Source organism: Serratia sp. YWN4, from assembly GCF_055790845.1.
This window is the reverse complement of the sequence record NZ_CM147696.1, coordinates 5290789-5348459: the sequence shown is the minus strand read 5'-3', so window position 1 is coordinate 5348459 and position 57671 is coordinate 5290789. Positions and strand designations below refer to the sequence as shown.

48 protein-coding genes and 4 tRNA genes (1 of these 52 running past the window's edge) are annotated in these 57671 nt (G+C 54.7%); 41 read left to right on the top strand and 11 right to left on the bottom strand.

The genetic code is table 11. From position 1 onward, the window contains the following. Nucleotides 1–230 precede the first annotated feature (230 nt). From dppB to dppF, 4 genes are read left to right on the top strand one after another with little or no spacing between them, the layout of a single operon-like run. A complete protein-coding gene (gene dppB / locus ACX9GT_RS24575) occupies nucleotides 231–1250 on the top strand; it encodes a dipeptide ABC transporter permease DppB (RefSeq protein ID WP_473189127.1) in 1020 nt (339 codons plus the stop codon). 11 nt (nucleotides 1251–1261) lie between these two features. Then, a complete protein-coding gene (dppC, locus tag ACX9GT_RS24570) occupies nucleotides 1262–2164 on the top strand; it encodes a dipeptide ABC transporter permease DppC (protein WP_473189126.1) in 903 nt (300 codons plus the stop codon). 13 nt (nucleotides 2165–2177) lie between these two features. Further along, nucleotides 2178–3158, top strand: coding sequence for a dipeptide ABC transporter ATP-binding protein (gene dppD / locus ACX9GT_RS24565; protein WP_473189125.1), 981 nt, complete (start codon nucleotides 2178–2180; stop codon nucleotides 3156–3158). Next, complete coding sequence (gene dppF, locus ACX9GT_RS24560) at nucleotides 3155–4144, top strand: dipeptide ABC transporter ATP-binding subunit DppF (protein WP_473189124.1); 990 nt, start codon at nucleotides 3155–3157, stop codon at nucleotides 4142–4144. The genes dppD and dppF overlap by 4 nt, the downstream gene beginning before the upstream one ends. 111 nt (nucleotides 4145–4255) lie before the next feature. Here the strand turns inward: dppF and bcsG are convergent, their stop codons facing one another. From bcsG to bcsE, 3 genes are read right to left on the bottom strand one after another with little or no spacing between them, the layout of a single operon-like run. After that, a complete protein-coding gene (bcsG, locus tag ACX9GT_RS24555) occupies nucleotides 4256–5911 on the bottom strand; it encodes a cellulose biosynthesis protein BcsG (RefSeq protein WP_473189123.1) in 1656 nt (551 codons plus the stop codon). Continuing rightward, nucleotides 5904–6113, bottom strand: a complete 210-nt coding sequence (bcsF, locus tag ACX9GT_RS24550) for a cellulose biosynthesis protein BcsF (RefSeq protein ID WP_473189122.1) — start codon at nucleotides 6111–6113, stop codon at nucleotides 5904–5906. Before bcsF ends, bcsG begins: the two co-directional genes overlap by 8 nt. Beyond that, nucleotides 6110–7678, bottom strand: coding sequence for a cellulose biosynthesis protein BcsE (gene bcsE, locus ACX9GT_RS24545; RefSeq protein WP_473189121.1), 1569 nt, complete (start codon nucleotides 7676–7678; stop codon nucleotides 6110–6112). Before bcsE ends, bcsF begins: the two co-directional genes overlap by 4 nt. Nucleotides 7679–7922: 244 nt before the next feature. Between bcsE and bcsR the strand changes: the two genes are divergently transcribed. The 8 genes from bcsR to ACX9GT_RS24505 all read left to right on the top strand — a co-directional run bounded on the left by bcsR (nucleotide 7923) and on the right by ACX9GT_RS24505 (nucleotide 22847). Continuing rightward, nucleotides 7923–8069, top strand: coding sequence for a cellulose biosynthesis protein BcsR (gene bcsR / locus ACX9GT_RS24540; protein WP_473191685.1), 147 nt, complete (start codon nucleotides 7923–7925; stop codon nucleotides 8067–8069). Nucleotides 8070–8072: 3 nt separating this feature from the next. Beyond that, nucleotides 8073–8810, top strand: coding sequence for a cellulose biosynthesis protein BcsQ (gene bcsQ, locus ACX9GT_RS24535; protein WP_473189120.1), 738 nt, complete (start codon nucleotides 8073–8075; stop codon nucleotides 8808–8810). Then, nucleotides 8807–11416, top strand: a complete 2610-nt coding sequence (gene bcsA, locus ACX9GT_RS24530) for a UDP-forming cellulose synthase catalytic subunit (RefSeq protein ID WP_473189119.1) — start codon at nucleotides 8807–8809, stop codon at nucleotides 11414–11416. The genes bcsQ and bcsA overlap by 4 nt, the downstream gene beginning before the upstream one ends. A gap of 57 nt (nucleotides 11417–11473) precedes the next feature. Further along, nucleotides 11474–13783, top strand: a complete 2310-nt coding sequence (bcsB, locus tag ACX9GT_RS24525; protein ID WP_473191684.1) for a cellulose biosynthesis cyclic di-GMP-binding regulatory protein BcsB — start codon at nucleotides 11474–11476, stop codon at nucleotides 13781–13783. A gap of 14 nt (nucleotides 13784–13797) precedes the next feature. Then, complete coding sequence (bcsC, locus tag ACX9GT_RS24520) at nucleotides 13798–17271, top strand: cellulose synthase complex outer membrane protein BcsC (protein WP_473191683.1); 3474 nt, start codon at nucleotides 13798–13800, stop codon at nucleotides 17269–17271. 217 nt (nucleotides 17272–17488) lie between these two features. Next, nucleotides 17489–19495: a biofilm formation regulator HmsP gene (gene hmsP, locus ACX9GT_RS24515; protein WP_473189118.1), complete on the top strand. Its 2007-nt coding sequence runs from the start codon at nucleotides 17489–17491 to the stop codon at nucleotides 19493–19495. A 272-nt stretch (nucleotides 19496–19767) separates the two neighbouring features. Next, entirely contained in the window at nucleotides 19768–21060 is a 1293-nt protein-coding gene (locus ACX9GT_RS24510; RefSeq protein WP_473189117.1) for a dicarboxylate/amino acid:cation symporter, read from the top strand. 296 nt (nucleotides 21061–21356) lie between these two features. Further along, on the top strand, nucleotides 21357–22847 hold the full coding sequence (locus tag ACX9GT_RS24505) for a M16 family metallopeptidase (RefSeq protein ID WP_473189116.1): 1491 nt from the start codon (nucleotides 21357–21359) through the stop codon (nucleotides 22845–22847). Between the two features lie 29 nt (nucleotides 22848–22876). Here ACX9GT_RS24505 and ppiC read toward each other — a convergent pair whose 3' ends face one another. Then, a complete protein-coding gene (gene ppiC / locus ACX9GT_RS24500; RefSeq protein WP_037401326.1) occupies nucleotides 22877–23158 on the bottom strand; it encodes a peptidylprolyl isomerase PpiC in 282 nt (93 codons plus the stop codon). Between the two features lie 112 nt (nucleotides 23159–23270). On the opposite strand from ppiC, the gene rep reads away from it, so the two are divergent. Then, nucleotides 23271–25295: a DNA helicase Rep gene (gene rep, locus ACX9GT_RS24495; RefSeq protein ID WP_473189115.1), complete on the top strand. Its 2025-nt coding sequence runs from the start codon at nucleotides 23271–23273 to the stop codon at nucleotides 25293–25295. A 32-nt stretch (nucleotides 25296–25327) separates the two neighbouring features. Here rep and ppx read toward each other — a convergent pair whose 3' ends face one another. Both ppx and rhlB read right to left on the bottom strand, forming a co-directional pair. Further along, complete coding sequence (gene ppx / locus ACX9GT_RS24490; protein WP_473189114.1) at nucleotides 25328–26821, bottom strand: exopolyphosphatase; 1494 nt, start codon at nucleotides 26819–26821, stop codon at nucleotides 25328–25330. A 121-nt stretch (nucleotides 26822–26942) separates the two neighbouring features. After that, nucleotides 26943–28232: an ATP-dependent RNA helicase RhlB gene (rhlB, locus tag ACX9GT_RS24485; RefSeq protein ID WP_473189113.1), complete on the bottom strand. Its 1290-nt coding sequence runs from the start codon at nucleotides 28230–28232 to the stop codon at nucleotides 26943–26945. A 137-nt stretch (nucleotides 28233–28369) separates the two neighbouring features. On the opposite strand from rhlB, the gene trxA reads away from it, so the two are divergent. From trxA to ACX9GT_RS24390, 19 genes are all read left to right on the top strand, one after another. Continuing rightward, on the top strand, nucleotides 28370–28696 hold the full coding sequence (gene trxA / locus ACX9GT_RS24480; protein ID WP_156293301.1) for a thioredoxin TrxA: 327 nt from the start codon (nucleotides 28370–28372) through the stop codon (nucleotides 28694–28696). Between the two features lie 402 nt (nucleotides 28697–29098). After that, a complete protein-coding gene (gene rho / locus ACX9GT_RS24475) occupies nucleotides 29099–30358 on the top strand; it encodes a transcription termination factor Rho (protein ID WP_021181558.1) in 1260 nt (419 codons plus the stop codon). A 285-nt stretch (nucleotides 30359–30643) separates the two neighbouring features. Continuing rightward, complete coding sequence (gene wecA / locus ACX9GT_RS24470) at nucleotides 30644–31741, top strand: UDP-N-acetylglucosamine--undecaprenyl-phosphate N-acetylglucosaminephosphotransferase (protein WP_473189112.1); 1098 nt, start codon at nucleotides 30644–30646, stop codon at nucleotides 31739–31741. A gap of 20 nt (nucleotides 31742–31761) precedes the next feature. After that, nucleotides 31762–32814 (top strand): ECA polysaccharide chain length modulation protein, encoded by a 1053-nt coding sequence (wzzE, locus tag ACX9GT_RS24465; protein ID WP_473189111.1) that lies wholly within the window; start codon nucleotides 31762–31764, stop codon nucleotides 32812–32814. Between the two features lie 83 nt (nucleotides 32815–32897). Continuing rightward, the gene (gene wecB / locus ACX9GT_RS24460; RefSeq protein WP_473189110.1) at nucleotides 32898–34028 is read left to right on the top strand and encodes a non-hydrolyzing UDP-N-acetylglucosamine 2-epimerase; all 1131 of its coding nucleotides are present in this window, start codon (nucleotides 32898–32900) and stop codon (nucleotides 34026–34028) included. Continuing rightward, nucleotides 34025–35287 (top strand): UDP-N-acetyl-D-mannosamine dehydrogenase, encoded by a 1263-nt coding sequence (gene wecC, locus ACX9GT_RS24455; protein ID WP_473189109.1) that lies wholly within the window; start codon nucleotides 34025–34027, stop codon nucleotides 35285–35287. The genes wecB and wecC overlap by 4 nt, the downstream gene beginning before the upstream one ends. Then, nucleotides 35284–36348, top strand: coding sequence for a dTDP-glucose 4,6-dehydratase (gene rffG, locus ACX9GT_RS24450; protein ID WP_473189108.1), 1065 nt, complete (start codon nucleotides 35284–35286; stop codon nucleotides 36346–36348). Before wecC ends, rffG begins: the two co-directional genes overlap by 4 nt. Before the next feature lie 66 nt (nucleotides 36349–36414). Next, a complete protein-coding gene (gene rfbA / locus ACX9GT_RS24445) occupies nucleotides 36415–37296 on the top strand; it encodes a glucose-1-phosphate thymidylyltransferase RfbA (protein ID WP_473189107.1) in 882 nt (293 codons plus the stop codon). After that, nucleotides 37274–37990 (top strand): dTDP-4-amino-4,6-dideoxy-D-galactose acyltransferase, encoded by a 717-nt coding sequence (gene rffC, locus ACX9GT_RS24440; protein ID WP_473189106.1) that lies wholly within the window; start codon nucleotides 37274–37276, stop codon nucleotides 37988–37990. Before rfbA ends, rffC begins: the two co-directional genes overlap by 23 nt. After that, nucleotides 37977–39107, top strand: a complete 1131-nt coding sequence (gene rffA / locus ACX9GT_RS24435; protein WP_473189105.1) for a dTDP-4-amino-4,6-dideoxygalactose transaminase — start codon at nucleotides 37977–37979, stop codon at nucleotides 39105–39107. Before rffC ends, rffA begins: the two co-directional genes overlap by 14 nt. A gap of 1 nt (nucleotide 39108) precedes the next feature. After that, entirely contained in the window at nucleotides 39109–40359 is a 1251-nt protein-coding gene (gene wzxE / locus ACX9GT_RS24430) for a lipid III flippase WzxE (RefSeq protein ID WP_473189104.1), read from the top strand. Beyond that, entirely contained in the window at nucleotides 40356–41441 is a 1086-nt protein-coding gene (locus ACX9GT_RS24425; protein WP_473189103.1) for a TDP-N-acetylfucosamine:lipid II N-acetylfucosaminyltransferase, read from the top strand. The genes wzxE and ACX9GT_RS24425 overlap by 4 nt, the downstream gene beginning before the upstream one ends. Next, nucleotides 41438–42799 carry an ECA oligosaccharide polymerase gene (wzyE, locus tag ACX9GT_RS24420; RefSeq protein ID WP_473189102.1) on the top strand — a complete coding sequence of 454 codons (1362 nt, stop codon included), beginning with the start codon at nucleotides 41438–41440 and terminating at the stop codon, nucleotides 42797–42799. The genes ACX9GT_RS24425 and wzyE overlap by 4 nt, the downstream gene beginning before the upstream one ends. 11 nt (nucleotides 42800–42810) lie before the next feature. Beyond that, a complete protein-coding gene (gene wecG / locus ACX9GT_RS24415) occupies nucleotides 42811–43551 on the top strand; it encodes a lipopolysaccharide N-acetylmannosaminouronosyltransferase (RefSeq protein ID WP_473189101.1) in 741 nt (246 codons plus the stop codon). Between the two features lie 204 nt (nucleotides 43552–43755). Next, nucleotides 43756–43832 (top strand) — tRNA-Arg (locus ACX9GT_RS24410). 65 nt (nucleotides 43833–43897) lie between these two features. Next, a tRNA-His gene (locus tag ACX9GT_RS24405) sits at nucleotides 43898–43973 on the top strand. 46 nt (nucleotides 43974–44019) lie between these two features. After that, nucleotides 44020–44106 (top strand) — tRNA-Leu (locus ACX9GT_RS24400). A 75-nt stretch (nucleotides 44107–44181) separates the two neighbouring features. Next, nucleotides 44182–44258: transfer RNA gene (locus ACX9GT_RS24395), tRNA-Pro, on the top strand. Between the two features lie 23 nt (nucleotides 44259–44281). Next, nucleotides 44282–44689: a hypothetical protein gene (locus tag ACX9GT_RS24390; RefSeq protein ID WP_473189100.1), complete on the top strand. Its 408-nt coding sequence runs from the start codon at nucleotides 44282–44284 to the stop codon at nucleotides 44687–44689. A 403-nt stretch (nucleotides 44690–45092) separates the two neighbouring features. On the opposite strand, the gene hemY is transcribed toward ACX9GT_RS24390, so the two are convergent. Genes hemY through hemC form a run of 4 tightly spaced genes read right to left on the bottom strand, consistent with a single transcriptional unit; the run spans nucleotide 45093 to nucleotide 49115 of the window. After that, a complete protein-coding gene (hemY, locus tag ACX9GT_RS24385) occupies nucleotides 45093–46286 on the bottom strand; it encodes a protoheme IX biogenesis protein HemY (protein WP_473189099.1) in 1194 nt (397 codons plus the stop codon). Nucleotides 46287–46289: 3 nt separating this feature from the next. After that, nucleotides 46290–47414, bottom strand: a complete 1125-nt coding sequence (gene hemX, locus ACX9GT_RS24380; RefSeq protein WP_473189098.1) for a uroporphyrinogen-III C-methyltransferase — start codon at nucleotides 47412–47414, stop codon at nucleotides 46290–46292. Nucleotides 47415–47436: 22 nt separating this feature from the next. Then, nucleotides 47437–48177, bottom strand: a complete 741-nt coding sequence (hemD, locus tag ACX9GT_RS24375) for a uroporphyrinogen-III synthase (protein WP_473189097.1) — start codon at nucleotides 48175–48177, stop codon at nucleotides 47437–47439. Further along, entirely contained in the window at nucleotides 48174–49115 is a 942-nt protein-coding gene (gene hemC, locus ACX9GT_RS24370) for a hydroxymethylbilane synthase (protein WP_473189096.1), read from the bottom strand. Before hemC ends, hemD begins: the two co-directional genes overlap by 4 nt. Nucleotides 49116–49417: 302 nt before the next feature. Here hemC and ACX9GT_RS24365 point away from each other — a divergent pair, with 302 nt between their 5' ends. The 3 genes from ACX9GT_RS24365 (at nucleotide 49418) to ACX9GT_RS24355 (ending at nucleotide 52710) form a co-directional block, all read left to right on the top strand. Beyond that, nucleotides 49418–51973, top strand: coding sequence for a class I adenylate cyclase (locus tag ACX9GT_RS24365; protein WP_473189095.1), 2556 nt, complete (start codon nucleotides 49418–49420; stop codon nucleotides 51971–51973). 87 nt (nucleotides 51974–52060) lie between these two features. Continuing rightward, a complete protein-coding gene (locus ACX9GT_RS24360) occupies nucleotides 52061–52399 on the top strand; it encodes a toxin (RefSeq protein WP_473189094.1) in 339 nt (112 codons plus the stop codon). Further along, nucleotides 52399–52710, top strand: a complete 312-nt coding sequence (locus tag ACX9GT_RS24355) for a helix-turn-helix domain-containing protein (RefSeq protein ID WP_473189093.1) — start codon at nucleotides 52399–52401, stop codon at nucleotides 52708–52710. Before ACX9GT_RS24360 ends, ACX9GT_RS24355 begins: the two co-directional genes overlap by 1 nt. Nucleotides 52711–52763: 53 nt before the next feature. On the opposite strand, the gene cyaY is transcribed toward ACX9GT_RS24355, so the two are convergent. After that, on the bottom strand, nucleotides 52764–53084 hold the full coding sequence (gene cyaY / locus ACX9GT_RS24350) for an iron donor protein CyaY (RefSeq protein WP_473189092.1): 321 nt from the start codon (nucleotides 53082–53084) through the stop codon (nucleotides 52764–52766). A 78-nt stretch (nucleotides 53085–53162) separates the two neighbouring features. On the opposite strand from cyaY, the gene lptM reads away from it, so the two are divergent. The 6 genes from lptM to uvrD all read left to right on the top strand — a co-directional run. Further along, entirely contained in the window at nucleotides 53163–53336 is a 174-nt protein-coding gene (lptM, locus tag ACX9GT_RS24345; RefSeq protein ID WP_473189091.1) for an LPS translocon maturation chaperone LptM, read from the top strand. Nucleotides 53337–53427: 91 nt separating this feature from the next. Then, complete coding sequence (dapF, locus tag ACX9GT_RS24340; protein ID WP_473189090.1) at nucleotides 53428–54252, top strand: diaminopimelate epimerase; 825 nt, start codon at nucleotides 53428–53430, stop codon at nucleotides 54250–54252. Then, nucleotides 54249–54953 (top strand): DUF484 domain-containing protein, encoded by a 705-nt coding sequence (locus ACX9GT_RS24335; RefSeq protein WP_473189089.1) that lies wholly within the window; start codon nucleotides 54249–54251, stop codon nucleotides 54951–54953. The genes dapF and ACX9GT_RS24335 overlap by 4 nt, the downstream gene beginning before the upstream one ends. Beyond that, nucleotides 54950–55861 (top strand): tyrosine recombinase XerC, encoded by a 912-nt coding sequence (gene xerC, locus ACX9GT_RS24330; protein WP_473189088.1) that lies wholly within the window; start codon nucleotides 54950–54952, stop codon nucleotides 55859–55861. Before ACX9GT_RS24335 ends, xerC begins: the two co-directional genes overlap by 4 nt. Continuing rightward, nucleotides 55861–56577, top strand: a complete 717-nt coding sequence (gene yigB, locus ACX9GT_RS24325; protein ID WP_473189087.1) for a 5-amino-6-(5-phospho-D-ribitylamino)uracil phosphatase YigB — start codon at nucleotides 55861–55863, stop codon at nucleotides 56575–56577. The genes xerC and yigB overlap by 1 nt, the downstream gene beginning before the upstream one ends. A 78-nt stretch (nucleotides 56578–56655) precedes the next feature. Continuing rightward, on the top strand, nucleotides 56656–57671 hold the 5' end (the start) of the coding sequence (gene uvrD / locus ACX9GT_RS24320) for a DNA helicase II (RefSeq protein ID WP_473189086.1). It continues 1147 nt past the right edge of the window; the window shows 1016 of its 2163 coding nt (coding positions 1–1016); the start codon lies at nucleotides 56656–56658; its stop codon lies off the right edge, out of view.

Below are 57671 nucleotides of genomic sequence, written 5' to 3'. Positions count from 1 at the left end.
CTCGTAATCTCGCCTATCTTAAATAATATGCGTCGATTGTTGTGCACCGCACGCCTTGCTCTCTGGTCTGCTGGCCGGGTTAGAAGCCAGGATAGGTACGGTGAATGTGCAGGGGCGCAACGGGTTGCGCTCCTGCTTTCCTGTCCCTAAAGGAATGTTGTGAAGCATGTGAGTTTTCATAAGCTTGGCGGACGATGAGCTGCCGGGCATTGATACAGAGAGTTCGGGATATGTTGCAGTTCATACTCCGACGTTTGGGGTTAGTTATCCCAACGTTTATCGGCATAACGTTGCTGACTTTTGCATTCGTCCATATGATCCCCGGTGACCCGGTGACCATCATGGCCGGGGAACGCGGGATCTCCGCAGAGCGCCATGCACAACTCATGGCAGAAATGGGGCTGGACAAGCCGCTGTTTCAACAATACTTCCATTACGTATCCAACGTGCTGCATGGCGATCTGGGTACGTCACTCAAGAGCCGTATTTCCGTTTGGGAAGAGTTTGTCCCGCGCTTTAAGGCCACGCTGGAACTGGGTTTCTGCGCGATGCTTTTTGCGGTGATCGTCGGTATCCCGGTTGGGGTGCTGGCGGCGGTTAAACGCGGTTCGGTCTTCGATCACACTGCCGTGGGCATCTCCCTGACTGGCTACTCCATGCCTATTTTCTGGTGGGGCATGATGCTGATCATGCTGGTGTCGGTGCAGCTTAACCTGACGCCGGTGTCGGGGCGGGTCAGTGACACGGTGTTTCTTGATGACAGCCTGCCGCTGACCGGCTTTATGCTGATCGATACCCTGATCTGGGGTGAACCGGGCGATTTCAAAGATGCGGTGATGCATATGATCCTGCCTGCGATCGTGCTGGGCACCATTCCGCTGGCGGTGATCGTGCGTATGACCCGTTCCTCGATGCTGGAAGTGCTGGGTGAAGACTACATCCGTACCGCGCGTGCCAAAGGGGTGAGCCGTATGCGGGTGATCGTGGTGCATGCGCTGCGTAACGCCCTGCTGCCGGTGGTGACGGTGATCGGTTTACAGGTTGGCACCATGCTGGCCGGTGCGATCCTGACCGAAACCATCTTCTCCTGGCCGGGCCTTGGCCGTTGGCTGATGGACGCGCTGCAACGCCGCGACTATCCGGTTGTTCAGGGCGGCGTGTTGCTGGTCGCCTGTATGATTATTCTGGTTAACCTGCTGGTAGACGTGCTCTACGGCGTGGTCAACCCGCGTATTCGCCACAAGAAATAAGGGGCGCTCTGATGTCTCAAGTTACCGAGTCGGTAGTGAAAGGTGCGCCGAAGCCAATGACCCCGTTCCAGGAGTTCTGGCACTATTTCAAGCGCAATAAAGGGGCCGTGGTCGGCCTGGTTTATATCATCATCATGCTGGTGTTGGCGATTGGCGCTGGGTTCCTGGCACCGCACGCCCCGGCTGAACAATTCCGCGATGCCCTGCTCAAGCCACCGGTCTGGCAGGAAGGCGGTAGCTGGCAGTATCTGCTGGGTACCGATGATGTGGGGCGCGATATGCTGTCGCGCCTGATGTACGGCGCGCGTCTGTCGCTGCTGGTGGGCTGCCTGGTGGTGGTGCTGTCGCTGATTATGGGCGTGGTGTTTGGTTTGCTGGCGGGCTATTTCGGCGGCGTGGTAGATGCGATCATCATGCGTATCGTCGACATCATGCTGGCATTGCCAAGCCTGCTGCTGGCTTTGGTGCTGGTGGCTGTGTTTGGCCCGTCGATCGTCAATGCCTCGTTGGCGCTGACGTTTGTGGCCTTGCCTCACTACGTGCGCTTAACCCGCGCGGCGGTGCTGGTGGAGGTCAACCGCGATTACGTCACTGCTTCCCGCGTGGCGGGCGCTGGCGCGTTGCGCCAGATGTTCGTCAATATTCTGCCAAACTGCCTGGCACCGCTGATCGTGCAGGCGTCCCTGGGTTTCTCGAATGCCATTCTGGATATGGCCGCTCTCGGCTTTCTCGGCATGGGCGCGCAACCGCCAACGCCAGAGTGGGGCACCATGCTCTCCGATGTATTGCAGTTCGCGCAAAGTGCCTGGTGGGTTGTGACCTTCCCAGGCGTGGCAATTCTGCTGACGGTTCTGGCATTTAACCTGATGGGGGACGGCCTGCGTGATGCCCTCGACCCCAAACTCAAGCAGTGACGAGGACCGGATCATGGCGTTATTGAATGTAGACAAACTTTCGGTGCACTTCGGTGACGAAGGTACGCCGTTCCGCGCGGTAGACCGAATCAGCTATAGCGTGGAACAGGGGCAAGTGGTGGGCATCGTCGGTGAATCCGGCTCCGGTAAATCCGTCAGTTCGCTGGCGATCATGGGGTTGATTGATTATCCCGGCAAGGTGATGGCCGACAAGCTGGAGTTCAACGGCCAGGACCTGCGCAAGATCTCCGAAAAGGAGCGCCGCCAGTTGGTGGGCTCTGAAGTGGCGATGATTTTCCAGGATCCGATGACCAGCCTGAACCCATGCTACACCGTCGGTTACCAGATTATGGAAGCGTTGAAGGTGCATCAGGGCGGTAACCGCCGCACCCGTCGCAGCCGTGCTATCGATCTGTTGACGCTGGTGGGCATACCCGATCCGGCCTCGCGGTTGGATGTGTATCCGCATCAGCTTTCTGGTGGCATGAGCCAGCGCGTGATGATCGCCATGGCGATCGCCTGTCGGCCTAAATTGTTGATTGCCGATGAACCGACTACCGCGCTCGACGTGACCATTCAGGCACAGATCATCGAACTGCTGCTGGAACTGCAACAGCGGGAAAATATGGCGCTGTTGCTGATCACCCACGATCTGGCTCTGGTGGCGGAAGCGGCGCATCACATTATTGTGATGTATGCCGGGCAGGTGGTGGAATCGGGCAAGGCATCGGAGATCTTCCGTGCGCCGCGCCATCCGTATACGCAGGCGCTGTTACGTGCGCTACCAGAATTTGCCGCCGACAAAGCGCGCTTGGCATCGTTGCCGGGTGTAGTGCCGGGGAAATACGATCGGCCGGAAGGCTGTTTGCTCAACCCGCGCTGCCCGTATGCCAACGAGCGTTGCCGTACTGAGGAGCCTGAGCTGAGCACCATTCCTGGCCGTCAGGTTAAATGTCACACACCGCTGGACGATGCGGGGAGGCCGACCGTATGAGCCAGAATCACCCTTTATTGCAGGCCATTGACCTGAAAAAACACTATCCGGTCAAGAAGGGGATGTTTGCCCCGGAACAGTTGGTGAAAGCGCTGGACGGTGTTTCTTTTACGCTGGAGCGTGGCAAGACGCTGGCGGTGGTGGGGGAGTCCGGCTGTGGTAAATCCACGCTGGGCCGCCTGCTGACGATGATCGAAATACCGACCGGTGGCGAGCTGTACTATCAGGGGCAAGATCTGTTGAAGCCAGATGTCACGGCGGAAAAGCTGCGCCGCCAGAAGATCCAGATCGTGTTCCAGAATCCCTATGGATCGCTTAACCCGCGTAAGAAGGTCGGGCAGATCCTCGAAGAGCCGCTGTTGATCAATACCACGCTGACTACTGCCGAGCGGCGCGAGAAAGTGTTGGCGATGATGGCGAAAGTCGGCCTGAAAACCGAGCATTACGATCGCTATCCGCACATGTTCTCCGGCGGGCAGCGTCAGCGTATCGCCATCGCTCGTGGGCTGATGCTCAACCCGGACGTGGTGATTGCCGATGAACCGGTGTCTGCGCTCGACGTTTCGGTGCGTGCGCAGGTGCTGAACCTGATGATGGATTTACAGCAGGAACTGGGGCTGTCTTATGTGTTCATTTCCCATGACTTGTCGGTCGTTGAGCATATCGCTGATGAAGTGATGGTGATGTACCTTGGCCGTTGCGTGGAGAAGGGCAGTAAAGACGCGATCTTCAACAACCCACGGCATCCGTATACGCAGGCGCTGCTTTCAGCTACGCCGCGCCTGAACCCGGATATGCGCCGCGAACGCATCAAGCTGACCGGTGAGTTGCCAAGCCCGATGAACCCACCGCCGGGCTGTGCGTTCAATGCCCGTTGCCGCCGTGCCTTTGGCACCTGTAGCCAGTTGCAGCCGCAGTTGAAAAAGTACGGTGAGCAGATGGTAGCGTGCTTTGCGATCGATCAGGATGAGGCTTCAGGCTCCTGAGGCTGTGTTCTGTCACTGAATGAACTCAACGCCGGTAGAAATATCGGCGTTTTTTTATTTGTGGTGGCGATGAATAAAAAAGCACGCCCGAAGGCGTGCTGAGTGGAAGAGTTATTGCGGATAAGGCACCCAGTCGCCACCGTTGAGGCGAATATACGGCTTGCCCTGATATTGCATGATAATCGCGTTGTCATTCTCGGAAACGGCCGCGGTTTGTGGCAGACCTTGGGTCAGCGTTTGCCAGTTGACGTTTGGCGCGGTAAAGACCTTGCCATCTACCAACCGGGATACCAGTTCAGACAGCGCCAGATAGCTGCTCGGCGTTTTAATCTCAAACGGGCTGCCCTGATGCGGAGCTTGCATGCCGATCAGCTTGATCCCCACTGGCGTGTGCGTGATGCTCGGGCTTGGAATATCGCGCAGGCCAGAGATTTGCATTTTGTCGCCAATCAGCGCGGCACCGTGCTCCGGTACGATCACCACCATCACTTTGCGCCCGGATTTTTGCAGCTCATCAAAGAAGGTGTCCAACTGATCTAACAGCTTCTGCGCCCGTGGCTGGTAATCTGCGGCCTTGCTGGCACCGACAAATCGATCGCCATCGTGTAATGGAATAACGTTGAAGAAGGTTGCCGTGCGGGCATCTGTGTCTTTTTGCTGCTGATCGAGCCAGCGGTTGAGCAGCTCCAGATCGTTATAAATCGGTTCGCCATCGAAAGAGGCCAGTTGGTTGCTGATACCCGCTTGTGACATCAGTGGTGCCTGCAAACCGCCATCGGTACGCAGGTTTTTCAGGTAATCACCGAACACGCCTGAGTGATCCAGCATCAGTTGCGATTTAAAGCCGAGTTTGGCCAGATTATCAAACAGATAACACTGCTGCTCGGCGGGTTGATAAAGATCGTGGTGCGAATCCTGACCACAGCTGGCACGCAGCAGGCGGATAGCCGCCGGGCCGCTGTAGGCGGTTGCCGAGTTGAAGTTGGTGAACATAATGTCCATTTTGTTCCACAGCGGATGGTTACGCAGATTAACCGCATCCAGATCGGCCCAGGCCAGCGAACAGATATTGATGACTAACAGATCGAACGGTTGAGCATCGCTGGGCAGTGCGGCCGGAAAGACCGTGGCGCGGGTTCTTTCCTGAGCGTAAAACTGCTCCAGATTGGCGGTGAGATTGGCGTTGGTGGCGGGGCCATTGGTGGCTGGCTGGCCGCTGCCAGGAGCGGCCTCATTAGCCGGGGCGGTAACCGGCACCGCTGCCGCTGCGGTATCGGCGGTTGGCAGCAAGGCCACTGCCGGGCCGGTCATATTAACCACGTTTAGCCACACCATGGCGGCGACGGTAAACGCCGTGATCCGGAGCCATTGCGCCAGAAACAGATAGGCAATCAGCATGACAAAGGCGACGCCAAGCATCTGCCAGTTGATAAAGCGATCGACCAACTCAAGCAGATACGAGGCACTGAAACCCGTAAGTTGTGAACCTTGGCTGATGATGCTGTTAACACTGGGCAGCCAAGTGTCGTGGTAGAACAGACCGATACCGATGGGAATGGCAATGATGTGCCGCCAGCGGTGCAGCCGAGGCGAGGGGATCGGCATCAGTAAAAATGCCATGAACACCAGGTTTGGCAGCGCATGGAAATTCAGATAGCCAAACCACAGCAGGCTGAACTTGACCAAAAAGTAAAAGTTCCAACCGCTAAGGCCGCGCCAGTAGCGCCACAAACCCGGTTCAGGCGGCGTTGTTTTGTTTTTATCCATTATGGTTTTTACGCTTAATCTGAGAAGAGGAGGAACCTTCGCGAGTCCACAGCCCTGCTGGTTTTAAATAGCGTGGCGATAACAGCCGATTTTGACAATGCTGACGCCAGTTTGGGAAACGGCGATGTAGGGCGTACCCCAAGGGGATGAAGACGATCGCGCACAGGAGCATGATCTGCATGATATCGGTAATGTCGTTCATCCTTGCTCCCCTTGTTCGTGGTTTAACAGTGTGAAAGGCACCGGTTGACGACGTTGTTCTGCCTGGGTTTCTTCGATAATGGTGGTGGTCTTGGGAATAGCCTTCAGATCGCGTTTGACGGTGGACTGGGCCAGTTCCATGTTGTGCGCGAGCCGGTTGATTTCAGAGAGGATATCGACATCCTCATACCAGACCACCCAGTTGCTGAAGGCTTCACGCACCGGCAGCCGGAAGATGAATTTCAGCGCCGTGTCCAGATCGTTAATCCGGCAGGTAGACAGGAACAGGAACAGGCGGTTTTGTGCCACGGTCATGACATCCCCAAAACGGCGCTGATGGCACAAGGTCATGGACTGCCGGGCGGTCAACCCGGGAACGGGGCGCAATGCGACCATCACGCCTTTGCCATCTTCCGGCAGCAAGGTATTTTCCAGCAGCGACACCACCGCTTTGCTGAAATCCTCCAGCGACAGATACCCTTTCACCGGCAATGGCCGCAGCCCGGCCAGCAGGGCGTCGATATCGGCTGGAATATGGCGTGACAAACGTTGGCCCTGAATGCCTTCCAACATGGTCAGAAAACTCGACAGCGGGGCCACATGCGGCACAATCAGGCTGGCCCCGCAGGCCAGCAGCAGACGTTCATCACTGTAACGCAGGCTGGCGCTCATCTCGCGAACCACAATTTTCAGCCCATTCCCTCTCTGGCGACGCAGGTTGTGGATCTGATGAGCCAGCGTATCGATATGGTCGCTCTGATAGAGCGCAAAAATCAGCGTGGCCGCCATGGTCTGCATACCTTGCTGGGTCAGCAAGGTGCTGTTCTCGAACAGTTGCCAGTTGACGGACAGCGGCGGCGCGCCTTCAAGGATGCACCTTTCCGCCAGATAGCGGCCTGCATCGCTGACGACCTGAGTGTGAAGCGAAGTGCTTTCTTCCTCTTCGGCCTGCCAGCCTTGTGGCGTTTGGTACAGCGTCACCAGTTGGTTGGCGTTGATACAGTGCGGCGTACTCCACCAGTTTACCAGGTATTGCGCATTGTCCTGCTGCCACTGTAGGCTGGCTAATCCATTGAAAATACGGTGTTCGGTGCTGAGTTGGCCCCGAAGTCTGTTAACGCCGCTGCCGTGGCTGAGGATAACCATGGTGCACTGCCGCTGACGCAACCATTTAGCGGTGCTGTATGACCACTCGCGCAGTTCATCGTTGGTGAAGGTTTGCCACAGGCTGGCGGGAGCGAGCAGGATCAGCAGGCGGTTTTTAGGGTTTAACGTGCGCATCAAGTCGTTGCGCAAATGCAGCAGCGCAGCCTTTTGTTCTGGCAAGGCATACAAGGGCAGTTTTTTCACCGCAGGTGAAGGGAGATCGGTCAGCACATTACCCGGGTTGTCACCGCTGCAAATCAGCGCTAACGCGCTGTCTTCTGCCTGAGCGGTGATAATTTGCCGACAAAGCAAATGCGCATCGGTCTGGCGATCGACATTAACCCAGTAAAACCCGGGAGATTGCATTACCGACAACTCTTCCCATATTTGTCGGATACCTAATAAAAAAGCATGCGCCATAGATTTATTCTGCTTTCGTCGAAAATGTCACAGATCTGACAGATTCAGCCACTGAAAAACCTTAACGTTGAGGCCAAGAATAACAGGACTCACTGGTCTGTGTCATAATATCCGTTAAAATTCATCTTATTGGTTGTTTTTCTCCGATCGTTGCTACAGTCATTTAACATTAGCCTACTTTATTGAAGGTGGCAGAATGAATAAGGGTGATTTATCACATTTTCGCACGGTGGATCAGCCGCTGATGCAAGATGACTTACTGGCCTTAAGCCTCGCATTTTCTTTGCCTGAATTAAACTACGTCGATATTTTGCGTCAGGAACGACTGGCGAAAATGATGGATCGCTGGCCATTGTTAGCCGAACTGGCGCAAAAAACGGGGAGCGTCTAACTTATGTCGGTGATTGCATTGCAGGGGGTGCGGGGTGGCAGCGGGACAACATCGTTGATCGCCGCGCTTGCCTGGGCATTGCAGGAATTAGGGGAATCGGTGCTGGTGATTGATTTTTCACCGGACAATTTACTGCGGCTGCATTTTAACACCCCCTTCGAATTGACCCGTGGTTGGGCGCGCGCCGAACTGGATGACATTGACTGGCAGCAAGGTGCCATGCGCTACAGCAAAAAGCTCGATTTTCTGCCGTTTGGCCGTTTAAGCGTGGCTGAACAGTGGAAAATAGCGCAGCAGTGTGGCGAAACACCGGGGCGTTGGCAGGACTTCCTGCAACAGGTAAAAACCTCTGGGCAATACCGCTGGATCCTGCTGGATATCCCGGCCGGTAACAGCCCGGTGATTCAGCAGCAGTTGGCTCTGGCCGACACGATTTTCCTGGTGCTTAACCCTGATGCCAATTGCCATGCTCGGCTGCATCAACAGGCCTTACCGGCGGGTTGCCACTTCCTGATGAATAACTATTCCGCCGCCAGCCAATTGCAGGAGGATTTGCACCAGTTTTGGCTGCAAACGCTGAGCGGGTTGATCCCGTTGATGGTTCATCGCGATGAAGCGTTATCCGAAGCGTTGGCCGCAAAACAGCCGCTGGGGGAATATCGGCCGGAGAGCCTGGCCGCTGAAGAAATAGTGACCCTGGCCAACTGGTGCCTGATCAATCTGCAGGAAGTGGCGGCATGAGTCGGCTATTGAGCCTGCTGCTGATTCCTCCCGTTCGTGAGGCGGTACAGGCGCGCTATCGCACTTATCGCCTGAAGAAAGCCTCTCCCTTTGCCGCTTTTTTCAATACCCTGATGGTGATGTTGGGCTGGGTTTTCCTGCGTTTTGAATCCCCGGTCTGGCAGAGGATCAGGGCTAATCGTCATCACTGGTTCCCTCATATTTCGCAGAAACGTCCGCAGCCAGCAGACGTATTGCGTTATCTGCTGCAAGGTTTGTGGCTGTTAATGACTCACAGCAACAGCCGCCCGGTACCCAAAATGCACTACTTTGTTGAGGGCTGGCAACGCCTGCAACGGAGTTATGCCAAGGGGATGAAAGGTTTCCCACAGCGAATACAGCAGGCCGAGATGGGGCGGCTTTTGTGGCAACGCTTCAGCCAACTGAATCGACGAGTACGGCAGATCGTGTTTATTACCGTCGGGGTGTTTGCGGCGCTGATGGCGCTGTTATGCATTTCTCAACCTTTTGAATTATGGGCTCAGTTCATCTTTGTGCTGCTGTTGTGGGCCGTTGCCATGATGGTGCGCCGTTTGCCCGGCCGTTTACCGAGCCTGATGCTGATTGTGCTGTCGCTCACCGTTTCCTGCCGCTATCTGTGGTGGCGCTACACCGAGACGCTGAATTGGGGCGATCCGTTCAGCCTGGTCTGTGGCCTGTTGCTGCTGGCTGCCGAAACCTATGCCTGGGTGGTGCTGATACTGTGTTATTTCCAGACCGCATGGCCGTTGAATCGCCAGCCGGTACCGATGCCCGCAGACATCAGCACCTGGCCAATGGTGGATCTGATGGTGCCGACCTACAACGAGGATCTGGCGGTGGTTAAACCGGCCATTTACGCCGCGTTGGGTATCGACTGGCCCAAAGAAAAACTCACTATCTACATTCTTGACGACGGTAACCGGCCAGAGTTCAAGGCCTTTGCCAAAGAGGTAGGCGTGCATTACATCGCGCGATCCACGCATGAACATGCGAAGGCCGGTAACATTAACAACGCCCTGAAGCAGGCCACCGGGGAATTTGTGGCTATCTTCGACTGTGACCATGTCTCGACGCGATCTTTCCTGCAACTGACTATGGGCTGGTTTTTCAAAGATAAACAACTGGCGATGTTGCAAACGCCACACCATTTTTTCTCACCCGATCCCTTCGAGCGCAACCTTGGCCGTTTCCGCCAGACGCCTAACGAAGGCACCCTGTTCTATGGGTTAGTGCAGGACGGTAACGACATGTGGGACGCCACCTTCTTCTGTGGCTCCTGCGCGGTGTTGCGCCGCAGCGCACTGGATGAAATTGGCGGTATCGCGGTGGAAACCGTCACCGAAGATGCCCATACCTCGTTACGTTTGCATCGCTGTGGCCATACTTCGGCGTATATCCGCATTCCGCAGGCTGCTGGCTTGGCAACGGAAAGCCTGGCTGCGCATGTCGGCCAACGTATCCGCTGGGCGCGCGGTATGGCGCAGATCTTCCGGCTGGATAACCCGCTGCTGGGCAAGGGGCTCAAGCTGGGGCAGCGGTTGTGTTATGCCAACGCCATGCTGCACTTTTTTTCCGGTGGCCCGCGCTTGATTTTCCTGATCGCGCCCTTGGTGTTCCTGCTGCTACACGCCTACATCATCTATGCCCCGGCACTGGCGATCGCGCTGTACGTCCTGCCGCATATGATCCACGCCAGCCTGACCAGTTCGCGCATCCAGAGCAAGTATCGTCATTCTTTCTGGGGGGAAATCTATGAAACCGTTCTGGCCTGGTATATCGCCCGGCCAACCACGCTAGCCCTGCTCAATCCGCATAAAAGCAAGTTTAACGTAACGGCCAAGGGAGAATTGTCAGATCAGGATCATTTCGACTGGGTGATTACCCGCCCCTATCTGTTCCTGGTGGTCCTGAATCTGGCCGGTATCGGGTTTGGTGCCTGGCGTCTTCTCTTCGGCCCGGCCGAGGAACTCATGACGGTGGTGCTCAATCTGGTCTGGGTCTTTTACAACATGCTGATTCTTGGCGGTGCCATCGCGGTGGCGGTGGAAGTCAAACAGATGCGCCGCTCACACCGGGTAGAAATTGCCATGCCAGCGGCGTTGGCAAGGGTGGATGGTCATCTGTTCCCTTGCAGCTTACGGGATTACTCTGACGGTGGTGTTGGCCTTGAAATGCGCGTGCCGCAGCAGTTGAAGGACGGGGATAAAGTATTGCTATTGCTCAAACGCGGCCAGCAGGAGTTCAGTTTCCCCTGCTTTGTCACGCGTGCCAGTGGCGTTCATGTTGGCGTACGTTTGGAGGATCTGACTGTCCGTCAGCACATTGAATTTATTCAGTGTACCTTTGCACGTGCCGATACCTGGGCACTGTGGCAAGACGGGTTCCCTGAAGATAAGCCGGTGGAAAGCCTGCGCGATGTACTGATGCTGGGGATCCACGGTTACATGCGAATGGCGGATTATTCACCGCCCATCATTCGCGGCATTATTGCCGGATTGACCACGCTGATTGCCTGGATAGTGTCATTTATCCCCCAAGGCGTAGGTAGGGAACCGGCTTTCATTCAGAAAGAGACTGTGGCATAGGCGGTGCATTTTGCAACCGCTCGCCCGTGAACAGGTTCTAACATTGATGATGATATGATGAAGAGACAAATAACCTGGTTTACCGCATTGGCCTTAGGCATCAGTACCCTGTTTCAGGCGGAAACACCGACCTCAGCGATCGCCCTTGGGCTGCCACCGGCGGCCGAGGCGGTTGGCTCTTCTATCACTACGCCTATCAGACCTGCCGTGCCGGAGGATCCGAACGCACCGGTGCGTGATGTGCAGCTACCTTTCGCGCAGATCGCGCCGCCGCCGGGAACCTTTGCCCTACGTGGGACGCGTCCTCAAGGGCAGGTGGAGTTTGGCGTGCGCAGCGATGAAGTGGTGTCACAGGCGATGCTCGATCTGACGTTTACCCCCTCACCTTCGCTGATCCCACAGCAATCCCACATTAAGGTCTATCTCAACGATGAGTTGATGGGGGTGAGAACCATTGCCAAGGAGCAATTGGGCCAAACTAACCAGGTTCAGTTGCCGATCGATCCGCGTTATGTCAGCGATTTTAACCGCGTGCGCTTGGAGTTTGTCGGCCATTATCAGGATATCTGTGAAAATCCGGCCAACAGCGTCTTGTGGTTGGACGTCAGTAAATCCAGTTCGCTGAACCTGCGCTTCCAGAAATTACCGCTGGAAAACGATCTGTCGCACTTCCCAGAACCGTTCTTCGACAACCGCGACAGTCGCCCGCTAAATCTGCCGATGGTGTTCGCCGGGCAGCCGGATTTGGTGCAGCAACGCGCGGCAGGCATTCTGGCCTCCTGGTTTGGCAGCAAGGCGCAGTGGCGCGGTCAGTCGTTCCCAACGCTGTTTAATCAACTGCCCAACCAGCATGCGATCGTGTTTGCGACCAATCAGCAGCGGCCGGACTTCCTGAAAGAGGCTCCGCCGGTGAACGGGCCAACGGTTTCCATGGTCAGTCATCCGAATAACCCCTATGTGAAGCTGTTGCTGATACAGGGCCGTGATGACAACGATCTGATTACCGCCGTACAAGGGATCGCGCAGGGCGATATTCTGTTCCGCGGCCAGAGCCTGACGGTGGATAAGGTTGAGCAACTGTTACCACGGCAGCCTTACGATGCGCCAAACTGGGTACGTACCGATCGGCCAATGACCTTTAGCGAGCTGCAACAATATGCCGGGCAGTTGCAAACCAGCGGTATTGAGCCAGGCCCAATCTCACTGAATATGAATCTGCCGCCAGATTTATTCCTGATCCGCAGTACGGGTATCGATATGTTGCTGAAATATCGCTATACCGCTCCGCGTGTGCAGGATGGTTCGCGTTTGAGCATCAGCCTGAATAACCAGTTTGTGCAGGCTTCCTCGCTGTTGCCAGAGAACGAACAGGACGGAAAGCTGTTGGGTATTCCGTTGCGGCAGGGGCTGATTGCTTCCGAGAAAACCGTCAATATTCCGGCGCTGAAACTTGAGGCGACTAACCAGATTCGCTTTGACTTTGATTACACCACGTTATTGGGTAGCGGCACGGCAGACCGTTGCGAAACCTATTCGGTGGCACCTAATCATGCGGTGATCGACGGCAGCTCCACCATCGATTTCTCCGGCTATCGGCACTTTATGGCGATGCCCGATCTGCGTGCCTTTGCCAATGCCAGTTTCCCGTTCAGCCGCATGGCGGATCTGTCACAGACCTTAGTGTTGGTGAACAAGCAGCCACAGCCCGCTCAGGTGAGCGCTTTGCTCAATGCGTTGGGGAATGTGGGTGCCCAAACCGGTTATCCGGCGTTGGCCTTTACGTTGGCCGATGACTGGTCACAGGCCAAAGACAAGGATGCCGATATTCTGCTGATCGGTACCATCCCGCCTGAGCTGCGCGATGAGAAGAACATCAACCTGCTGATAGAAGCCACGCAAAGCTGGGTGAAACAGCCGATGCGTCAGTTGCCGTTGCCGGAGATAAAAGTGCAGCAGGATGACGCAACGCCAGACAGCAAAACCACCATCAGCTCCGCAGGGGCCATGGCGGCGATTGTTGGCGTACAGTCGCCGTTTAACGATCAACGCAGCATCGTGGCGCTGTTGGCGGATAGCCCTCGCGGTTATGAACTGTTGAATAATGCGCTGCTGGACGGCGCAAAACGTGCCACGGTGTTTGGCTCGGTGGCGGTGCTCCGTGAAGCGGGTATCAGTAGCCTGAGCGTGGGAGACATTTACTATGTCGGCCATCTGCCGTGGTGGGAACGTGTCTGGCACGTGCTGGCGACGCATCCGGCGTGGCTCGCTGTCGTGGCAACATTTGTGGTGGTCGTTCTGGCGCTGTTGCTGTGGCGTGGTCTGAAGGCCTATAGCCGTCGCCGCTTGTCGCCGGATGAACGGGACTAAATGCTATGTGGGCGATACGTAGCTTCAGAATAAACTGGCTGTGCCTGTTTCCTTTGAGTCTGGCGATGTTACCGCTGACGACGCAAAGTGCAGAAACCGTTGCTCCCGAGCAATGGCTGCTGGAACAGGTGCGCGTTGGCGAGGCCAGCAATAAAGACGAGCTGGTGCGTCAGTCGCTTTATCGTCTCGAACTGATGGATCCGAACAATCCTGAGGTGATTTCGGCACGTATGCGTCTGGCCTTGCGTCAGGGCAATCAGGTGCTGGCGCAACAGCAGTTGGACAAACTGAAGAATATCGCTCCACAATCCGCTGCTTACCGTCAGGCGGAAATGAACCTGTTGCTGACCCAGCCGGAAACGCGCCAGAAATTGCAACAGGCGCGTTTGATGGCCGCCGCTGGCCGGTTGCCGGAGGCTAAGGCACAGTACGATCAACTCTTCCAAGGGGATCCACCGACCCTCGAACTGGCGGTGGAATACTGGAAGCTGGTGGCCCGGTTGCCAGGGCAAGAGCCTGTGGCACAGCAAAAGCTGCAACGGCTGGATCAGCAGTACCCCGGTAATATTCCCCTGCGGATGGTATTGGCACAGCTGTTGTTCAGCCAAAATCAGGAGAAACAGGCCTACGACGTTTTGCAGCAGCTCGCCGCCGATCCCGCCGGGCGCGGCCCTGCTGCCGATCTGTGGCTGGAAAAAATCAAAGCGATGCCGGTCAGCCCGCAGAGCGTGAGCGCGCTCAACCGCTTCCTCAGTGTGTTTGAAAGCAGCGATCAGGCCGCCAGCGCGCAGCAGGAATTAGCCAGACAGCAGACCCTGTTGGCCGATCCCGCCTATCAGGCGCGCATCGCCGGTTTGGCGCAGGTGGATAAAGGCGGAAGCCACGCGGCGATCCCAGAGCTGAAAAAAGCGCTGAGCAGTACGCCGGATGATGCACAAGTGCTGGGGGCGCTTGGCTTGGCCTACGCGCGTGCGGGTAACCGCCAGAAAGCATTAAGCCTGTTTTTGCAGGCGCAGAAAGCGGATAAGAACGGTTACGACAGCGATAAATGGCAAAGCCTGATTAAGAGCAACCGCTACTGGCTGGCGATCGATGAGGGTGATAAAGCGCTGAAAGCCAATAATCTGCCACTGGCGCAGCAGAAATATCAGCAGGCGCGGCAGATCGACCACAGTGACAGCAGTGCCTTGATCGGCCTTGCTGACGTTGCCGTGGCCCATAAAGATGATGTCACCGCGGAGCGATATTATCAGCAGGCGCTGCGCCTGGATCCGAGCAGCGGCAGCGCAGTACGTGGCTTGGTGAATATCTACCAGCGTCAATCCCCGCAAAAGGCGCTGGCCTATCTGAACGGCCTGCCACGCAGGCAACAGGATAAGCTGCGCGACACGCTCAACAGCCTGCAACTGGATATGCTGAAACAGCAGGCCGACGCGTTGACACAGCACCAGCAATGGTCGCAAGCGGTGGAGATATATCGGCAAGCCTATCAGCTGGACCCAAGCGATGTCTGGCTGACCTATCACTATGCGCAGGCTTTGCGTCAGGACTGGCACCCACAGCAGGCCGATGCGCTGTTCTATCAACTGGTGCAGCAAAAGCCTGACGATCCGCAGCAAATTTATGCTTATGCGCTGTACCTGTCAGCCAGCGATCGCGATGCTCAGGCATTGGCGCATCTGGATACGTTGCCGAAAGCGCAGTGGAACGATGATATGCGTGAGATGGCACAACGCCTGCAAATGCAGGCAACGCTGGATCAGGCCGAAAAACGGCGTGCCGCTGGCGATGAACCAGGGGCGATTGCCTATCTGCGCCAGCAACCAGCGGATACGCGTATCGATCTGCTGCTGGCCGATTGGGCGTTGGCAAGAGAAGACTATAGCGAAGCGTTGGCCAATTATCAGCGGGTGCGCCTGCGCGAACCGAGTAACCCGGATGCCCGGCTGGGAGAGATTGAAGCCTACGTGGCCGAAGGCAAGCTGGCGGAGGCACATCAGCGGCTGCAAACCGCGCCGCCCAAGGAGGAATCCCTCAACGGCCAGCGTCGGTTAGCCAATGCCTGGTATGCGGTAGGTGAACCGCAGAAAGCGACCGCCATCTTCACACAGTTGAAAACCGCCGCGGTGCGCGAACCCGTTGGCCAGGCGAAAGCGCTGGTGTATCGCGACGCCGCGCGCTTGGAACAGGCGCAACAGCGGCCAACGGAGGCACAGCAGGATTATCGTCAGGCTATGGTAGCCAGCGGCATGGTGCCCGCCATTTTGCTGAATAATGACAGCTACACCCGTGCAACGCGTAACAACCCGACCGATGACTGGCTGAAACGCGGTATCCGCTCCGATGCGGCCGATCTTTACCGCCAGCAGGATGTGAAGGTCACGCTGAATCATGACTATTGGGGTTCGAGCGGGACCGGCGGGATCTCCGATCTCAAGGCGCACGACACCATGTTGCAGGTGGATATGCCGCTGTCTGACGGCCGTGCTTTCTTCCGTACCGATACCGTGCAGTTGAATGCGGGCACCTTTTCTACCGATGCTCAGGGCAAGCAGTTCGAAACCTTCGGGACTTGTCATACGGTGGGTTGCAGCGGCGACGAGCGGCAGAGAGCCACCGGCACCAGCGTGGCCGTGGGTTGGAAAAACGATCGTTGGGAAACCGATCTGGGTACCACGCCGATGGGTTTTGACGTGGTGGATTGGGTCGGTGGTCTGGCGTACAACGGCGATTGGAACCATATCGGCTGGCGGTTGGGCCTCTCGCGTCGGCCGATTTCCAGCTCATTGCTGGCGTTTGGCGGCACACGCGATCCCAATACTGGCATCACCTGGGGTGGCGTGCGCGCGACCGGTATCAGCCTCAGCGGCAGTTACGATCGCGGTGAGGCCAACGGCGTCTGGGCCGATCTCAGCGCCCATCAGCTCACCGGCCAAAACGTTGAGGATAACCAGCGCCAGCGCCTGATGGCCGGTTATTACTATAAAGTCATCAACGAGGACAACCGCCGCGCTACTATTGGCCTCAGTACCCTGCTGATGCGCTATCAGAAGGATTTGAGCGGTTATTCTCTGGGACAAGGGGGCTATTACAGCCCGCAGGAGTATGCCTCGCTGGCCATTCCGATGAGCTATCGTCAACGTACCGAGAACTGGTCCTGGGAGGTGGGGGGCTCGGTGTCGATTTCTCATTCGAAATCCAATGACCAAAAACGCTATCCGTTACAGGGGTTGATCCCCGATTCCCTGCCAGACAAGTTTGATGTAGAAACGGGCAGTTCCTCGTCTGGTATCGGTTATACGCTGCGGGCGATTATCGAGCGCCGCCTCAGTTCTCATTGGACCATGGGGGCCGGGGTCGATATCCAGCAGGCCAAAGACTACACGCCAAGCCACGCTCTGATTTATCTGCGTTACTCGTTCGACGGTTGGCAAGGCGATCTCGATTTGCCACCGCAACCCCTGACGCCATACGCCGATTTCAAGTAACGAGAAATCGGTCGATTCGGGTGTCACCCACAGGGTAGTTTTGTTACCCTGTGGGCATTCCAGTTAGGAAAATACTGAAACCCGCGCTTTTCTGCCTTGAGTCAGAGGGTTGGCCAGGCAAAAATATGCAGCAATCGCGTATACTCAGACCGGTTCGAGGGGCGAGCAGACTGTATCCGCCCCTTTTTATTGCAGCACGCATGAGCGGAGAGAAGGTTTGCAGGTCAGGCGTTCATTAACGATTAAGCAGATGGCAACGGTGTCCAGCGTTGCGCTGGTGACAATCTGTATCTTCATCGTGATCCAGTTATTCCATTTTGTGCAGCAGCGCAGGGATGATTACGCCCATCAATTGGAGAGCATCGCGCACTCTGTCCGCCAACCGCTTGCCGAGGCCGTGCTGCGCATGGATGTGCCGGAAACCGAGAGCGTGCTCAATTCGTTGCTGCCGGTAGGGATCCTCACGCGAGCGTATATCGTATTGCCGAATGAGTTTGAGGCCGTGCATGCCAATTTTCCGCCTGAACGGCCGGTGCCTGCGCTGCTGGAGCGTATTTTTGAGCTACCGGTGCAGATTTCGGTGCCGCTTTATTCGCTGGAGCGGGTGCCCGCCAATCCTCAACCGCTGGCTTATCTGGTGCTACAGGCTGATTCGTTCCGCATGTACCAGTTTATTCTCAGCACGCTCTCAACGATGTTGTCGACCTATCTGTTACTGGCCCTGATCCTGTCCGTTGCCATTACCTGGTGTATGAATCGGTTGCTGGTTTACCCGCTGCGCGCGATGGTGCGGGAACTGGAGAATATCTCTCCGGAAGATATGCCTTATCACCAACTGATGTTGCCCGCCCAGCACCAGGATGACGAATTGGGTCTGCTGGTGCGCAATTACAACCGCAATCAGCAGATGCTGGCCAAAGCGCATAGCGAAATGAGCCGCCTCAGTACCCATAATTCGATTAGCGAATTACCCAACTCGGTGTTGTTTACCGCATTGCTTGAACAGCACATGGCTTCCAGTTCGCGCCCGGCGCGTTTTAACCTGCTGGTGGTCGGGATTGAAACATTGCACGAAGTGTCCGGCGTGCTCAGCCCGTCAAGGCGTGAAACGCTGTTGCTGATGATGGTGAGAAAACTGCGTACTTCCATAGGTACTGACTGTGTGCTGGCGCAGTTGAGTAACGCCGAGTTTGCCATTCTGGCGAAAAATATTGAACAACCGCTCCATGCCATGCAGTTGGCCCGGCGCATTATGGCGGAAATCAATCAGCCGCTGAGTCTGGAGCAAATGTCGCTACGGCCCAGTGCCAACATCGGTATTGCCCATTTTCCGTCTCGTGCGGAGGGCGCAGAGCAACTGCTGCGTAGCGCGACTTCGGCGATGATGTCGGCGCATCGCGAGGGCAAGAACCAGATCCTGTTCTTTGAGCCGAGCCTGACGGAAAAAACGCAAAAGCGGCTGACGCAGGAAAGCGAAATCCTACAGGCGATTGAACAGCGCCGGTTTACGCTGTTTCTGCAACCGCAGGTGGATATGCAAACTCAGCAGGTGCTGGGTGCCGAAGCGTTGCTGCGCTGGCAACAGCACGACGGGAGCGTTGTGTTGCCAACGGAAGTGATCCCGTTGGCGGAAGAGCTGGGCGTTATCGTCCCGCTCGGTAACTGGGTGTTGGAAGAGTCTTGCCGCATTCTGGAACAGTGGCAGGAGCAAGGTATCCGGTTGCCACTGGCGGTGAATGTTTCCGCGCTTCAGGTGCAACATAAAGATTTTGTTCCACACCTGAAACAACTGCTGGCCCAACATCAGATCGAACCGGGCAAGCTGTTGCTGGAAATCACCGAAACCGTGCGCCTGAACGATCTTGAACATGTGCTGGAGTTGCTGCGTGAACTGCATGATTTGGGCTTGTCTATCGTGCTGGATGACTTTGGCATGGGCTATTCCAGCCTGAATTACCTGAATCATCTCAAATGTTTGCCGATCGATTTGATTAAAATCGACAAGAGTTTCATTGATGGCCTGCCGGAGGATGATGCGATAGTCCGTATCATCAGCTCTATCTCTGAGGTGCTCGATCTGCCTGTGATGGCGGAAGGTGTCGAAACCGACGCACAGCGCGATTGGCTTTTGCAGCATGGCATTCGCAATGGCCAAGGTTTTCTGTTTGCCAAGCCGTTGCCCCGAGTGGCGTTTGAGGCTCAATTCTGCTCGCCTGTGCAGTAAGTTTTTTAATGGCCTTCTGGTACTTTTGCAACGCTCGAAAATCACGAATCAATCCTACCTCTTTTGCGTTAGTGCAAAGAAAAACGTACGCAGCTTTCAATTTTGCAGCCAAGCTGACGCGTTTCAGCTCTTAAATTCGTATCAATAAGCGTTTTTGGGGACAACAAATTATTTCCATGTTGTTATGTGGGTGTTATTTTCCGCGCAAGCGATAAACAGGACGGACGAGTGAATGTCCGACTGCCGCGTTGTCTCCCCCCAAAGGATTTCATATGAAAACAACTATCTTTAAGAGCCTCTATTTTCAGGTGCTGACAGCCATTACGTTAGGTATCCTGCTTGGCCATTTTTACCCTGACATCGGCGCCCAGATGAAACCACTGGGTGATGGATTTGTTAAATTAATCAAAATGATTATCGCACCCGTGATTTTCTGTACCGTGGTGACCGGCATCGCGGGTATGGAAAGCATGAAGGCCGTTGGCCGGACCGGGGCGATCGCGCTGCTGTACTTTGAAATTGTCAGTACCCTGGCGCTGCTGATCGGCTTGGTGATCGTGAACGTGGTGCAACCCGGTGCCGGGATGAACGTCGATCCTGGAACGCTGGATGCCAAAGCGGTGGCGGTGTATGCCGAGCAGGCGTCGCAACAGGGCATCATTCCCTTCCTGCTGGACATTATTCCGGGCAGCGTGATTGGCGCATTCGCCAGTGGCAATATTCTGCAGGTGTTGCTGTTTGCCGTGCTGTTCGGTTTTGCCCTGCATCGCCTGGGTGAAAAAGGCCAGTTGATCTTCAACGTGATTGAGAGTTTCTCACGCGTGATCTTCGGCATTATCAACATGATCATGCGCTTGGCTCCGCTGGGGGCGTTCGGTGCCATGGCGTTCACCATCGGTAAATACGGCGTGGGAACATTGGTGCAACTGGGCCAGTTGATCGCCTGTTTCTATATCACCTGTGTGCTGTTTGTCATTGTGGTGCTTGGATCGATTGCCCGTTACAACGGCTTCAACATCTTCAAATTTATCCGCTATATCAAAGAAGAACTGTTGATCGTGCTCGGGACTTCGTCTTCCGAGTCGGTGCTGCCGCGCATGCTCGATAAAATGGAAAAACTGGGTTGCAAGAAGTCGGTCGTTGGCTTGGTTATTCCGACCGGTTACTCGTTCAACCTTGATGGTACCTCGATCTATCTGACCATGGCGGCGGTGTTTATCGCTCAGGCAACCAACACCCACATGGACATCATGCACCAGGTGACACTGCTGGTTGTACTACTGCTGTCTTCGAAAGGGGCGGCGGGTGTTACCGGTAGCGGTTTCATCGTTCTGGCGGCAACCATCTCGGCCGTGGGCCACTTGCCGCTGGCGGGTCTGGCGCTGATCCTGGGTATCGACCGCTTTATGTCAGAAGCGCGTGCATTGACCAACCTGGTGGGTAACGGCGTTGCAACCGTGGTAGTCGCGAAGTGGTGCAACCAGCTGGATGAGAAACAGCTGCGTGATACGCTGAACAATAAATCTGGTGCTCTGTCTGCCGACAAGACACTGCCTTCTGCCTAATTTTTCCTACTGAAACATCGGCTGCACCCCGCAGCCGATGTTGTTTTTCCTCGCTTCGTAGACACTTTTCGTACTTAAAATTCTGACATCCATTATTTTTCACTCCGATGAGTGACATCCGCAAAGGCGCGCGGTCTAACAGAATGGTACACTTTCCGCTTTCCGCCCCACCGTGAAGCTTTAGGGCGTTATTGTAGACTGTGCCACGCACGAATTTGGGCGCAGCCTAGTATTCCATTGAACGGAATATCCGTATTTGCATATAAAAATTGGATAGTCATTAAGTAGGGGTTCACATGCAGGGCACCAGAATTCATCTTTTAGTGGGTGGGCTGCTGTTGGCTGCGGCCAGCGGCAGCGTGCAGGCTGAAGCACTACAACCGGACCCAGCCTGGCAGCAAGGGCAACTGGAGAACGGGTTTTCCTGGCAGATTCTTGATACGCCGCAGCGGCCGAGCGATCGTGTTGAACTGCGTTTGATGGTGAATACCGGATCGCTGATGGAGTCTTCCCAGCAGATCGGTTTTGCCCATCTGTTGCCGCGCATTGCGATCGCGCGCAGCGAGAGTTTTACCGACCCACAGTTACGTTCGCTGTGGCAGCAGAGCGTGGACAGCGAACGGCCATTGCCGCCTGCCATCAGCTCTTATGATTTCACTTTGTACAATTTGAGCCTGCCGAATAACCGCCCCGATCTGTTGAAAGAAGCCTTGAACTGGCTGGCTGATACTACCGGCCGGTTGGCGATTGATGAGCACACGGTGCAGGCGGTGATGAATTCCAGTGCCGACCCTATCGGCACCTTCCCGCCGGACCCTAAAGATTCCTGGTGGCGTTATCGCCTGAAAGACTCAACGTTGCTGGCGCACGATCCCGGCCAACCGATCAAGCAGCCGATCAATATTGATGAGCTGAAGAAATTTTATGGGCAGTGGTATACCCCGGACGCTATGACCTTATACGTGGTGGGGAAAGTCGACAGCCGTAGCCTGAGTGAGCAGATCAATAAAGCGTTTTCGCCGTTGAAGGGCAAACGTGAAACGCCAGCGACCATGCCGACCTTGACGCCATTACCCCCGCAGCCGGTTAGCCTGATCAGCGATCAGGTGAAGCAGGATACGCTTTCGATCATGTGGGATTCGCCGTGGCATCCGATCCGCGACTCACAAAGCCTGAGCCGCTACTGGCGCAGCGATATCGCACGCGAAGCCTTGTTCTGGCATATCCAGCAGGTGCTGCAAAAGAGCGAGCAGAAAAATATTCAGTTGGGCTTCGACTGCCGGGTGCAGTATCAGCGCGCCCAGTGTGCGATCCATCTGAATTCGCCGAATGAAAACCTGAACACTGGCTTGGCGTTTATTGCCCGCGAATTGGTCAATCTGCGCAAGAACGGCTTCTCACAAGATGAGTTCAATACGCTGCTGGCGCAGAAAAACGATCAACTGAGCAAACTGTTTGCCACCTATGCTCGCACGGATACCGATATCCTGATGAGCCAGCGCTTGCGTTCGCAGCAGAGCGGGGTGGTGGATATTGCGCCGGAGCAATATCAGAAATTACGCCAGGCGTTTCTTTCGTCGCTGACGCTGGAAGCGTTGAATCAAGAGCTGAAGTTGCAACTGTCGCAGGACGCAACGCTGGTGCTGATACAACCGAAAGGTGAACCGGAGATGAACATGAAACAGTTGCAGGAAACCTACAACGGCATCATGACGCCTGCTCCGGCCGTGGCCAGCGAAGAAGCCAAACCGGCTGATACCGCCGCACCGGAAACCAGCGCGCCATAAAAACAGGGGGCAGAACGCTGCCCCTGAGTTTAATTGCGATAAAGTACCTTAATGATGTGATAGCCAAACTGGGTTTTCACCGGGCCGTAGGGTTTCAGCAGCGGAATGCTGAATACCGCTTTATCAAAGGCCGCCACCATGGTGCCTTTGTTGAATTCACCCAGTGAGCCACCGTTACGCTTTGACGGGCAGCTTGAATACTTGCGTGCCAGCGTATCGAAGCTGACACCGCGCTTCAGTTTGGCCAGCAACTCGTTGGCCAGCTTTTCGTTATCTACCAGAATGTGCAGGGCACAAGCCGTTTTTGCCATCATCTTGTCCGTTCAGTCATGCAGAAATTGCCGCCATTATACCTGTTAAGTCTCGCTGGCGCTTTCTGCTACAATCCGTTCCCCACGACATAAAATCGAGCAATAAAGCGCCATGCGATTAAATCCCAGCCAACAACAAGCCGTCGAATTCGTTACCGGGCCCTGCCTGGTGCTGGCCGGTGCCGGTTCCGGCAAGACGCGCGTGATCACCAACAAAATCGCTCATCTGATCCACCAATGTGGTTATCAGGCGCGGCACATCGCTGCCGTGACCTTTACCAACAAGGCGGCGCGGGAGATGAAAGAGCGTGTGGCGCAAACCATGGGGCGTAAAGAGGCGCGTGGGCTGTTGATCTCCACCTTCCATACGCTAGGGTTGGAGGTGATTAAACGGGAATATGTGGCGCTGGGGATGAAGTCCAACTTTTCGCTGTTTGACGATCAGGATCAGTTGGCATTGCTGAAAGATCTGACTGAAAAATGGTTAGAAAACGATAAAACGCTGGTGGCGCAGCTGATTTCTACCATTTCCAACTGGAAGAATGACCTGATAGACCCTCCGCGGGCGATGGGGTTAGCACGTTCCGAACGCGATAAGCTGTTTGCTCACTGTTATGGGCTGTACGATGCCCATATGAAAGCCTGCAACGTGCTGGATTTTGATGATTTAATCCTGCTGCCGACGCTGTTGCTGCAACGCAATGAAGAGGTACGTGAACGCTGGCAGAACCGTATCCGCTATTTGCTGGTGGATGAATATCAGGATACCAACACCAGCCAATATGAACTGGTCAAACTGCTGGTCGGCAGCCGCGCGCGTTTTACCGTGGTGGGTGATGACGATCAGTCGATTTACTCCTGGCGTGGGGCGCGCCCGCAGAATTTGGTGCTGTTGAAGGAAGACTTCCCCCAGTTGCAGGTAATCAAACTGGAACAGAACTACCGCTCCAGCGAACGTATCCTCAAAGCGGCCAACATTCTGATTGCCAACAATCCGCACGTGTTTGAAAAACGCCTGTTTTCCGAGCTGGGCTACGGCGAAGAACTGAAGGTGATTACCGCCAACAATGAAGATCATGAGGCCGAACGGGTGGTCGGTGAACTGATCGCTCATCATTTCGTGAAAAAAACCCATTACGGTGATTATGCGATCCTCTATCGCGGTAACCATCAGTCGCGGTTGTTTGAAAAAATGCTGATGCAGAACCGGATTCCGTACAAAATTTCCGGCGGAACCTCGTTTTTCTCACGGCCTGAAATCAAGGATTTGCTGGCTTATCTGCGCGTGCTGACCAACCCGGATGACGACAGCGCTTTCTTGCGCATCGTCAATACCCCGAGGCGCGAAATCGGCTCGGCCACGTTGCAAAAGCTGGGCGAATGGGCCAACCAGCGCAACAAAAGCCTGTTTCGCGCCAGTTTCGATCTCGGCTTGGGCCAGCATCTCACCGGCCGTGGTTTGGAATCGTTGCAGCGTTTCACGCACTGGATGGAAGGAATCACCCAGCTAGTGGAGCGTGAACCCGTGGCGGCAGTGCGTGATTTGATCCACGGTATCGACTATGAAAGCTGGTTGTTTGAGACTTCCCCGAGCCCGAAAGCGGCCGAAATGCGCATGAAGAACGTCAACACGCTGTTTGGCTGGATGACCGAGATGCTGGAAGGCAGCGAGCTGGATGAGGCCATGACGCTGACGCAGGTAGTCACCCGCTTTACCCTGCGCGATATGATGGAGCGCGGTGAAAGCGATGAAGAGTCGGATCAGGTGCAGTTGATGACGCTGCATGCCTCCAAAGGATTGGAGTTCCCCTATGTGTTCCTGGTGGGGATGGAAGAGGGTTTATTGCCGCATCAGAGCAGTATTGATGAGGATAATGTCGACGAGGAGCGGCGTTTGGCCTATGTGGGGATCACTCGCGCCCAAAAAGAGCTGATTTTCACGCTGTGCCGCGAACGCCGCCAATACGGTGAACTGGTGCGTCCTGAACCGAGCCGTTTCCTGCTGGAATTGCCGCAGGATGATCTCGCCTGGGAGACGGAACGTAAGGTGATCAGCCCGCAAGAGCGGATGGAGAAAGGGCAGAGCCATTTGGCCAGTGTGAAAGCGATGCTGGCGAAAGCCAAAGGCGGCAGTTAAAAAGAGAGGGCGCCGTCAGCGCCCTGAGCAGATCAGTGCTGTTCATCCAAAAACAGCGGCCAATGAACATAGCTCTGCCAATGGCTCTCTTGCTCCAGCGTTTCGGCGCGCAGCGGGTGCTGCTCCAGCCAGCCAGGCGGTAGGATCACGTGCAGCTCTTCATCGTTGGCGCGCAGGCGCACCGCAGGCAGGGTATCGTCCCGGCGACGGCTGGCAAAGATAATGGCTAAACGTAGAATACGGCACAAACGCTGCGCCATACGCGGCAGCACGGCGTTTTGCTGGCTCAGCAGCGGTAAGTCAATGGTATTGCTCTGGTTTTGCAGCAGGGTGGCTAACAGTTTCTTCTGCGCTGGCGTAAAGCCGGGTAAATCCAGATTACGGATCAGATAGGCGGCGTGTTGCGGCGCCTGCTTGAAGTCAACGCTGAGGCCGATTTCGTGGATCAGGCAGGCCGCATGCAGCAGCTCACGACACCGTGCATCCAACTGCCACTCGTTGGCGATCTGCAAAGAAAAATTCGCCGCAAGCTGGCTGACGCGTTCAGCCTGATCGGTATCCAGCAGATAGCGGCGTTGCAGATTGCGCAGGGTACGGCTGCGGATATCCTGTTCGACCGGCAAATGCAGCATGCCATACACCAATCCTTCGCGCAGCGCGCCACCGGCCAGCGTCATGCATTCGATGTTCAGCTCCTGAAAAATCGCCAGCAGGATCGACAAGCCACTTGGGAACACCAGTGCGCGTTCCAGCGTCAGGCCTTCAATTTCCAGTTCTTCCAGCTTGCCACACTGAATGGCGCGCTGTTTCAGTTGGCGCAGTTTAGGCAGCGTAATACGCTCATCCATCCCCTGAGCCACCATGATCTCTTGCAGCGCTTGCACAGTGCCGGAGGCACCGACGCAAATCTGCCAACCATGCTCACGCAGTTGTGGCGCAATGGGACGAACCATTTCGCGCGCCGCCTGCTCGGCCGCGTCAAAGTTTTCCTGCCCCAGATTGCGATCGCTGAAAAAACGTTCCAGCCAGGTGACGCAGCCCATCGACAGGCTGTAAAGCTGGGCGGCTTGCGCCCCAGTACCGGTGACCAGTTCCGTGCTGCCACCGCCGATATCTACGACCAGGCGTTGGTCCGGGCCACCGGTGGTGTGCGCAACGCCGTGATAAATCAGGCGGGCTTCTTCTTCGCCGCTGATCACTTGAACAGGGCAACCGAGGATCTCTTCGGCAGTTTGCAGGAATTCACCCGCATTGTTGGCCAGGCGCAAGGTCGCGGTAGCAACCACGCGAATCTGTTCGCACGGAATATCCTGCAAGCGCTCTGAAAATAACTTCAGGCATTGCCAACCACGCTGCATAGCCTCATGCGACAGGTGATTATGCTGATCTAGCCCGGCGGCCAGACGCACTTTGCGCTTGATGCGAGCCAAAGTCTGAATGCTGCCAGCCACCTCGCGAACCACCAACATATGGAAGCTGTTGGAACCCAGATCGATGGCGGCGTACAGGGTGTTGGAACTGAGCATAATTATTCACTTCGCCTGGCAAGTTGCCACGTTGTAGGCCTACCCCAAGCACTTACCGGTGTAAGCTCTTGGGGATCCACACTCTCGCCGCCTGATGGCAACTTGAAACTCATTGGGAATATCAGCCTGGGCGTCTACGGTTGTTACGTGGCGCACCGCCACCACGACGTGGCGCAGAGTTACGGCGTGGGCCGTTGCTACCACGCGGGCGCACCAGGCGTTTTGGCGCAGGCAAATCCGCTAGCAGCGCATCGCTGTTGTATTTGCTCACTGGGATGCTGTGGCCGGTATAGGTCTCGATCGCTGGCAGGTTCAACGCGTATTCTTCACAGGCCAGGCTGATGGAGTGACCACTTTCGCCCGCGCGGCCGGTACGACCAATGCGGTGTACGTAGTCTTCGCAGTCATCAGGCAGATCGTAGTTGAAAACGTGAGTCACCAGCGGGATATGCAGGCCGCGTGCAGCAACGTCGGTGGCGACCAGAATGTCCAGGCTGCCCTTGGTGAAGTCATCCAGAATCCGCAGGCGTTTTTTCTGTGCGACATCGCCGGTCAGCAGGCCCACGCGGTGACCATCAGCAGCCAGATGGCCCCAGATGTCTTCACAGCGGTGCTTGGTGTTAGCGAAAATAATGCAGCGATCCGGCCACTCTTCCTCGATCAGAGTCTGCAACAGACGCATTTTTTCTTCGTTGGAAGGGTAGAAGAGTTCTTCCTGGATCCGATGGCCGGTTTTCTGTTCCGGTTCAACTTCCACATATTCGGCATTGTTCATCTGCTCGAAGGCCAGTTCGCGAACGCGATAGGACAGCGTGGCGGAGAACAGCATATTCAGGCGCTTATCAACCGCAGGCATGCGGCGGAACAACCAGCGGATGTCTTTGATAAAGCCCAGATCGTACATGCGATCGGCTTCATCCAGCACCACCACCTGGATTGCACCCAGATCGATATAGTTCTGTTTAGCGTAATCGATTAAACGGCCAGTCGTCCCGACCAGGATATCCACACCGCTTTCCAGCACTTTAAGCTGTTTGTCGTAGCCGTCGCCGCCATAGGCCAGACCCAGTTTCAAACCGGTGGACTGCGAAAGGGCTTCGGCATCGGAATGGATCTGTACGGCCAGTTCACGCGTTGGCGCCATGATCAAGGCGCGCGGCTGGTTGGTCTGGCGACCTTCTTTCGCCGGGTGGGACAGCAAATAGTGAAAAGTAGACGCTAAAAATGCCAGCGTCTTTCCGGTACCGGTTTGCGCCTGACCTGCAACGTCACGCCCAGAGAGCGTGAGCGGCAATGCTAACGCCTGAATAGGCGTGCAATGATGAAACCCTTTTTTCTCAAGGGCTTCAAGGACTAACGGGTGCAGGGCGAAGTCGGAAAACTTCTGTTCGGTCAAGTGTGTTTTGCTCATAGTATGGTAGAATATCAGCTAACTATTGCTTTACGAAAGCACATCCGTTGAAATAAACGCGGTGAAATAAAATCACCTTGGGTTGGTGAATACAACGCCAACGCCTACAAGGTAGACCTAATCCTGTGGAGTAGAACATGAGCGATAAAATTATTCACCTGACTGACGACAGCTTTGATACCGATGTGCTGAAAGCCGAAGGGCCAATCCTGGTCGATTTCTGGGCTGAATGGTGTGGCCCGTGCAAGATGATAGCGCCGATCCTGGATGAGATTGCCGAAGAGTTCGAAGGCAAACTGACCATCACCAAGCTGAACATCGACCAGAACCCGGCTACCGCACCGAAATACGGTATCCGTGGTATCCCTACGCTGTTGCTGTTCAAGAACGGTGAAGTGGCAGCAACCAAAGTGGGCGCATTGTCCAAAGGCCAGCTCAAAGATTTCCTGAACGCGAATCTGTAATCGGGCGGGAAGCCCCGTGACGGGCGTCTGGATGTGGGTATTTAATTCACCGCTAGACGCCTGCCAAGAAGCGTGCTAAGTTTAACCACACTGCATATAGAACTTGCCCTAAGTAATAAATCTAAAGAGTTTGAATCTAAGCTTTACTCTATGTTGAACCATCGGCGCCGCCATTGAATATGAACTCAGCCCGTGTTTCGACGATCAAACGGTTTTGCAAAAATCAGTTTTAAGGCACCTTCGATCTTAGACCGTTAACGCTTGCGTTCAATGTAAGCCATTTCTTACCGTGACAGCTCAGCGGCTCGGCGATCGAACGTCCAGTAAACAGGCACGCATCTTGCTGCCATACCATTCACGATATTAGTTCGAGACATACCCCGAGTTTAAGAACCCACCACTATGAATCTTACCGAATTAAAGAATACGCCGGTTTCTGAGCTGATTACTCTCGGCGAAAATATGGGGCTGGAAAATCTGGCCCGCCTGCGCAAACAGGACATTATCTTCTCTATACTTAAGCAACATGCGAAAAGCGGAGAAGATATCTTCGGCGACGGCGTGTTGGAGATATTGCAGGATGGATTTGGTTTCCTCCGCTCTGGAGACAGTTCCTACCTCGCCGGTCCTGATGATATCTACGTTTCCCCCAGCCAAATCCGCCGTTTCAACCTCCGCACAGGTGATACCATTTCCGGTAAGATTCGTCCGCCAAAAGAAGGCGAGCGTTATTTTGCTCTGTTGAAAGTCAACGAAGTTAACTACGACAAACCGGAAAACGCCCGTAACAAGATCCTGTTCGAAAACCTGACGCCGCTGCACGCCAATTCCCGTCTGCGGATGGAGCGCGGTAATGGTTCCACTGAAGATCTGACGGCTCGCGTACTGGATCTGGCCGCCCCGATTGGCCGTGGTCAACGTGGCCTGATCGTGGCACCGCCGAAGGCCGGTAAGACCATGCTGCTGCAAAATATTGCGCAGAGCATCGCTTACAACCATCCAGACTGCGTGCTGATGGTGTTGCTGATCGACGAACGTCCGGAAGAAGTGACCGAGATGCAGCGTCTGGTCAAAGGCGAAGTTATCGCTTCTACCTTTGATGAGCCAGCCTCCCGCCACGTGCAGGTAGCAGAAATGGTGATCGAGAAGGCCAAACGCCTGGTCGAACACAAAAAAGACGTTATCATCCTGCTGGATTCGATCACCCGTCTGGCGCGTGCCTACAACACCGTAGTACCTGCCTCAGGCAAAGTGCTGACCGGTGGTGTGGATGCCAACGCCCTGCATCGTCCGAAGCGTTTCTTCGGTGCGGCTCGTAACGTTGAGGAAGGCGGTAGCCTGACCATCATCGCTACCGCGCTGGTGGATACCGGTTCCAAAATGGATGAAGTGATTTACGAAGAGTTTAAAGGTACCGGCAACATGGAATTGCACTTGGCGCGTAAAATCGCCGAGAAGCGCGTGTTCCCTGCTATCGATTACAACCGTTCCGGCACCCGTAAAGAAGAGTTGCTCACCACGTCTGAAGAACTGCAAAAAATGTGGATCCTGCGCAAGATTATTCACCCGATGGGCGAGATCGACGCGATGGAGTTCCTCATTAATAAGTTGGCAATGACCAAAACCAACGATGAATTCTTCGATATGATGAAGCGTTCGTAATTCAGTAAAAAATTCGAGGAACGCCACGCCTAGTCGTGGCGTTTTTCGCTTTTGGCGGATACGATAAGTAACAGTAAAGGGAAATTCAGTTTTTCTTACGGCTTACTGAGAATTGATCTTATTTACGCCTGTTTTTGACGTTAATACGTTAAAGTAAGAAATGACTTGGGCATGGATGAACCTATATGCCTGTTGTCATAAGAAATGACTGAAAGGTCGCTTTGCATATGGCGCGGTTTTTTACCCATGTTAAGCTGCCTCATCTTCTTCAGAGATTTGTTAACTGTGAACTTACTCACTATGAGTACTGAAATTCTTTTTGTTTTCCTGTTCTCTCTGGCTTTTTTATTTGTTGCCCGCAAGGTAGCAAAATGGATAGGTTTGGTTGATAAACCTAATTATCGCAAACGTCATCAGGGCTTGATCCCACTGGTTGGCGGCATTTCTGTTTACGCAGGTCTCTGCTTTGCTTTCCTGATTTCTGACCAAACGATTGCCCACGGTAAACTTTATCTCGCTTGTGCGGGAGTATTGGTGTTCGTCGGTGCGTTGGACGATCGCTTTGACATCAGCGTTAAAATTCGTGCCACCGTTCAGGCCTTGGTCGGCATTGCCATGATGGTGTTTGCTGGCCTCTACCTACGCAGCTTCGGCTATGTGTTCGGTGGTTGGGAAATGCTGTTGGGGCCGTTTGGCTATCTGGTTACCCTGTTCGCTGTCTGGGCGGCGATCAATGCTTTCAATATGGTTGATGGTATTGACGGGTTGCTGGGGGGGCTTTCCTGCGTTTCATTTGGCGCGCTGGGGGCACTGTTATATATGAGCGGCCACTCTGCGCTCGCTTTCTGGTGCTTTGCCATGCTGGCAGCTATCGTCCCTTACATTTTGCTTAACCTCGGCATCCTAGGCCGGCGGTACAAGGTCTTTATGGGGGATGCGGGCAGTACGCTGATTGGTTTTACGGCTATCTGGATATTGTTGCAAAGCTCCCAAGGGCCGAGTCATCCCATCAAACCGGTCACTGCGCTGTGGATTATTGCGATTCCGTTGATGGATATGATAGCGATCATGTATCGTCGTCTGCGCAAGGGCATGAGTCCGTTCTCTCCCGATCGCCAGCACATCCATCATCTGATTATGCGAGCAGGCTTTACGCCGCGTCAGGCTTTTGTTCTGATTACGCTGGCCGCTGCGATTCTGGCGGCGATTGGCGTGCTTGGCGAACGTCTGACCTTCATCCCTGAATGGGTGATGTTGGCACTATTCTTGCTTGCTTTCTTCTTCTATGGCTATTGCATTAAACGTGCATGGCGCGTCGCGCGTTATATCAAACGGATGAAGCGCCGTATTCGGCATGCAACGAACAATAAGCAAGTACCTTAACCTGAGGCTTTTGGGCAGAGATGACTCCAGAAACAACGTCTGAAAAAAATACCCCGGTGGTCGATAATGAACTCGATATCCGCGGTTTGTGCTGCGCGCTGTGGCGCGGTAAAAAATGGATTATCGGTTTTGCGGTGTTGTTTGCCGTTATCGCACTGATCGTCTCCTACCTGGTCAAACAGGAATGGAGCGCGACGGCGATCACCGATAAGCCAACGGTTAACGCGTTGGGGGGATATTATTCGCAACAGCAGTTCCTGCGTAACCTCGATATGCGCACTGTACCAGCAGTGGCGGGCGATAAACCAGGGATTGCCGATGAAGCCTATAATGAATTCATCATGCAGTTGGCGGCCTATGACACGCGCCGCGATTTCTGGTTGCAAAGTGACTACTACAAACAGCGCCAGGAAGGGGATGCGCGCGCTGATGCGGCATTGCTCGACGATCTGATTAACAATATTCTGTTTACCCCGCGTGACGACAAAAAAGTGCTTAACGACGGCGTGAAGCTGACGGCAGAAACGGCACCGGATTCCAACCGCTTGCTGCGACAGTATGTGGCGTTCGCCAGCCATCGGGCCGCACAGCACTTGAATGAAGAAATTCAGGGTGCCTGGGCGGCGCGTACCACGTCGATGAACGCGCAGGTCAAACGCCAGGAAGCGGTCGCGGATGCGGTTTACCAGCGTGAGCTAAAAACCGTTCAGCAGGCATTGAAAATTGCTGAACAGCAGGGAATTAGCCGCAGCCAGACCGATACACCCGCAGAACAATTACCGGACTCCGATTTGTTCCTGTTGGGCAAGCCGATGCTTCAGGCTCGTCTGGAAGGGCTACAGGCTTCTGGTCCAACGTACGATCTGGATTACGATCAGAACCGCGCCATGCTGGCAACGTTGAACGTTGGCCCGACGCTGGATGCCAAATTCCAGACCTATCGCTATCTGCGCACGCCAGAAGAACCGGTAAAACGTGATAGCCCGCGCCGCGTATTCTGGCTGATTATGTGGGGTGCAATTGGTGCCCTGGTTGGTGCTGGCGTTGCTTTGGCGCGCCGCCCACGCCATTAAAAAAGACCATTATTTCGTTGATGGGCGCATATGCGCCCAGTTTGCAGGTTCGCCTGCGGTTCACCGACCAAAAGAGATTCGCTGTGAAAGTGTTGACTGTTTTTGGCACCAGGCCGGAAGCCATCAAAATGGCTCCCTTGGTACATGCTCTGGCTCAGGATGCAGCCTTTGAATCAAGAGTCTGCGTTACGGCACAGCATCGTGAGATGTTGGATCAGGTATTGCGTTTGTTTGAAATCGTACCGGACTACGACCTGAATATCATGAAACCTGGTCAGGGGCTGAGTGAAATCACCTGCCGCATTCTGGAAGGGTTGAAAGGTGTTCTGGAAGATTTCAAACCCGATGTGGTGCTGGTTCACGGTGATACCACTACCACCATGGCGACCAGCCTGGCAGCGTTTTATCAGCGTATTCCTGTTGGGCATGTGGAAGCCGGTCTGCGTACCGGTAATCTCTATTCTCCATGGCCTGAAGAGGCAAACCGCAAGCTGACTGGCCATCTGGCGATGTACCATTTTGCACCGACCGAAAACTCGCGCTCGAATCTGCTGCGCGAATCGCTGCGTGATGACCATATTTTCGTCACGGGCAATACGGTGATTGATGCGTTGCTATGGGTTCGCGATCGTGTCCTGAGTGACGAAGTGCTGCGTAATAGTCTTGATCAGCGTTATCCCTTCCTGGATGCCAACAAGAAGTTGATCCTGGTGACTGGCCACCGTCGCGAAAGCTTCGGCGGTGGGTTCGAACGCATATGCAGCGCTCTGGCAGATATTGCCCGTCAGCATCCAGAAGTTCAGGTGGTTTACCCTGTACACCTTAATCCTAATGTCAGCGAGCCAGTCAACCGAATTCTGAAAGGCATCGACAACATTGTGCTGATCGATCCGCAGGATTATCTGCCCTTTGTTTATCTGATGACCCACTCTTATATGATTCTGACCGACTCGGGCGGTATTCAGGAAGAGGCACCGTCGCTGGGTAAACCGGTGTTAGTGATGCGTGATACCACCGAGCGGCCAGAGGCAGTCGATGCTGGCACGGTGCGTTTGGTGGGGACGGATGTGGCAAGAATTGTCGATGAAGTGACTCGGTTGTTGACGGATGAAAACGAATATCACGCCATGAGCCGGGCGCATAACCCCTACGGTGACGGGCATGCCTGCCAACGTATCCTCGAAGCTTTAAAGAATCATCAGGTGACACTATGAGTTTTAACACTATTTCAGTTATTGGCCTGGGTTACATCGGTCTGCCAACGGCGGCGGCGTTTGCTTCCCGCAAGAAAAAAGTGGTTGGTGTAGATGTTAATCAGCATGCGGTAGACACCATCAATCGTGGTGCGATTCATATTGTGGAGCCCGATCTGGACCGCGTGGTGAAGGAAGCGGTTGACGGGGGATTCTTGCAGGCGGTGACCAAACCGCTGGCGGCAGACGCTTTTCTGATTGCGGTACCAACCCCGTTCAAAGGGGATCATGAGCCCGATCTGGCCTATGTTGAAGCAGCGGCCAAATCATTGGCACCGGTACTGAAAAAGGGCGATCTGGTGATTCTGGAGTCCACCTCGCCGGTGGGCGCGACAGAACAAATGGCGCAGTGGTTGGCCGAAGCGCGCAGCGATCTCAGTTTCCCACAGAATGCCGGTGAGCAGGCTGACGTCAATATCGCCTATTGCCCTGAGCGCGTATTGCCGGGCCAGGTGATGGTTGAACTGATCCAGAACGACCGTGTGATCGGTGGTATGACGCCGAAATGTTCCGAGCGCGCCAGCGCACTGTATAAGATTTTCCTTGAAGGTGAATGCGTTATCACCAACTCGCGCACCGCCGAGATGTGCAAATTGACGGAAAACAGCTTCCGCGATGTCAATATCGCGTTTGCTAATGAACTGTCGCTGATTTGCGCCGATCAAGGGATCAATGTGTGGGAACTGATCCGCCTGGCCAATCGCCATCCGCGCGTTAATATTTTGCAGCCGGGCCCCGGCGTCGGTGGGCACTGTATCGCCGTCGATCCATGGTTCATTGTGGCGCAAAACCCGCAACAGGCTCGCCTGATTCACACCGCGCGTCTGGTTAACGATGGTAAACCGCTGTGGGTGGTCGAACGCGTTAAAGCGGCAGTGGCCGACTGTCTCGCCGCAACCAACAAGCGTGCTTCTGAGGTGAAAATTGCCTGCTTTGGCCTAGCGTTCAAGCCCAATATTGACGATCTGCGTGAAAGCCCGGCGGTAGAAGTGGCGCACCTGATTGCTGATTGGCACGTAGGTGAAACTCTGGCAGTGGAGCCGAACGTTGAGCAGTTGCCGAAGTCTTTGGCTGGCCATGTGACGTTGAAAGATGTCGCCAGTGCGCTGCAACAGGCTGACGTGATCGTGATGCTGGTTGATCACAAAGAGTTCAAGGCGATTAAGCCGGAAGAGATTAAGCAATCCTGGATTGTTGATACCAAAGGGGTCTGGCGTTGAAACGTATTTTAGTCACCGGCGGTGCCGGTTTTATCGGTTCTGCCGTGGTGCGGCACATTATCAGCAGCACTGCCGATAGCGTAGTGGTGGTGGATAAGCTGACCTATGCGGGCAATCTGGAGTCGTTGGCTGGGGTGGCTGATAACGAGCGTTATGCTTTCGAACAGGTCGACATCTGCGATCGCGCCGCGTTGGATCGGGTATTTGCCCAGTATCAGCCTGATTTTGTGATGCATCTGGCGGCAGAAAGCCACGTTGATCGCTCCATTGACGGCCCGGCGGCGTTTATTGAAACCAACGTGGTGGGCACCTACCACATGCTGGAAGCGGCCCGCCATTACTGGCAGCGGCTTGCAGAAGAGAAAAAGCAGGGCTTCCGCTTCCACCACATCTCTACCGACGAAGTGTACGGCGATCTGCACGGTACTGACGACCTGTTTACCGAAACTACGCCTTACGCACCCAGCAGCCCGTATTCAGCCTCCAAGGCATCGAGCGACCATCTGGTGCGCGCCTGGTTGCGCACCTACGGTTTCCCAACCGTGGTCACCAACTGTTCCAACAATTACGGCCCTTATCACTTCCCAGAGAAGCTGATCCCACTGGTGATCCTGAACGCGATTTCTGGCAAACCGTTACCGGTTTACGGCAATGGCGCGCAGGTGCGTGACTGGCTGTATGTGGAAGATCATGCGCGTGCGCTGTATCAGGTGGTAACCGAAGGTGTGATAGGGGAAACCTATAACATCGGTGGGCACAACGAGCGCAAGAATATTGAAGTGGTGCATACCATTTGCGATCTGCTGGAAGAACTGGCACCGAACAAGCCGCAAGGTGTAGCGAACTACCGCGATCTGATCACCTATGTTAAAGATCGTCCCGGCCATGATATGCGTTATGCCATCGATGCGGGGAAAATCGAGCGTGAACTGGGTTGGCTCCCGCAGGAAACCTTTGAAAGCGGCATCCGCAAAACGGTTTCCTGGTACCTGAACAATGAAACCTGGTGGCGCCGTGTCCAAGATGGTTCCTATGCGGGTGAGCGTTTGGGGTTAAATTAATACCCTCTAGATGAACGCGCGGTGTTGAATAGGCACCGCGTTGTTACTGTAAGTTCAGGAGTTATTATGAAAGGCATTATTCTTGCCGGTGGTTCAGGGACGCGTTTGCACCCGATTACTCGCGGTGTTTCCAAGCAATTGCTCCCTATCTACGATAAGCCGATGATCTACTATCCGCTTTCGGTGCTGATGCTGGCCGGGATCCGCGACGTTTTGATTATCTCTACGCCGGAAGATCTGCCATCGTTCCGCCGTTTGCTCGGCAGCGGTGAAGAGTTTGGTATCAACCTCAGCTATGCAGAACAGCCGAGTCCAGATGGCCTGGCGCAGGCATTTCTGATCGGTGAAGAATTTATTGCCGGTGAGCCGACCTGCCTGGTGCTGGGCGATAATATCTATTTCGGTCAGAGCTTTAGCCCGAAACTGAAAAATGTGGTAGCGGGCTTGCAGGGCGCGACAGTATTCGGTTATCAGGTGATGGATCCAGAACGTTTCGGCGTTGTGGAGTTTGACGATAATTTCCGTGCGTTGTCGATCGAAGAAAAACCGGTTAAGCCAAAGTCCAATTGGGCAGTTACGGGGCTCTATTTCTACGACAACCAAGTGGTGGATTTTGCCAAACAGGTGAAGCCATCGCCGCGTGGCGAACTGGAAATCACCAGTATCAACCAGATGTATCTGGAACGCGGTGAATTGAGCGTTGAGCTGTTGGGCCGTGGCTTTGCCTGGCTTGATACCGGGACTCACGACAGCCTGATTGAGGCCAGCACCTTTGTGCAGACGGTGGAAAAACGCCAAGGGTTCAAGATTGCCTGTTTGGAAGAGATCGCCTGGCGTAACGGCTGGCTGGACGATGAAGGCGTAAGACGCGCCGCTCTGGCGCTGGCTAAAACCGGCTACGGCAAGTACTTACTGGATTTACTGCATGTCCGTCCGCGCCAATATTGAGCCTTTGGGCTGGGAAAGCGAATTTTTCCATATTTCCAGCGCCAAGCTGCATTTTGACGATGCCGCACCACGGCTCAGTGAGGCGGGATTAGACGCTTTTGCACTGGTGCAGGCCAAAATACCGGCACAACGCCTGGATTTAGCTGACGCATTGGCTGGGCAAGGTTTTCGGCTGGTAGAAGGCGAAGTTGATTTGGCACTGGCGGTTGGCACGGAAAGTGCTTCATTATCGGCGGTGCGTACGGCTGTTCCTGAGGATATCCCGGTATTGCGAGCGGCTGCGGCCAGCGTATTTGCTGCCAGCCGTTTTCGTGCCCCTTGGTATGGGCAGCAGGACAGCGGGCGATTTTACGCCACCTGGATTGAAAAAGCGGTACTGGGGACCTTCGATCATCAGTGTTTATTAGTGCTGGGAAGCGATGGGCAGCCAGAAGGTTTTGTCAGCCTGCGTGATATTGGCCAGCAAGAAGCCCGTATTGGTCTGCTGGCGGTTTTCCCAGGTGCGCAAGGAAAGGGTGCCGGTTCACGGCTGATGGCTGCCGCAATCGCCTGGTGTCAGCAGCGTGAGCTGCAACGCCTGTGGGTTGCGACCCAGATGAGTAATATTGCCGCGTTACGGCTCTATCAACGGCACGGTGCCATCGTAGAAAGCACCGCGTATTGGTTTTACAGAGGTTTACATGATTCCATTTAACGCACCACCGGTTGTTGGCACCGAGCTCGATTATATGCAGGCTGCCATGAGCAGCGGCAAACTCTGTGGTGACGGCGGCTTTACGCGCCGCTGCCAGCAATGGATGGAGCAGCATTTCGGCAGCCCGAAAGTGCTGCTGACGCCTTCTTGCACCGCTTCACTGGAAATGGCCGCCATCCTGCTGGATATCCAGCCGGGTGATGAAGTGATCATGCCGAGCTTCACCTTCGTTTCTACCGCCAACGCCTTTGTGTTGCGTGGCGCGGTAGTGGTGTTTGTTGACGTGCGTCCAGACACCATGAATATCGATGAGGCCAAAATCGAAGCCGCGATTACCGATAAAACCCGTGCCATTGTGCCGGTGCACTATGCTGGTGTGGCCTGCGAGATGGACACCATCATGGCGCTGGCAAAGAAACACAACCTGTTCGTGGTTGAAGATGCCGCGCAGGGCGTTATGTCGACTTACAAAGGCAAAGCGCTGGGGACTATTGGCCACATCGGTTGTTTCAGCTTCCATGAAACCAAAAACTACACCGCTGGCGGTGAGGGTGGCGCAACGCTGATCAACGATCCTACGCTGATCGATCGTGCGGAAGTGATTCGCGAAAAGGGCACCAACCGCAGCCAGTTCTTCCGCGGCCAGGTTGATAAATACACCTGGCGCGATATCGGTTCCAGCTATCTGATGTCTGACCTGCAGGCGGCTTATCTGTGGGCGCAATTGGAAGCCGCAGAAGAGATTAACCAGCGTCGCCTGAAACTGTGGCAGAACTATTATGATGCGTTCAAGCCGCTGGCGGATGCGGGCCGTATCGATTTACCGGTGATCCCTGAGGGCTGTGTACACAATGCCCATATGTTCTACGTCAAACTCAAAGACGTTCAGGATCGCACGGCGTTTATCGATTACCTGAAAGAAGCCGAGATCATGACGGTATTCCATTACATCCCACTGCACGCCTGCCCGGCGGGTGAGAAGTTTGGCCGTTTTGCCGGTGAAGACCGTTTCACTAGCAAGGAAAGTGAGCGTCTGGTGCGCCTGCCGCTGTTCTACAACATGTCCGATGTTAATCAGCGTACGGTGATCACTACCATCCTGAGCTTCCTGGCCTGATATGTCGCTGGCAAAAGCATCGATTTGGACTGCCGGTTCCACGCTGATAAAAATTGGCGTGGGGCTGTTGGTAGTTAAAATGCTGGCGGTGGCTTTTGGCCCCAGCGGTGTCGGGCAGGCGGGTAATTTCCGCCAGTTGATTACCGTGCTGGGCGTGTTGTCCGGTGCCGGGATTTTTAACGGCATCACCAAGTATGTGGCGGAATATCACCAGGATCCGCAGCGGCTGCGCATGGCGGTTGGAACCGCCTCCAGCATTGTGCTGGGTTTTTCGACCCTGTTGGCGTTGGTATTCCTGTTTGCCGCCGAGCCGATTAGCCGTGGGCTGTTCGGCCATGCAGACTATGTAAACGTCGTGCGGGCCGTGGCGTTTATCCAAATGGGTATTGCTTACGCCAACCTGTTCCTGGCCATTCTGAAAGGCTACCGCGATGCCATGGGTAATGCGGTGGCGGTGATCGCCGGTAGCCTGATCGGCGTGGTGGCTTTTACCTTGTGCTTTAAGCTGGGCGGCTATGAAGGTGCGTTGGCCGGTTTGGCTCTGGTTCCTGCGCTGGTGGTGCTGCCTGCCGCTTTCCTGCTGTGGCGGCGCAAGATGCTGCCGTTGCGCTATCTGGCGCTGGCGTGGGATAAGGCGCTGGCCAGCCATCTGGGCAAGTTCACCATCATGGCCCTGATCACCTCCGTGACTCTACCGGTCGCCTATGTGATGATGCGTAACCTGCTGGCAGCGCATTACAGCTGGGACGAAGTGGGCATTTGGCAGGGGGTGAGCAGTATCTCCGATGCTTATCTGCAGTTTATTACCGCATCGTTTACCGTTTACCTGCTGCCAACGCTGTCGCGCCTGAAGGAAAAAAGCGCCATTGCACAAGAAATCGTGCGGTCGCTGAAATTTGTCTTACCTGCGGTGGCTACCGCTAGCTTGGCGGTGTGGTTGCTGCGTGATTTCGCGATCTGGCTGCTGTTCTCCGAAAAATTTGTCGCGATGCGCGATCTGTTTGCCTGGCAATTGGTCGGTGATGTGCTGAAAGTCGGTTCTTATGTTTTCGGCTATCTGGTGATCGCCAAAGCATCTCTACGTTTTTATATTCTGACGGAAGTCAGCCAGTTTGCCTTGCTGACGCTGTTCTCGCACTGGCTTATCCCGCAGCATGGAGCGCTGGGTGCGGCACAGGCCTATATGGCAACCTACATCGTGTATTTCGCGCTCTGTAGCTGCGTATTTATCCTCTATCGTAGACGAGTATGATCACACTGATTCACGTACTGGGATCTGATATCCCGCATCATAATCATACGGTGCTGCGCTTCTTTAATGACGTGCTGGCTGAGCGTTTGCCCTCTGAACAGGTCGGCCATTTTATGGTGGCCGCCAAGGATGCTGCGGCGTTGGGCTCGTTCCCCGCGCTGAAGGTGGAAACCTTTCCGGGCAAGAAAAGCCTGGCGGAGGCGGTGATTGCTCGCGCTCAGGCCGACCGCCAGACTCGCTTTTTCCTGCACGGCCAATTTAATGCGGCGCTGTGGCTGGCGTTGCTGAGCGGTAAAATCAAAGCGCATCAGGTGAGCTGGCACATCTGGGGTGCCGACCTGTATGAGAATGCGACCAGTTGGAAATTCCGGCTGTTCTACATCCTGCGCCGCATCGCGCAGGGGCGGGTTAGCCATGTGTTTGCTACGCGTGGCGATCTGATCCACTACCAGCAGCGCCATGCGCGCGTTCCGGCGTCACTGCTGTACTTTCCGACGCGTATGGATCCTCAACTCACCGGCATCGAGGTGCAGAAAAACAGCGCTGGGCCGTTGACCATTCTGCTGGGGAACTCTGGCGATCGCACTAACCGCCATATAGAGGCGCTGAAGGCGATTCATCAGCAGTTTGGTAGCGATGTGCGGGTGATTGTGCCGATGGGATACCCGGCCAATAACGAGGCTTATATTGAGCAGGTACGTGCCGCCGGGCTGGCGCTGTTTGGCGAAAACAATCTGCAATTGCTGACGCAGCAAGTGGCGTTCGATGATTACCTGAATATTTTGCGCGCCTGCGATCTTGGCTACTTTATTTTTGATCGGCAGCAGGGCATTGGCACCCTGTGCCTGTTGATACAGTTTGGCGTGCCGTTTGTGCTCAGCCGTAAAAACCCGTTCTGGCAGGATTTGGCGGAACAACGTCTGCCAGTCCTGTTTTATGGCGATTCGCTGGATGAAGCCATCGTGCGCGAGTCACAGCGTCAGCTGGCGTTGGTGGACAAACATTCGATAGCCTTCTTTAATCCGAACTACGTCGATGGCTGGCAACAGGCATTGGCGCAAGTGGCGGGAGAAAACCCATGACGCTGGCTCAGTTTGGCGGGTTGTTTGTCGTCTATCTGATTGGGGCACTGTTCGTGCTGACGCTGACCTATCAGGAATTCCGCCGCGTTCGTTTTAATTTTAACGTGTTCTTTTCCCTGCTCTATTTGCTGACGTTTTATTTCGGCTTTCCGCTGACTTGCCTGCTGGTCTTCCAGTTTGATGTTCAGGTAGTGCCTGTCGAATTCCTGCTGTACGCCATTCTTTCTGCGACCTGTTTCTACGCCATCTATTACGTCAGCTATAAAACCCGGTTGCGCAAGCGCAGCAGCCAACAGCATAAGCCGATATTTACCATGAACCGGGTGGAAACCCACCTCACCTGGATGCTGCTGGCGCTGGTGGCCATTGGTACCGTGGGCATTTTCTTTATGCAGAACGGTTTCCTGCTGTTCAAGCTGAACTCCTACAGCCAGATTTTCTCCAGCGATGTGTCGGGGGTGGCGCTCAAGCGCTTCTTCTACTTCTTTATCCCGGCGATGCTGGTGGTTTATTTTCTCAAGCAGGATGTGCGCGCCTGGTTCTTTTTCCTGGCGGCGACGGTGGCCTTTGGGATCTTGACCTATGTGATCGTGGGCGGCACCCGTGCCAATATCATCATCGCTTTCTCGCTGTTCCTGTTTATCGGCATTGTGCGTGGCTGGATTTCCCTGTGGATGCTGGTGGCCGCTGGGGTGTTCGGCATTGTCGGCATGTTCTGGCTGGCGTTGAAACGCTACAGCCTGGATGTCAGCGGCCCTGAAGCGTTCTACACTTTCCTGTATCTGACGCGCGATACTTTCTCGCCGTGGGAAAACCTGGGGTTATTGCTACAGAATTACGACAAGATCGATTTCCAGGGGCTGGCGCCGATCGTGCGTGATTTCTATGTGTTTATCCCTACCTGGCTATGGCCGGGGCGGCCCGATCTGGTGCTGAATACCGCCAATTACTTTACCTGGGAAGTGTTGGACAACCATTCCGGGCTGGCGATCTCCCCTACGCTGATTGGTTCGCTGGTGGTGATGGGCGGTGTGCTGTTTATCCCACTGGGTGCCATCGTGGTAGGCCTGATTATCAAGTGGTTCGACTGGCTGTATGAAATGGGCAAAAGCGAGCAGAACCGCTTTAAAGCGGCTATTTTGCAGGGTTTTTGCTTTGGTGCGGTGTTCAATATCATCGTATTGGCGCGTGAAGGGGTGGATTCCTTCGTTTCACGCGTGGTGTTCTTCTGCATCATTTTTGGTGTCTGCCTGATTCTGGCCAAATTGCTGTACTGGCTGTTTGATATCGCTGGGCTGATCAAGGCACGGATAATACGCAAACGCGCAATGGTGCCCTCTGCTGGCAGCCTTCTATAAAGGTAATAACAATGGAAGCAAACATTTCGGTTCCCAAGTATGTGTTACGTGGCTTCAGCCTGTGGGGGTTCCGTGACATGGCGCAGTGCATGGATTTTCTGTTTGACGGTGGCCGGGTAAAACAAGGCACGCTGGTCGCGATGAACGCAGAGAAAATCCTTAAGGCGGAAACCGATCCTGCGCTGCATGCCTTGCTGGATGAGGCAGAGTATAAGTATGCCGATGGTATCAGCATGGTGCGTTCGATCCGCCGTAAATATCCTGGCGCAGAGGTTTCCCGCGTGGCTGGGGCCGATCTGTGGGAAGCCCTGATGCAACGTGCCGGGCAGGAAGGCACACCGGTGTTTCTGGTTGGTGGCAAACCTACGGTGCTGGCAGAAACCGAGCAGAAGCTGCGTAGCCAGTGGAATGTGAATCTGGTGGGTAGTCAGGATGGTTACTTCACGCCTGAGCAGCGTGAAGCGTTGTTTGAACGCATTCGTGTCAGCGGGGCTGCGATCGTGACGGTAGCCATGGGGTCGCCAAAGCAGGAAATCCTGATGCAGGATTGCCGCAAAGTGCATCCACAAGCGTTGTATATGGGCGTAGGTGGCACCTATGACGTGTTTACCGGCCACGTGAAGCGTGCGCCCAAGATTTGGCAGAATCTTGGTTTAGAGTGGCTCTATCGCTTGCTCAGTCAGCCGAGCCGTATTGGCCGTCAGCTTAAGCTGCTCAAATTTGTCGGTTATTACTATACCGGCAAGATGTAATCTTCAGTGCTTTTGCCAAGGGGCAAAATACGGCATCAGTCTGAAAAACGTATGAAAAGTCAGCGGTAACCGTTGGAAAGGGGTGATAGAGGCCCCTTTCCTGCGCAGGAGTGAGCAAAGCGTAATCAAACACAACATTTCTGCGAAAAAGCACTAGACAGGATTGGTTTAAAACCGTAGTATCCCCACCCGCAACGGCGCTACGCGCCCGTAGCTCAGCTGGATAGAGCGCTGCCCTCCGGAGGCAGAGGTCTCAGGTTCGAATCCTGTCGGGCGCGCCATTAAGTTTGTGCGCAGGAGCTGCGGTGGTATGATTACCGCGTGAAATAGTAGTGATGAAGTAATGGTGGCTATAGCTCAGTTGGTAGAGCCCTGGATTGTGATTCCAGTTGTCGTGGGTTCGAGCCCCATTAGCCACCCCACTTTACCTAGGGTAAAGTAAAGAGTTAAAAGCTGTTTTGTGACCGTGCGAAGGTGGCGGAATTGGTAGACGCGCTAGCTTCAGGTGTTAGTGTTCTTACGGACGTGAGGGTTCAAGTCCCTCTCTTCGCACCACACAAAATGTCTGATAAATTTTAATATTTACATAGACATAAGCTAGAAAAATCAGTAGTATCAGCAACAAGAAATCGGCGAGTAGCGCAGCTTGGTAGCGCAACTGGTTTGGGACCAGTGGGTCGGAGGTTCGAATCCTCTCTCGCCGACCAATTTCAGAAAAGCCCGTTCAGCAATGAACGGGCTTTTTGCTTTTTGCTTTTTGCTTTTTGCTTTTTGCTTTTTGCTTTTTGCTTTTTGCTTTTTGCTTTTTGCTTTTTGCTTTTTGCTTTTTGCTTTTTGCTTTTTGCTTTTTGCTTTTTGCTTTTTGCTTTTTGCTTTTTGCTTTTTGCTTTTTGCGATTATATTTTCGTCCTTTGGCCGCTACTTCGCTTTCTACTCTCCCTCTATTACGGTGTCGTTTCTTGCCATGTTGTTTTTCGACGACAACGGCACTTACCTTTGTCGTCAGTTTGAGACATTTAACTTATTGATTTTAATTAATAAAATGCGATTTTATTTATGGCGTCGTGTTAAGGCGACAGATTGGGGTGAGAGTAAAAATACCCAATGGGCAGGCAAGAGTGAGGTAAGCAATGCGTGAAATTAAAATCCTTTAAATTCAAAATGATAAATTATTTTTTATGATTTTTCATAAATTGGCACGCGAAGTGCAATATCTATCTCGTAGATGCTCATTCCATCTCTTATGTTCGCCTCAGGCTTCATAAACCCAGGAATGATGCAGAGCCAATTTTAGGGTGCCTATTGTCCACCAGAACGATGAAAGCAACTGCTTCATCACACTCCGGGCATAACGTTGAGTGAGGCACCACCCCTGTTGTTCTAGACCTGATTGCTTCTTATACACTTGCCTATACGGCAAGTGTTTTTTTTTGCCTATACCCTCTGAGTTAAGGGTATGTATTAGGGGGAAGGTAAAATTCAACCGAAAAAAAACGCAGCCAAGTGCAGTGGCCGCGTTCTGATGGTATGAAAGAGAAGGCTTACTCGCCGTTTTGTTTCAACGTTAGCATCAGCCCTTCGCGGCGCATCTGCGCAGCCTCATCAGGGCGGTGGAGTTTTTCCAACGCATCGGCCAGCCAGGCGAAGTCATAGGCATCAGGGCGTTGCTTCAGCGCTTCATTAAAGGCATCACTGGCCTGCTGCCATTCGCCATGCTTCATCAGCAACTGGCCCAGCGTGCTGCTCAGCAACGGGGTCGCCCCGTGTTGCTTGATCTGCTGGCGCAAGGCTTTCTCCAACTGCTCCGGGTTGCCGGACTTGATGCGTGGGATCAGTAAGACCAGGCGTTCATCATATTGGCGTTTCAGACTGTTGAGCACGATATCCTGCGCCAGTTCATGGTCATCACATTCAATAAGGTGTTCCACCATCGCCACCTGCAGCGGGACTTCATGGCGTGTTTTGCGGCTCTGATCTTTCCACCAGAGTTTCAGGCCATCGCTTCCTTCATCTGCCATCGCCTGATTCATCAGGCCGATATAGGCTTGCTGCTGTAACGCCTGAAGTTCGTCTTCGGTGTGCAGGTTGATTTTGCTCATCGAAGGCAGGATTTCCAGCAATGACGCGTAAGCCCCGGTTTGCAAATAAGCCTGCTCTGCCAACCGCAGCACTTCCGGGTGACGAGGCGCCTGATTCAGCAGGCGATCGACGCCATGGCGTGCGGCATGTGCTTCGCCTTGGGCCAGTTGGATACGCACGCGGGTAATGTCTACCGGCAACTGATCGGTGTCGGCCACTTCGGCCGCACGTTCCAGATACTGGTTGGTTCTGAACCCATCACCGCGCTGCTGTGCCGCTTCGGCCGCCAGCAGATAGTTCACCACCGGCTGTTCTGCATGATCGGCATTACGTGTCAGCAGTTTTTCGACCTGTTTGTAATCACCTTCTGCCAGCTTGATGAACGCGGCTTTGGTCTGCTTGCGCGCCCGGCTACGTTTGCGGCCCAGGAACCAGCCACGGGTACGGGCACCGGTGCGGAAAATACGGCGCAGGATCCATTCGATCACAAACAGCACCAGGAACAGCAGGATCACCATGATCACCAAGCCGGTGACGCTGGTTTCAACGTTGTAGTTGTCGGTCTGAATCAGCACATAGCCCTGGTGGCCAGCCAGCATTGGCCCCACCACCACGCTGGCGATCAGCACCAGGAACAGGAATAACACGCGTAACATGGCTTATCCCTCCTGGTGAGTGGCAGGTGCCTGGGCCAACAGATTGCGTACCCGGGTCTGCATCAGTTTTTCCAACAGCGGCTGGCTCTTCAACTGTTGTGGCACATCCATGGAAATCGGTTGTTGGCTCAGATTGTCCAACTCATCCAGGAAGGCTTTGGTGGCCGGATCGGTGGTATCAAAGTAGGCACGTACCCAGGTAGAAACGGTTTCCAGCGACTGTTTATACACTTCGTTCTGATGACGAGGGATCGCCTGTGCTGCCACCAGCAGGCGCGAACGGATATTTTCACGCAGATAGATATCCTGGTTCGGTGCCAGCAGCGGTTCCGCATGGGTATCACGGCGGCGGATGGTGATGAAGTCAGCCATAAAATTGTGCCAGCTTTTGGTCAGGTTCTGGCGCCATTCGCTCAATGAACTGGAAAGCTCGCTGCTGTCTTGATCCATCGGCGTTTCATCTTTGTTGTTATCCGCCAGGCGCAAATCATCCACCTGATTAGAAAGCTGATTCACCTTTAGAATAATGCCGTCAAAATCCACTTGGGCAACGGCGGAGAGTGAGCCGATGTCTTCAGTGATGGCGCGGCGAATGTCGATTAAGCTGGGATCGTTCATCTCTGCCAGGCTGGCATCGGCGCTTTTGAGCAGCGTGGCTGCCGTGGTGACATCCTGATCGCTCCACAGCTTACGGCCAGCCATTTTCACCAGGAAGTCGGCCTGGGCCAGCAGCCAGGTTTTGGCATCGCTGCCGGAAATGGTGGTGACTTTCTCCTGCAATTCATTCAACTGGCGGGCCAGGGTGGTTTGCTCGTGATCGGTAGCATCCAGCGTTTTAGCCTGCTGCTGCATTAACGCTTCCAGCGCATTTTTCCCCTGCAACTGGCTTTGTCTCAGATCGGTCAACTGCTGCACCAAGGCCTGGTTGGCTGCGATCAGCGCCTGCGCCTGTTTGTGCGTGTGGTAATAGCCGCCAACACCCAGTGCGATGACCAGCACGATAGCGATCGCACCCAGTACCGGGCCGGTACTTTTCCCTTTACGGTGATCAGCGTCTGGCTGTTGGGGGCTCTTGACCGCAAGGGTTGGCTCTTCAACCGGGGCGGATGGAGTGTTTTGTTCCGTCATAGTGGCACATCCCATAGTCTGGTTATTGTAGCGCGCGCATCAGCGCGTCATTATCAGCATTATCAGCTACCCGAATTGAGCTCCAGCCCAATTCTTGCGCGAGAGTAGCCAAGCGTTCACTGACGACTATCAGGTGGCAGCGTAACAGCCATGAAGAACGATAGTAATCAGGAACTAAAGTATAGAGCTGTTGTAACATTTCACCGCTGGTCACGACCAGCGTATTGACACCGGCCCGCTGCCAGTGGGCACTTTGTTCTGTGCCATCATAGTGAACCGGGCTGCGCTGGTAGCATTCATAATAGCGGACAGCGGCACCGCGCTCGCTCAGCGTGTCACCGAGCAGCTCGCGGCCGCCGTTGCCACGCATGATCAATACCTGTTTGCCCGTCAGTTTCTGCAATGCTGGCAGCAGCAGCAGCGTTTCGCTGATTTCACGTTCGCGCGGATACTCTACCGGCAGGCTGCTGATACGATGCATCGCCAGCGCGGTGGTGCGGCCTATCGCATAATAAGACAAGTGGGTAGGCCATTGAAGCCCAGCACGGTTGATCACGGAATTGGCATAGCTGACGGCGTGCTGCGACAGCACGAACACCAGATCGCCATCGCTCAACTGAGCCAGCGCATCGGGCAGCTTAATCAGATCCGCTCCTGGGGCAAAATCGATCAGCGGCGCATGGTAGGCAACCCGGCCGAGTGCGCGCAGGCGGCCCACCAGCTGTTCTCCTGCCGGAGAAGGGCGGGTTACCAGAATGGTCATGCCGGAGGATTTCCCTGATAAACGTCATGCAGGATTTCACGGGCACCTGCGGCCAGCAGCTCTTCTGCCAGCTCAACGCCCATCTGCTCGGCCAGAGCGGCCGGGCCGCGGCGTTCACCGCGCACCGTCTGGCTGCCGTCTGGCGCGCCGACCAGCGCGCGCAACCACAGTTGATCGCCTTCCAGTTCAGCGTAACTGCCAATGGGAACCTGACAGCCGCCTTCCAGCCGGGTATTCATCGCCCGTTCAGCACGAACGCGGATTTCTGTGGCGCGATGGTTGAGCGGTGCGAGCAGGGCGCGAGTAACGTCGTCGTCAAGGCGGCATTCAATACCTACTGCACCTTGGCCAACGGCGGGCAGGGATTCTTCTGCACTTAGCGGGCAACGGATGCGTTGCTCCAGCCCCAAGCGCTTCAACCCGGCGACGGCCAGAATAATGGCGTCGTAATCGCCGTTATCCAGTTTGGCCAAGCGAGTGCCTACGTTGCCGCGCAGATCGCGCACGAGCAGATCCGGGCGACGTTCACGCAGTTGGCACTGACGGCGCAGGCTGGAGGTGCCCACTACACTGCCCAGCGGCAGTTGATCGAGAGAAGCAAAACGGTTGGAGACAAAGGCATCGCGTGGATCGTCGCGCTCGCAAATGGTTACCAGCCCCAAGCCTTCAGGGAAAGCGACTGGCACATCCTTCATGGAATGAACGGCGATATCCGCCCGGCCCTCCAGCAAAGCCAGCTCAAGTTCTTTCACAAACAGGCCTTTACCGCCAACTTTGGCCAGCGGGGTATCCAGAATAATGTCGCCGCGAGTCACCATCGGCACCAGTTCTACCTGCAGGCCAGGGTGGCTTACCATCAGACGCTGTTGCACATAATGCGCTTGCCACAGTGCCAGTGGGCTTTGTCGGGTGGCAATTCGAATAATTTTGTCTAACATGCGGGTTACCGTTTTTATAATTCGCCGTCCATCCTACCACTGAGCACGAAAACTGTCAGTGTCAGAAGCCATAGGCGGAGAAAGGACAACGGAATCAATGAGACGTGAGGGAGTATTGGGGCCGGGTAAATCGTTTAAAGAAGCGCGAGAATAAGTGTGTCGCTTTACCTCCTTTACGGTCAATCGGCAAGGTGTTAGATTGATCACGTTTCCAGCAATAAGTCGTCAAATATTCTTCTAAACTAAAGACGCAGATGGAATACGGGTTTTTTTCAAGTACCAGGATAATCAGGCGAGACGTCTTGTACCTCTACATCGAGACACTGAAACAGAGACTGGATGCGATTAACCAACTACGTGTTGATCGTGCCTTGGCGGCCATGAAGCCCGCGTTCCAACGGGTGTATAGTCTGCTGCCTACCTTACTGCACCACCACCATCCACTGATGCCGGGTTACCTCACGGGTAACGTTCCCCACGGTGTATGTCTCTACGCCCCTGATGAAACCCAGAAAGACTATATTACTGATTTAGAAGAAAAATGGGGCAGCCCGTTTGAGCAGATGGCCTGTGGCGAACTGCCGATCACCGGCGTTTACACCATGGGCAGCACCTCGTCGATCGGCCAGAGTTGTACCTCGGATCTGGATATCTGGGTGTGTCACCAATCCTGGCTCGATAACGAAGAGCGTAACCGTTTACAGCAGAAATGCAGCCTGCTGGAAAAGTGGGCGGCCTCGATGGGAGTGGAGGTCAGCTTCTTCCTGATTGACGAAAACCGCTTCCGCCATAACGAAAGCGGCAGTCTGGGCGGTGAGGACTGCGGTTCTACCCAACACATTTTGTTGCTGGATGAGTTCTACCGTTCTGCGGTTCGCCTGGCAGGGAAACGCATCCTGTGGAACATGGTGCCGGGTGAAGAAGAAGCGCATTACGATGAATATGTCCTGTCGCTGTATGCGCAGGGGGCATTAACGCCGAATGAATGGCTGGATCTCGGCGGGCTGAGCACGCTTTCAGCCGAAGAATACTTCGGTGCCAGCCTGTGGCAACTGTACAAGAGTATCGATTCGCCTTACAAGGCGGTGCTGAAAACGCTGTTGCTTGAAGCGTATTCGTGGGAATACCCCAATACGCAACTGCTGGCGATGGATATCAAACAGCGTCTGCATCAAGGGGAAATTGTCTGTTTTGGCCTCGATGCCTATTGCATGATGCTGGAACGCGTCACCCATTATCTGACACAAATCAATGATACTACCCGCCTCGATCTAGTCCGCCGCTGTTTCTACCTGAAAGTCTGCGAAAAACTGTCGCTGTCCAAAGCCTGCGTCGGCTGGCGGCGAGAAATTCTGGGTCAGTTGGTCAGCGATTGGGGCTGGAGTGAAGAGCGCCTGGCGATCCTGGATAATCGCGCCAACTGGAAGATCGAGCGCGTGCGCGAAGCCCATAACGAACTGCTGGACGCGATGATGCAGAGCTATCGTAATCTGATCCGCTTCGCTCGTCGCAACAACCTCAGCGTCAGCGCCAGCCCGCAGGATATCGGGGTGCTGACCCGCAAACTGTACGCCGCATTTGAAGCGCTGCCGGGTAAAGTGACGTTGGTGAACCCGCAGATTTCGCCGGATCTTTCGGAAAACGATTTAACCTTTATTCACGTACCGGCGGGCCGCGCCAACCGTACCGGCTGGTATCTGTATAATCAGGCTCCGGCCATGAGCGCCATCGTCAGCCATCAGCCGCTGGAATATAACCGTTACCTGAACAAGCTGGTGGCCTGGGCCTATTTCAACGGCCTGTTGACGCCGCAGACCCGTTTGCATATCAAGAGCGCTGATATCTGTGATCCTGCCAAATTGCAGGAACTGGTCGCTGATGTGTCACATCATTTCCCGCTGCGTTTGCCAACTCCGACGGCGAAAGCACTGTATAGCCCCTGTGAAATCCGCCATCTGGCGATTATCGTCAACCTGGAAAACGATCCGACAGCCGCCTTCCGCAATCAGGTGGTGCATTTTGATTTCCGCAAACTGGACGTGTTCAGCTTCGGCCAGCAACAGCAATGCCTGGTTGGCAGTATCGATCTGCTGTACCGCAACTCGTGGAACGAAGTGCGTACTCTGCATTTCAGCGGTGAACAATCGGTGCTTGAAGCGTTGAAAACCATTCTGGGCAAAATGCACCAGGATGCCGCGCCGCCAGAATCGGTAGAGGTGTTCTGCTACAGCCAGCATCTGCGTGGCCTGATCCGTACCCGCATTCAGCAGTTGGTTTCCGAGTGCATTGAACTGCGTCTTTCCAGCACTCGTCTTGAACCGGGCCGCTTTAAAGCGGTGCGCGTCGCCGGGCAAACCTGGGGGCTGTTCTTTGAGCGCCTGAGCGTGTCGGTGCAAAAGTTGGAGAACGCGGTGGAGTTTTACGGGGCCATCTCTCACAACAAACTGCATGGCCTGTCGATCAAGGTGGAAGCCGATCAGGTGCATCTGCCAGCGGTGGTAGATGGTTTTGCCAGTGAAGGGATCATCCAGTTCTTCTTCGAAGACACCAAAGATCAGAAAGGCTTCAATATCTATATTCTGGATGAGTCGAACCGGATTGAGGTGTATCACCATTGTGAAGGCAGCAAAGAAGAGCTGGTGCGCGATGTCAGCCGCTTCTACTCTTCATCGCACGATCGTTTTACCTACGGTTCCAGTTTCATCAACTTCAACCTGCCGCAGTTCTATCAGATTGTGCAAATTGATGATCGCACTCAGGTGATCCCATTCCGCAGTAATACGTTGTCGAGCCTGTGTGTCACTCTTTCTGACGGTAATCCCGTCCAGCCTCTGAAACAGCAATTCCAACTGTATTAGCCTAGGGCCAGTCTCAGAATAGGTATGGATATATCCCTAACTTGGGGATAAAATTTTCTCCTACTAAGGATAGTTAACGGTGTTGTGATGGAAGCTTTGTTTATAGAACTTCCGCCATTTGAGCGGTACCGAGCAGAATATCTAACCGACGATGAATTTCGCGATTTGCAACAGACGTTGTTGAAAAACCCTGAGTGTGGTGACGTAATCAAACACACCGGTGGGTTGCGAAAAATTCGCTTTGCTGACTCAAGACGACAGAAGGGTAAGCGGGGTGGGATTCGAGTGATTTATTATTGGTATCTGGAGAAATCACAATTCTTATTGTTCACTTTGTATGATAAAGACCAGAAAGATGATTTGACCAGACCACAGCAGGAGTTGCTGCGTGGCATGCTCGAACAGGCGAAGAAGAGGGGGAATTGATGAGTGAACGTAACATTTTTGAAGAGCTTCAAGAAGGTATGGAAGCTTGGGGGACGCATAATGCGGGCAAAAGAACGCTGCGTACTCATCGTGTCACTGCCAAGGTGCCATCAATGACTCCGGTAGAGCTAAAAGCTGTGCGTGAAAAATTGAAATTATCACAAGCCGTTTTTGCTCAGTACCTGCATACCGGTGTGACCACGTATCAGAACTGGGAACAAGGCTTGGCAAAGCCGAACAAACAAGCGGTATTGTTGATCAAAATGATCGACAGATACCCCCAAACTCTTGTAGAGCTGGCCACGCTTTAAATATTGCCAACTCGTTGTCTGGGGCGCGATGATCCGCGCCCCTTGGCAAGGTCTCAACCAAAACTGACCGCTTCCCCTGCCTGAGCGCTGGCGGCTTCGCTAAGCAATTCATAGAACTCACGATCGCTGCGATCGCAGAACCAGGCACCGTCACGGTGGTTAAAGTGATAACCCCCGGTTTTGGTGGCCAGCCATACCTGATGCAGCGGCTCCTGACGGTTGATGACAATCTTGGTGCCGTTTTCGAAGCTCAGCGTCATGACGCCGCCGTTAGTTTCGTAATCGATGTCCGCATCGCCGTCAAAATCATCCAGTGTCTGTTCAATATCAAGCATCAGTTGGTCGGCTAACTGGTGAAACTCGCTGTCGTTCATATTCGATTCCTATTGCTTTTCATGATCCACCTGCGATTATAGTGAGCTTGGACGCATGAATTACAGGCATTAATGCAAATGAAAAAACAACTACGCTATGCGCTGATGGCCGTTCTGCTGGCCGGGCTTTCTGGTTGTGGTCTGAAAGGCCCGCTGTATTTCCCACCTAATGACAAACCAGCAGCACAACCGACGACAAATGCTGATAATGTAGGCAAAAATCAACCACAAGCCGCTGGCACTCAGCAATAACCGTCGATGAGCAACCCGTCACAACCAACTTAGGTGGCCGAGGTCACCGTGGATGTCAGGCGGATAGCGCGTCCAGATAGCGGAGTATGATATGCAGTTCTCCAAAATGCACGGTCTGGGTAACGACTTTATGGTGGTCGATGCCGTAACACAGAATGTCTACTTTTCACCTGAGCTGATCCGCCGCTTGGCCGATCGGCATTTGGGCGTTGGTTTTGATCAACTGCTGATCGTCGAACCGCCTTACGATCCAGAACTCGATTTCCATTACCGTATTTTCAATGCGGACGGCAGCGAAGTGGCGCAGTGTGGCAACGGAGCCCGCTGCTTTGCTCGCTTTGTGCGGCTGAAAGGGCTGACCAACAAGCGCGATATCCGCGTCAGCACCCAGACCGGGCGTATGGTTTTGAGCGTGACCGACGACGATCTGGTCTGCGTCAACATGGGTGAGCCGAATTTTGATCCGCAGATCGTGCCATTCCGCGCCACCAAGGCAGAAAAAACCTACATCATGCGCGCAGCGGAGCATACTGTGTTATGTGGTGTTGTCTCGATGGGCAACCCGCACTGTGTGTTGCAGGTGGACGATGTCAAAACCGCCAAGGTCGAGTTTCTCGGCCCAGTGCTGGAAGGGCACGAACGTTTCCCTGAGCGTGCCAACATTGGTTTTATGCAGGTGGTGAGCCGCGAACATATCAAGCTGCGTGTTTACGAGCGCGGCGCAGGCGAAACGCAGGCCTGTGGCAGCGGTGCTTGCGCGGCGGTGGCGGTCGGTATCCAACAAGAATTGCTGTCAGAAGAGGTACATGTAGAACTGCCGGGCGGCAGCCTGCATATCCGCTGGAAAGGGCCGGGTAACCCTTTGTTTATGACCGGTCCTGCGACCCATGTCTATGACGGATTTATTCATCTATGAAGAGCGTAGAGAGCCAGGCAGTGACGGGTATTGAGCTTGATGACGATACCGTCATGCAGTATCTGCTACAGAATCCCGATTTCTTTATCCGCAACGCGCGTCAGGTTGAGCAAATGCGCGTGCCGCACCCGGTGCGTGGCACGGTGTCGCTGGTGGAGTGGCATCTGGCGCGGCAGCGCAACCACATCACCCAGTTGGAAGAAGAGATCACCTTGCTGATGGAACAGGCCAGCGGCAACGAAACGCTGTTTGCCCGTTTGCTGCATTTGCAGGCCGATCTGGCCATCGCCAGCAGCTTGCAGGATATGCTGAACCGCTTGCAGCGCTGGGCGCGCGGTTTTGGTCTGGCGGGGGCTAATATCCGTCTGTTTAACGATCGCTGGAACATCGGTGCGCCGTCTGATTTCACCCATCTTGGCCTGGCGCGTTCGGCGTTTGAACCCTTGCGTATTCAGCGCCTGGGCAGTCAAGCGCATTATCTCGGTAGCCTCAATGGCCCTGAGCTGTTGTTGCTGTTGCCGCAGGCCAAGCAGGTGGGTTCGGTGGCTCTGTCATTGCTCGGGGAACAGGGCGAACTGGGCATGGTGATTTTCAGCAGCCGTGACACGCAACATTATCAGCAGGGGATGGGCACCGTGATGCTCGACCAACTGGCGCGCATGCTGCCGGAACTGCTGGAACGCTGGATCGAACGCGCATGAGCCTCTCAGCGGCCAGCCTGCAACCGCCGGTGGACGCTTTTCTGCGCTATCTGAAGGTCGAGCGCCAGCTTAGCCCACTCACTCAAATCAGCTATTCGCGCCAATTGCAGGCGCTGATTGTGCTGGCGACCGATCTCGGCGTCAGCACATGGCCGATGCTGGACGCCGCCCGCGTGCGCCAACTGGCGGCTCGCAGTAAACGGGCCGGGTTGCAGTCTTCCAGCCTGGCATTGCGCCTTTCAGCGCTGCGCAGCTTCTTGGATTGGCTGGTCAGCCAGGGTGTACTGAGCGCCAACCCGGCGAAAGGGATCCGCACGCCGCGCAGTGGCCGCCATCTGCCGAAAAATATCGACGTTGATGAAATGAATCAATTGCTGAACATTGATCTCAACGATCCGCTGGCGGTGCGCGATCGCGCCATGCTGGAGGTGATGTACGGTGCCGGGCTGCGTCTTGCCGAACTGGTGGGGCTGGATTGCCGCTATGTCGATCTGGCCGCCGGTGAAATCTGGGTGGTGGGCAAAGGCAGCAAGGAGCGCAAACTGCCGATCGGCCGCATGGCGATCACCTGGCTGCAACACTGGCTGGCGCTGCGCGATCTGTTTGCACCGGCTGACGATGCGATGTTCCTCTCCAACCAAGGCAAACGTATTTCGGCGCGCAACGTGCAGAAGCGTTTTGCCGAATGGGGCGTCAAACAGGGGGTCAACAGCCATATTCACCCGCACAAGCTGCGCCACTCTTTTGCCACGCATATGTTGGAATCGAGCGGCGATCTGCGCGCGGTGCAGGAGTTATTGGGCCACGCCAACCTGACTACCACACAAATTTATACCCACCTCGACTTTCAACATCTGGCGAAAGTGTATGATGCTGCGCATCCACGTGCCAAACGGGGGAAATCCTGATGCATTTTTACCGTCCACTGCGCCCGCTGGCGGCGTTGACCTTCGATCTAGACGATACGCTGTATGACAATCGCCCGGTGATCACACAGACCGAGCAGCAGTCGGTGGCTTTTTTGCAGAGTTATCATCCGGGGTTGAGCGGTTTCCAGTCGGCGGATTTTCATCGCTTGCGGCAGGAACTGCGTGAACAGGACCCGGAGATTTACCACGACGTCACGCAATGGCGCTGGCGTGCGGTCCATCTGGCGCTGAGCCGCCAAGGGCTGCGCGATGCACAAGCGGCCATCGGTGCGGATGCGGCCATGCAGAACTTTGCCCTGTGGCGCAGCCGTATTGAAATACCAGAGGCCACCCATGCCACGTTAAAGGCGCTGGGGCAGCGCTATCCGCTGGTGGCGATCACCAACGGCAACGCCGATCCGGCGCTGTGTGGGTTAGAGGGTTACTTCCAGTTTGTGTTGCGATCGGGGCCGGATGGCCGCGCCAAACCTTATCAGGATATGTACCAGTTGGCCGCCGCAAGGTTGGGTGTGGCAGCGGAGCAGATCCTGCACGTTGGCGACGATCTGACCACCGACGTGGCTGGCGCATTGCGTTCGGGCCTGCAAGCCTGCTGGATCAACGATCGTCAACGCAGCCTGATGCAGGCCGATGACAGCCGTTTGCTACCACATATTGAGATTTCGCAGTTGGCATCGTTGACAGCATTGTTATAATCCTTCCCGTAATCTGTATAAATCTCCAGTGGAAAGCACGCAGAACGCACACTTTCCCTTTACCAATTAATGGTGCCTATGGACGTTTCCGATCTGCTCGACAGCATGAATGATAAACAACGTGAAGCCGTGGCTGCGCCACGCAGCAACCTGTTGGTGCTGGCGGGCGCGGGCAGCGGCAAGACTAGGGTGCTGGTGCATCGCATCGCCTGGCTGCTGGCGGTGGAGAATTGCTCGCCGTATTCGGTCATGGCGGTAACCTTTACCAATAAGGCGGCGGCGGAGATGCGCCACCGCATTGAACACCTGATTGGTACCAGCCAGGGCGGCATGTGGATCGGCACCTTCCACGGGCTGGCGCACCGCCTGCTGCGTGCCCACCATATGGACGCCAACCTGCCGCAGGATTTCCAGATCCTCGACAGCGAAGATCAACTGCGCTTGATCAAACGCATCGTGCGCGCGCTGAACATCGACGAGAAACAGTGGGCACCGCGTCAGGCGATGTGGTACATCAACGGCAAAAAAGACGATGGCCTGCGCCCGCAACATATCGAAAGCTACGGCAACCCGGTGGAGGCCACTTGGCTGAAGATTTATCAGGCCTATCAGGAAGCCTGCGATCGGGCGGGGCTGGTGGATTTCGCCGAGCTGCTGTTGCGCGCTCATGAACTGTGGCTGAATAAGCCGCATATCCTCAATCATTATCGTGATCGTTTCACCAACATTCTGGTGGACGAATTTCAGGATACTAACCGGATTCAGTACGCCTGGATCCGCCTGCTGGCGGGGGATAAGGCCAACGTGATGATCGTGGGCGATGACGATCAGTCAATCTACGGCTGGCGTGGTGCGCAGGTGGAAAACATTCAGCGTTTCCTGAAGGATTTCCCCGGCGCAGAAACGGTGCGCTTGGAACAGAACTATCGCTCCACCAGCAATATCCTGAAAGCGGCTAACACCCTGATCGCCAATAACGACGGGCGACTGGGCAAAAACCTGTGGACCGAAGGGGCCGAAGGTGAACCGATCTCGATCTATTGTGCCTTCAACGAGCTGGACGAAGCGCGCTTTGTGGTCAACCGTATCAAATC

Coding starts and splice junctions, on each gene's coding strand:
- dppB (WP_473189127.1), top strand. CDS start 231: ATGTTGCAGTTCATACTCCGACGTTTGGGGTTAGTTATCCCAACGTTT.
- dppC (WP_473189126.1), top strand. CDS start 1,262: ATGTCTCAAGTTACCGAGTCGGTAGTGAAAGGTGCGCCGAAGCCAATG.
- dppD (WP_473189125.1), top strand. CDS start 2,178: ATGGCGTTATTGAATGTAGACAAACTTTCGGTGCACTTCGGTGACGAA.
- dppF (WP_473189124.1), top strand. CDS start 3,155: ATGAGCCAGAATCACCCTTTATTGCAGGCCATTGACCTGAAAAAACAC.
- bcsG (WP_473189123.1), bottom strand. CDS start 5,911: ATGGATAAAAACAAAACAACGCCGCCTGAACCGGGTTTGTGGCGCTAC.
- bcsF (WP_473189122.1), bottom strand. CDS start 6,113: ATGAACGACATTACCGATATCATGCAGATCATGCTCCTGTGCGCGATC.
- bcsE (WP_473189121.1), bottom strand. CDS start 7,678: ATGGCGCATGCTTTTTTATTAGGTATCCGACAAATATGGGAAGAGTTG.
- bcsR (WP_473191685.1), top strand. CDS start 7,923: ATGCAAGATGACTTACTGGCCTTAAGCCTCGCATTTTCTTTGCCTGAA.
- bcsQ (WP_473189120.1), top strand. CDS start 8,073: ATGTCGGTGATTGCATTGCAGGGGGTGCGGGGTGGCAGCGGGACAACA.
- bcsA (WP_473189119.1), top strand. CDS start 8,807: ATGAGTCGGCTATTGAGCCTGCTGCTGATTCCTCCCGTTCGTGAGGCG.
- bcsB (WP_473191684.1), top strand. CDS start 11,474: ATGAAGAGACAAATAACCTGGTTTACCGCATTGGCCTTAGGCATCAGT.
- ACX9GT_RS24510 (WP_473189117.1), top strand. CDS start 19,768: ATGAAAACAACTATCTTTAAGAGCCTCTATTTTCAGGTGCTGACAGCC.
- ACX9GT_RS24505 (WP_473189116.1), top strand. CDS start 21,357: ATGCAGGGCACCAGAATTCATCTTTTAGTGGGTGGGCTGCTGTTGGCT.
- ppiC (WP_037401326.1), bottom strand. CDS start 23,158: ATGGCAAAAACGGCTTGTGCCCTGCACATTCTGGTAGATAACGAAAAG.
- rep (WP_473189115.1), top strand. CDS start 23,271: ATGCGATTAAATCCCAGCCAACAACAAGCCGTCGAATTCGTTACCGGG.
- ppx (WP_473189114.1), bottom strand. CDS start 26,821: ATGCTCAGTTCCAACACCCTGTACGCCGCCATCGATCTGGGTTCCAAC.
- rhlB (WP_473189113.1), bottom strand. CDS start 28,232: ATGAGCAAAACACACTTGACCGAACAGAAGTTTTCCGACTTCGCCCTG.
- trxA (WP_156293301.1), top strand. CDS start 28,370: ATGAGCGATAAAATTATTCACCTGACTGACGACAGCTTTGATACCGAT.
- rho (WP_021181558.1), top strand. CDS start 29,099: ATGAATCTTACCGAATTAAAGAATACGCCGGTTTCTGAGCTGATTACT.
- wzzE (WP_473189111.1), top strand. CDS start 31,762: ATGACTCCAGAAACAACGTCTGAAAAAAATACCCCGGTGGTCGATAAT.
- wecC (WP_473189109.1), top strand. CDS start 34,025: ATGAGTTTTAACACTATTTCAGTTATTGGCCTGGGTTACATCGGTCTG.
- rfbA (WP_473189107.1), top strand. CDS start 36,415: ATGAAAGGCATTATTCTTGCCGGTGGTTCAGGGACGCGTTTGCACCCG.
- rffC (WP_473189106.1), top strand. CDS start 37,274: ATGTCCGTCCGCGCCAATATTGAGCCTTTGGGCTGGGAAAGCGAATTT.
- rffA (WP_473189105.1), top strand. CDS start 37,977: ATGATTCCATTTAACGCACCACCGGTTGTTGGCACCGAGCTCGATTAT.
- wzxE (WP_473189104.1), top strand. CDS start 39,109: ATGTCGCTGGCAAAAGCATCGATTTGGACTGCCGGTTCCACGCTGATA.
- ACX9GT_RS24425 (WP_473189103.1), top strand. CDS start 40,356: ATGATCACACTGATTCACGTACTGGGATCTGATATCCCGCATCATAAT.
- wzyE (WP_473189102.1), top strand. CDS start 41,438: ATGACGCTGGCTCAGTTTGGCGGGTTGTTTGTCGTCTATCTGATTGGG.
- wecG (WP_473189101.1), top strand. CDS start 42,811: ATGGAAGCAAACATTTCGGTTCCCAAGTATGTGTTACGTGGCTTCAGC.
- ACX9GT_RS24390 (WP_473189100.1), top strand. CDS start 44,282: ATGAACGGGCTTTTTGCTTTTTGCTTTTTGCTTTTTGCTTTTTGCTTT.
- hemY (WP_473189099.1), bottom strand. CDS start 46,286: ATGTTACGCGTGTTATTCCTGTTCCTGGTGCTGATCGCCAGCGTGGTG.
- hemX (WP_473189098.1), bottom strand. CDS start 47,414: ATGACGGAACAAAACACTCCATCCGCCCCGGTTGAAGAGCCAACCCTT.
- hemD (WP_473189097.1), bottom strand. CDS start 48,177: ATGACCATTCTGGTAACCCGCCCTTCTCCGGCAGGAGAACAGCTGGTG.
- hemC (WP_473189096.1), bottom strand. CDS start 49,115: ATGTTAGACAAAATTATTCGAATTGCCACCCGACAAAGCCCACTGGCA.
- ACX9GT_RS24360 (WP_473189094.1), top strand. CDS start 52,061: ATGGAAGCTTTGTTTATAGAACTTCCGCCATTTGAGCGGTACCGAGCA.
- ACX9GT_RS24355 (WP_473189093.1), top strand. CDS start 52,399: ATGAGTGAACGTAACATTTTTGAAGAGCTTCAAGAAGGTATGGAAGCT.
- cyaY (WP_473189092.1), bottom strand. CDS start 53,084: ATGAACGACAGCGAGTTTCACCAGTTAGCCGACCAACTGATGCTTGAT.
- lptM (WP_473189091.1), top strand. CDS start 53,163: ATGAAAAAACAACTACGCTATGCGCTGATGGCCGTTCTGCTGGCCGGG.
- dapF (WP_473189090.1), top strand. CDS start 53,428: ATGCAGTTCTCCAAAATGCACGGTCTGGGTAACGACTTTATGGTGGTC.
- ACX9GT_RS24335 (WP_473189089.1), top strand. CDS start 54,249: ATGAAGAGCGTAGAGAGCCAGGCAGTGACGGGTATTGAGCTTGATGAC.
- xerC (WP_473189088.1), top strand. CDS start 54,950: ATGAGCCTCTCAGCGGCCAGCCTGCAACCGCCGGTGGACGCTTTTCTG.
- yigB (WP_473189087.1), top strand. CDS start 55,861: ATGCATTTTTACCGTCCACTGCGCCCGCTGGCGGCGTTGACCTTCGAT.